The organism is Streptomyces sp. NPDC014991 (genome assembly GCF_043080665.1).
GTDB lineage: Bacteria > Actinomycetota > Actinomycetes > Streptomycetales > Streptomycetaceae > Streptomyces.
Genome location: NZ_JBIBVY010000009.1, coordinates 1 through 57,671 on the forward strand (window position 1 = coordinate 1; position 57,671 = coordinate 57,671).

Consider the following 57,671-nt stretch of genomic DNA (forward strand, 5'->3'; position numbering starts at 1 on the left):
CTCGCCCAGCGGGCGGCGGTGGTGTGGCTGACCTGGAAGCGTTCCGCGGCCCGCCGCAGCGGCCAGCCGTCGTCCACGACACACCGGGCCAGACGGAGCCTGCCGGTCGGCGTCAGCGGGGCATTACGGTGGGACACGAGGGCCTCCTGAGCGTTGGTGCAGATGTCGCAATCCACACCGAACCCAGAAGGCCCTCACCTGTTCAAGCACCCAGCCCGCGTGTCACCAACGTCCCGGGACAACACACCTAGCCCATCACCCGTTCCGCGAACCGCCTCGCCGTCTCCGCCAGCACCTTCCGGCCGTCCCGGGCCCACAGGCCGTCGTTGAAGAGTTCGACCTCGATCGGGCCGGTGTAGCCGGCGGCCTCCACGTGGCCCAGCCACTCGCGCATGTCGATCGCGCCGTCGCCGAGCTGGCCGCGGCCGTTGAGGACGCCCTCGGGGAGGGGGGTGGTCCAGTCGGCGAGCTGGAAGGCGTGGATGCGGCCCGCCGCGCCCGCCCGGGCGATCTGCGCGGGCGCCTGGTCGTCCCACCAGACGTGGTACGTGTCCACGGCCACCCCGACCTGGTGGGCGGGGAAGCGTTCGGCGAGGTCGAGGGCCTGGGCGAGGGTGGAGACCACGCAGCGGTCGGCGGCGTACATCGGGTGCAGGGGCTCGATGGCGAGCCGTACGCCGTGGTCCTCGGCGTACGGGCCGAGTTCCGCCAGGGCGTCGGCGATCCGCTCCCGGGCGCCGTGCAGGTCCCTGGAGCCGGCCGGAAGACCGCCGCAGACCAGCACCAGGGTGTCGGTGCCGAGGGTGGCGGCTTCCTCGACCGCCCGGCGGTTGTCGGCCAGGGCCGCCGCGCGGCCCGCCGGATCGATCGCGGTGAGGAAGCCGCCCCGGCACAGGGTCGTCACCGTCAGACCGGCGTCGCGCACCAGCTCGGCCGCCGCCTCGACGCCGTACGCCTGGACCGGCTCCCGCCACAGGCCCACCCGGGAGACGCCCGCCTGCGCGCAGGCGGCGGCGAGGCCGGGAAGGGACAGCTGCTTCACGGTCATCTGGTTGATCGAGAAGCGTTCCAGGCCGCCCGTCGTACTCACTGGTCCACCCCGTACACGGAAAGGAGGGTCTTCATGCGCTCCTCGGCGAGCCCCGGGTCCGGGAACAGACCGAGTGCGTCCGCGAGTTCGTAGGCGCGGGCGAGGTGCGGGAGGGAGCGGGCCGACTGGAGTCCGCCGACCATCGTGAAGTGGGACTGGTGGCCCGCGAGCCAGGCGAGGAGGACGACGCCCGTCTTGTAGAAGCGGGTGGGGGGCTGGAAGAGGTGCCGGGACAGCTCGACCGTGGGGTCGAGGAGCGCGCGGAAGCCGGCCACGTCCCCCGTGTCCAGTACCCGTACGGCCTGTGCGGCCAGCGGGCCCAGTGGGTCGAAGACGCCCAGCAGGGCGTGGCTGAAGCCCTGGCCGTCGCCCGCGATCAGCTCGGGGTAGTGGAAGTCGTCGCCGGTGTAGCAGCGCACGCCGTGCGGCAGCCTGCGCCGCAGGTCCGTCTCGCGCCGCGCGTCGAGCAGGGAGACCTTGACGCCGTCGACCTTGTCGGGGTGGGCCGCGATCACCTCCAGGAAGGTGCCGGTGGCCGCGTCGAGGTCCGCGGCGCCCCAGTAGCCCTCCAGCGCCGGGTCGAACATCGGGCCCAGCCAGTGCAGCACGACCGGCTCGGCGGACTGGCGCAGGAGGTGGCCGTACACCTCCAGGTAGTCCTCGGGGCCGGTGGCGGTCGCGGCCAGCGCCCTGGACGCCATGAGGATGACCTGGGCGCCCGCGTCCTCGACCACGGCGAGCTGTTCCTCGTAGGCCGCGCGGATGCCGGCGAGGGAGCCGCCGGTGATCTGGTCGGTGCCGGCTCCGCAGGCGATGCGGCCGCCGACCGCCTTCGCCTCCGCCGCCGACCGGCGGATCAGCTCGGCAGCGCCCGCCCAGTCCAGGCCCATGCCGCGCTGGGCGGTGTCCATGGCCTCGGCGACACCGAGGCCGTGGGACCACAGGTGGCGGCGGAAGGCGAGGGTGGCGTCCCAGTCGACGGCGGCGGGCGCGTCGGGCGAGACGTCCGCGTACGGGTCGGCGACGACGTGGGCCGCGGAGAAGACCGTACGGGAGGTGAAGGGGGTGCCGGGGGTGACGGCGAGGGGTTCGGTGCGCGGCTCGTACGTCCGCAGCCGCCCGTGGGCGCCGGGAAGCCGGACGGTCACAGGGAGACCTCCGGTACGTCGATGCGGCGGCCCTCGGCGGAGGACCTCAGGCCCAGTTCGGCGAGCTGGACGCCGCGGGCGCCGGCCAGGAGGTCCCAGTGGTAGGGGGCGTCGGCGTAGACGTGCTTGAGGAACAGCTCCCACTGCGCCTTGAAGCCGTTGTCGAACTCGGTGTTGTCGGGGACCTCCTGCCACTGGTCGCGGAAGACCTCGGTGGCGGGGATGTCCGGGTTCCAGACGGGTTTGGGGGTGGCGCTGCGGTGCTGCACGCGGCAGGTGCGCAGGCCGGCCACGGCCGAGCCCTCGGTGCCGTCGACCTGGAACTCGACCAGTTCGTCGCGGTGGACGCGGACCGCCCAGGAGGAGTTGATCTGGGCGACGGCGCCGCCCTCGAGTTCGAAGACGCCGTAGGCGGCGTCGTCGGCGGTGGCGTCGTACGGCTTGCCCTGTTCGTCCCAGCGCTGCGGGATGTGGGTGGTGGCCAGGGCCTGGACGGACCTCACCCGGCCGAACAGCTCGTGCAGGACGTACTCCCAGTGCGGGAACATGTCGACGACGATGCCGCCGCCGTCCTCGGCCCGGTAGTTCCAGGAGGGGCGCTGGGCCGGCTGCCAGTCGCCCTCGAAGACCCAGTAGCCGAACTCGCCGCGGACGGAGAGGACACGGCCGAAGAAGCCGCCGTCGATGAGCCGCTTCAGCTTCCGCAGGCCCGGCAGGAAGATCTTGTCCTGGACGACGCCGTGCCGGATGCCCCGGGCATGGGCGAGACGGGCGAGTTCGAGGGCGCCGTCCAGGCCGGTGGCGGTGGGCTTCTCGGTGTAGACGTGCTTGCCGGCGGCGATCGCCTTCCTGAGGGCCTCTTCGCGGGCGGAGGTGACCTGGGAGTCGAAGTAGATGTCGACGGACGGGTCGGCGAGGACGGCGTCGACGTCGGTGGAGACCTCGGTGAGGCCGTGCCGGGCGGCGATCTCCTGCAGGGCGTGCTCGCGGCGGCCGAGCAGAACGGGCTCGGGCCAGAGCACGGTGCCGTCGCCGAGGTCGAGGCCGCCCTGTTCGCGCAGGGCGAGTATCGACCGGACGAGGTGCTGGCGGTAGCCCATGCGCCCGGTCACGCCGTTCATGGCGATACGCACCGTCTTGCGTGTCACGTCAGTCCTCTCCGTGGGCGCCGCGCGCCCCGATCAGTACGGCAAGCCCCTGCCCGGACCCTTGCAGCAAGCGCTTTCTACGCAGAGAAGCTAGCCCCTGGACGTGGTCCGTACAAGACCGTGTCCGCTTCGAGTCGTTCGAGGGGGCGAACAATCGGGGTCCCTGGCCTTAGGGTCTGCTCGGAACCAGGACTTCTGCCTGGATGTCTACGAGGGCGTACGACAACATGCGCGACCGGAGGACGACGAGATGACGGTGACCCTGGCGGACGTGGCGGCCCGCGCCCAGGTCTCCCCAGCGACGGTGTCGCGCGTGCTGAACGGCAACTACCCGGTGGCCGCCTCCACGCGCGAGCGGGTGCTGCGCGCCGTGGACGAACTGGACTACGTCCTCAACGGGCCCGCCAGCGCGCTCGCCGCGGCCACCTCCGACCTGGTCGGCATCCTCGTCAACGACATCGCCGACCCCTTCTTCGGGATCATGGCCGGCGCGATCCAGGCCGAGATCGGCGGACCCGGCGGACGGGCCGGCGGCGAACGGCTCGCGGTCGTCTGCAACACGGGCGGCTCCCCGGAACGCGAACTGACCTACCTGACCCTGCTCCAGCGGCAGCGCGCCGCGGCCGTCGTGCTGACCGGCGGAGCCGTGGAGAAGGCGCCGCACGCGGCGGCGGTCGCGGCGAAACTGCGGAAGCTGGCGGACGCCGGGACCCGGGTGGTGCTGTGCGGGCGCCCGCCGGCACCCGACGCCAAGGCCATCGCGCTGACCTTCGACAACCGGGGCGGGGCCCGCGCGCTGACCGACCACCTCGTCGGCCTCGGCCACCGCCGGCTCGGCTACATCGCCGGCCCCCAGGAGCGCACCACCACCCGGCACCGCCTGGAGGGCCACCGCGCGGCCCTGACGGCGGCCGGCATCGAGGACGACCCGCACCGGACGGTGTACGGCCGCTACGACCGCCGGTCCGGTTACGAGGCCACGCTGGAGCTGCTGCGCCGCGACCCCTCCCTGACGGCAGTCGTGGCCGCGAACGACTCCGTCGCCCTGGGCGCCTGCGCCGCCCTGCGCGAATCCGGCCTGCGCATCCCCGGTGACGTCTCGGTCGCCGGCTTCGACGACCTGCCGTTCAGCGTCGACACGGTGCCCGCACTGACCACGGTCCGACTGCCGCTGGCGGAGGCCGGGGCCCGGGCGGGCCGCGTCGCGATGGGCCGCGAGGAACCACCGCCCGGCGGTATCGCCTCCGTACGGGGGGAGTTGATGGTGCGGGGCTCCACCGGGGTGCCGCGGACGTCCTGAGCGCGGTGGGGGCTACGACGGGCGTCGCGGCGGGCGTACGGGTGGGTCGTGCGTCCGGCCGTACGCGGGCCGCGCGGCGGGCGCCGGGCGTGCGGTGCCGCGCGACCCGCGGGCCGGGCCTCCTCGCCGCGTGACCGGCCGTGCGGCGGGCGGTGGTCGAACGGTGGCACGGTCCTCGTCGCGCCGGCGAGTACGGTGATCCTGCCGCGCGCGGGGCAACCGTGTCGCCGGCGACGGGCGCCGTCGCCGCCATGACCGTCCACCGGCGCGGCAACGGCGGCCCGCCCGGGCGATGAGTTTCGCGGCGGCCATCGGTCTGCACCGGCGTACGGACCGGAAAACAGGAACGGGAGCACCCCCATGCGTGTCGTCGTCACCGAGTTCATCAGCCTCGACGGAGTCGTGCAGGCCCCCGGCGGGCCCGAGGAGGACACCGACGGAGGGTTCACGCACGGCGGCTGGTCGCATCCGTTCTTCGACCCGGAGGTCCTCGGCGGGGCCTTCGCCGCGGGCCTGGAGAAGGCCGAGGCACTGCTGTACGGGCGGCGTACCTACCGGACGATGGCCGCCGCCTGGCCGGAGCGGGCCGGGGACCCCTTCGCCGACCGGCTGAACTCCCTGCGCAAGTACGTCGTCTCGGACACCCTCGGTGACGAGGAGCTCACCTGGGACAACACCGTGCGCGTGCCGGGGGCGCAGGCCTTGGACAAGGTGCGCGAACTCCGGGCCGCCGACGGTGGCGACGTGGCGATGATGGGCAGTCCGACGCTGGTGCGCGCCCTGATCGAGGCGGACCTGGTGGACGAGCTGCGGCTCGTGGTCATGCCCGTGATGCTCGGCGGCGGAAAGTCGATCTTCCCGGCGGACGGGGCGCTGCGGACCTGGGAGCTGGTGTCTTCGGTCACCGCGAAGACCGGCGCCCAGGTCAACGTGTTCCGGCCGGCACGGGGGCCGCAGGGCTGACCGGCACCCCCGGTCCGTGCGAGGCGTGGGGCATGAGCCCGGCGGCTGGGGGGTACGTTCCGTGACCATGAAGCTGGCGTTCTCCACTCTCGGTGTCCCCGGTCTGCCCGTCCCGGAGGTCCTGGCGCTCGCGAGCGCCCACGGCTACCACGGGGTCGAACTGCGCGCCCACCCGGAGGAACCGGTGCATCCGGGTCTCTCCCCGGCGGGCCGCGCCGAGACCGCGGCCCGGTTCCGGGACGCCGGGATCGAGGTGCTCGGGATCGCCGGGTACGCCCGCGTGGCCGCCCCCGGCGACGACGCCCCCGTGCTGGAGGAGATCCGCGGACTGCTCCGTCTGGCCCACGACCTCGGCGCGCCCTACGCCCGCGTCCTCCCCGGCGCCGCCGCGGAGCAGCCCCGCGAGGAGTCCGACGCGATCGCCGCCCGGCGGCTCGGCACCGCCGCGGAGGACGCCGCCGCGCTCGGCGTCCGGATCCTGCTGGAGACCCACGACTCGCACCGCACCGGCGCCGACGCGATCCGGATCCTCGGCCCGGTCGGACACCGGCAGGTGGGCGCGGTGTGGGACGTGATGCACACCTGGCTGGGCGGCGAGCAGCCGGCCGAGACCTACGCGGCCCTCGCCCCGCACCTGGGATACGTGCAGGTGAAGGACATCTCCTCGGCCGAGGACACCGCCCCGCTGCCGCTCGGCGCGGGTGTGCTGCCGCTCACCGAGTGCGTGGACGTCCTCACCCGGCACGGCTGGGACGGCTGGCTGTGCTGGGAGTACGAGAAGCGCTGGCACGAGGAGGCCGCCCCGCTCGCCGGACTGCTGGACGCGGGCCGCGACCACCTGACGCGGCTGCTGGGCGAGGCGGCGTAGACCGCACGCCCCGGCTGCGGTCCGGACGCCTCAGCCGTCGTCCGGCGGACGCGGGGCGCGCGGTCGGGTGCCCTGGCGGCCGATGACCGGTGTCCATGGCCCGTGACCGGTGTGCGTCGGGCATGAGCCGGTGTCCGTGGCCCCTGAGCCGGTGTCCGTGGCCGGTGTTCGGGTCCGTGCGGCCGTGGACCTCGGGTTCCGGCCGCGGGGCGTGGATGCCTCACGCGTCGGCCGCGGGGCGTGGGGGCCTCAACGCGTCGGTCGGCGGGGGTGGATGCCTCACGCGTCGGCCGGTGGGCGTGGGTGGCTCACGCGGCGGTCGGTGGGCGTGGGGTGAGGGGTGTGGTGCTGTTGACGCACCAGTCCAGTACGGCCGGCCAGGGGCCGTATCCGGCGTCCAGGTCGAGGTGGGCGGCGCCCGGCAGGATGTCGGCGGGGATGCCGAGCGGGCCGGCGAAGAGGCGGCCCGCGCCTTCGGGACAGTAGGGGTCGTCGTCGCCCGCGACCAGCCGTGCCGGCCCGGGGAGCGTGAAGTCGAGGGCGGGCGGGGCGAACTCCGCGATCTCCGGATGCCGGGCGGCGACGGACCCGGACGGCGGCGCGACGAGCAGCACCCGGTCGGCGTACCGGAGCTGCTTCATGCCCCGGGCGGCGGCGTGCAGCCACAGCAGGGCGGACGCGCTGTGCGCCAGCACGACCCGCTCTCCCGTGCCGTCCAGCTCCTCCAGGTGCCGGGCGAGTTCACCGAGCCACACGGCTAGGCCGGGGTCGTCCGGATCGGGCAGTGCCGGGTAGACGACCCGGTGGCCGAGCGCGGTGAGCCGGTCGGCGAGCCAGTGCTGCCAGTGCGCCCGCGGGCGGTGGTTCTGCCAGCCGTGCAGGATCAGGTACGAGCGGGGGGCATGGCGGCGGTCCTCTCTTCCGGGGGCCTTCGCGGGGGCGTCAGCCGACGGCGGGCAGCGTCGCGAACGCGTCGTGGAAACCGGGGAACGTCTTGCGCACGCAGCCGGGGTCGTCGTACGTCAGGCCGGGGGTGCGCAGGGCGGTGACGGCGAACGACATGACGATGCGGTGGTCGCCGAAGGACTTGATCTCGACGCCGGGCGTGGGCGTGCCGGGCCGGATCTCGATCCAGTCGGGGCCGGTCACCACGTGCACGCCGAGCCGCCGCAGGTTGTCCGCGCAGGCCTCCAGGCGGTCGCACTCCTTCACCCGCGTGTTGGCGACGTCCTCGATGCGGACCGGCCCGGAGGCGAACGGCGCGATCGCGGCCAGCGTCGGCATGGTGTCGGAGATGTCCCGCATGTTCACCGTGAGCCCGCGCAGCTCTCCCGTGCCGCGCACGGTCGTGCGGTCCTTCGCGACGGTCACCTGCGCGCCCATCCGCCGCAGCACGTCCACGAAGCGCAGGTCGCCCTGGAGGGCGTCCGCGCCGAGGCCGGGCACGGTGATCTCGCGGCCCGGGGTGACGGCCGCCGCGGCGAAGAAGTAGCTCGCGGTGGAGGCGTCGGGTTCGACGGCGTAGGTGGTGGCCCGGTAGCCGCCGGGCGGGACGTCGTACACCGTGCCGTCCCGGGTGACGTCGGCGCCGAACGCCCGCATCATCGCGAGGGTGATCTCCACGTACGGCGCCGACACCAGGTCGGTCACCCGGATGCGCAGGCCGGTGCGGGTCAGCGGGCCCAGCAGGAGCAGCGCGGTGAGGTACTGGGAGGACTGGCCGGCGTCCAGCGAGACCTCGCCGCCCTCGACGCCGGCCGCGTGCACGGTGAGCGGATGGTGGCCCTCGGCCCCTTCGTGCCGCAGGTCGACGCCGAGGTCGCGCAGGGCGCGGGTGAGCGGGCCGAGGGGGCGGCGGCGCATCTGCGGGGAGGCGTCGAAGCGGTAGGTGCCGTGTCCGGCGGCGGCCAGGGTGGGCAGGAAGCGGGCGGTGGTGGCGCCGTCGCGGCAGAAGACGTCGGCCTCGGCACGCGCCGGTCCCTGCGGACGGCCGTCGATCTGCCAGGTGTCGGGGGTGCGTCCGACCCGGTAGCCGAGCCGGGTCAGGCCTTCGGAGAAGCCCTCGGTGTCGTCGGAGCGCAACGGCCGGACCAGTGTGGTGACGCCGTCGGCGGCTGCGGCGAGGAAGAGCGCGCGGGCGGTGATGGACTTGGAACCGGGGATGTCGACTGCGGGCATGGCCGCATGATGACGGCTCGTCCGGGGTGCGGTCACGCGATGTCCAGGAGCTGGACGCGCCGCCGGAATGCGCCGGCGGCGGCCTCGGCGTGGTTACTGTGCATTCCCTTGACGGAAAGAAACTTCCCGGATATTGGTGACTCCTCGGAAGTTTCCTTCAGCGGTTCTCCTCTGGAAGGAGCGCACGTGCACGACACCAGCACGGGAAGCACGGGAAGCACCGCACGGCCGTCGAGACGCGCCGTCCTCGCCGCCACCGCCGGCCTCACGGCCGGTCTCACCGTCCCGGCGACCGCCCGGGCCGCCGCCCACTCCGCCGTCCACGACCGGCGGCTGCGCGCCCTGATCTCCCGGATGACGCTGGAGGAGAAGGTCGGCCAGCTGTTCGTGATGCGGGTCTACGGCCACTCCGCCACCGCCCCCGACAAGGCCGACGCCGACGCCAACCTCAAGGAGATCGGCGTCCGCACCGCCGCCGAGCTGATCGCCACCTACCGCGTCGGCGGCATCATCTACTTCACCTGGGCGCACAACACCCGCGACCCGCATCAGATCGCGGACCTGTCCGACGGCATCCAGCGGGCCTGCCTGGAGCAGCCGCGCGGACTGCCGGCGCTCATCGCCACCGACCAGGAGCACGGCGCCGTCTGCCGGATCGGCAGGCCGGCCACCCTGTTCCCGGGCGCGATGGCGGTCGGCGCGGGCGGCTCCCGCGCCGACGCCCGCACGCTCGGCCGGATCTCCGGCACCGAGCTGCGCGCGATGGGCGTCAACCAGGACTACTCCCCCGACGCCGACGTGAACGTCAACCCGGCCAACCCGGTCATCGGCGTCCGTTCCTTCGGCGCCGACCCCGAGGCGGTGGCCGCACTGGTCGCCGCCGAGGTGAGGGGCTATCAGGCGGCACGGGTCGCGGCGACCGCCAAGCACTTCCCGGGCCACGGGGACACGGCAGTCGACAGTCACTACGGCTTCCCGGTCATCACGCACAGCCGGGAGCTGTGGGAGCGGCTGGACGCGGTGCCGTTCCGGGCCGCGATCCGGGCGGGCATCGACTCGGTCATGACCGCGCACATCCAGTTCCCGGCCCTGGACGACTCCGGGGACCCGGCGACCCTGTCCCGTCCGATCGTCACCGGCATCCTGCGCGGCGAACTCGGTTACGACGGGGTGGTGATCACCGACTCGCTGGGCATGGAGGGCGTCCGCACCAAGTACGGCGACGACCGGGTGCCGGTGCTCGCGCTCAAGGCCGGTGTCGACCAGCTGCTCAACCCGCCGTCGCTGGACGTGGCGTGGCACGCGGTGCTGAGGGCCGTGCGCGAGGGCGAGCTGACCGAGGCCCGCCTGGACGAGTCGATCCTGCGCATCCTGCGCCTGAAGGCCCGGCTCGGGCTCTTCGAGCACCCCTACGCCGACCGGGCAGGGGTCGGGCGCACGGTGGGGACCCGGGCGCACCTGGCCGCCGCCGACCGCATCGCCGAACGTGGCACCACGCTGCTGGTCAACGAGGACGGCACCCTGCCCTTCGACCGACGCAGCGAACACCGGCTCCTCGTCGTCGGCGCCGACCCGGCGTCCCCGTCCGGCACCACCGGGCCGCCCACCGGCGTCCTGGCCGCCGCCCTCACCGGACTGGGCTTCACCGCCACGGCCCTGTCCACGGGCACCGCGCCCTCCGCCGCTGCCGTCAACGAGGCGGTCACGGCAGCGCGGGACGCGGACGCGGTGGTCGTGGCCACGTACAACGTGACGGCGTCCAGCAGCCAGCGGACCCTGGTGGACCGTCTGCTGGCGACCGGGAAGCCGGTGGCCGTGGTGGCGGTCCGCAACCCGTACGACGTCGCGCAGTTCCCTTCCGTCCGGGCCTGCCTGGCCACGTACTGCTGGACGGACGTCGAACTGCGCGCCGCCGCACGGGTGATCGCCGGCCGGGTGGCACCGCGCGGGAAGCTGCCGGTACCGGTGCAGCGGGCGGACGACCCGGCGCGGGTGCTGTACCCGATCGGACACGGGCTGACCTACTAGCGGCCGGCCCGCCGGGTCGTTCAGGGACGCAGTGCGGGTTCCCGCTCCGTGTCCCGGGCGTCCAGCCGTGCGTCGTACGGGGCGAGCGGCTCGGCCCGGGCCACGGTGGCCGGCGGGAGGCCCGCCCAGTCCAGGATCCGGGCGGTGGCGAGGTTCTTCCGGTCGGGGACCAGGCCCGCCACGTTCGCGCCGTGGTTCAGGCCGGGCGCCTCGAAGACGTAGGAGTCACGGGCGCCCGCGCCGAGCCGGAAGCGCTCCGCTCCCCAGGGGTCGTTCTGGCCGTAGACGAAGAGCATGTGCGTGGCGTGGTGCCGTACCCAGGTGTCCACGTCCCGCATGGCCCGCGGCTGGAAACGCATCGGGATGGAACGGGGCACGAGGTTGCGCGGCGGCTGGTAGCCGTAGTGGACCAGGTGCTTTCCGAGGTACGGGAAGTGGATGGTCGGCGCGCCCAGCTGCGTGCCCGCCTGGTAGTAGTACGGCGTGTACGTCTGGAGGCCCTGGTCGGTGTAGGCGGAGAATCCGGAGATGGCGTCGACCGAGTCCCAGATGGCGTCGTCGCTCGCGGTGGCCGCGTCCGCCGGGACGGTGTCGCAGTCCTTGAGCAGGCTGTACTGCCAGAAGCCCCACACGTAGTCGAGGACGACGGCCTCGTACGCCCTGTCCAGGCTGCCGATGGTGCCGAAGGTGTAGCCGTTGTCGGCGGCGTACCGGGCGTACCGCTTCTCCAGCGGCTCGCGGCGCACCAGTGCCTCCCGCTGGACGGCGTTCAGCCGGTCCCGGCACTCCTTGGTCCCGACGTGGGTGAAGAAGCGGTCGTACGCCGAATCCTCCTTGTCGACGACGTCGTCGGGGGCGACGTAGGCCACCACGCCGTCCATGTCGCGCGGGTAGAACCGCTCGTAGTAGGTGGCCGTCATGCCGCCCTTGGAGCCGCCCGTGGCCAGCCAGTTGGCGGAGTAGACCGCTTTGAGGGCCTGGTGGACGCGGTGCTGGTCGCTCGCCGCCTGCCAGATGTCGAGCTTGGTCCAGTCGGCCGGCTCGGGGCGGGACGGGGTGAAGAAGCGGTATTCCAGGGAGACCTGGTTGCCGTCCACGATCTGGGTGGGTTCGCGGCGCGAGGGGGTCGTGGAGACGTTGTAGCCGCTGGTGTAGAAGACCGTGGGGCGGCTGGTGTCCTTGTGCAGCACGGTGATCCGCTGCTGGAAGGTGCCGCGGCCGGGGTGGCGGTGGTCGACCGGCTGGGTGTAGTTCAGGACGAAGTAGCGGTAGCCGGGGTACGGCTTCTCCTGGACCAGGCTCATGCCGGGTATCGACAGCAGCCGGTCCTTGATGTCGGTGGGCTCGGGCTCGGCGGCGGTGGCCGCCCCGGCCGCCGTGCTCAGTGTGCCTATGAGCACTGTGAGCGCCAGCAGCCATCTGAGCGCCTTGCGCATGCGTACTCTCCCCTGTGAGACAGATGTGCGCCGGAAGCTATCCCAGCAACTGCCGTCACACCAGGGGTAATTGCGCGGCTCCGCTCAGGCGTTCAGCACAGGATCCAGCCGGAGCTGACCGTGTACCGGTCCACCGCCCCCTTGATCCAGACGCAGCGGTGGCCGGCGTGCACGGTCACCGGGCCGGCGTGGTACCGGTAGCGGCCCCGGTCGACGACCGGACGGTTGCCGCGGGCCTGCACGCTGACCGACATCGCCTGCGCGGCGCCGGGGTGCCGGGCGACGGTGACGGCGCAGACGTAGCCGTCGTGCTTGTAGACGTGGGTGACGCCGGTTCTGAACGGCAGGGTCCGCACCTCGTGCCCGGCGCAGCCACCGCCGCCCGGGGCGGCCTGCGCGGTTCCCGTCACCGAGAGGGTGAGCGCCCCGGACACGGCCAGCACGGCCGCGCCGAACGCCAGTCGCCGGCGTATCGCACCACTGTCCACTCGTCGTCCTCCCCGTACCGCGGTTCACACTCCCTTGATTCCGTACTGATGTACGGACGCACAAGTGTGTCGGATGGTTGCACGACCGTCAGCGGGACGCGTGGCCGGGGATCAGCGGGAGACGCCGACCGGCGGCTCCTCCGGTTCGGCCCGGCCGACGAAGGTCCGCCACAGTTCGGCGTACCGTCCGCCGCGGGCCAGCAGCTCCTCGTGGGTGCCGTCCTCGGCGACCCGGCCGCGGTCCATCACCACCACCCGGTCGGCGCGGGCCGCGGTGGTCAGGCGGTGGGCGACGACCAGGGTGGTGCGGCGGCCCGCGAGGCGGTCGGTGGCCTGGTTGACCTGTGCCTCGGTGGCCAGGTCGAGGGCGGCCGTGGCCTCGTCCAGGAGCAGGACGTCCGGGTCGACCAGTTCGGCGCGGGCGAGGGCGATCAGCTGGCGCTGGCCCGCCGAGAGGTTGCGGCCGCGCTCGGCGACCTCGTGCAGATAGCCGCCCTCCAGGGTGGCGATCATCTCGTGGGCACCGACCGCGCGGGCCGCGGCCTCCACCTCGGCGTCGGTGGCGTCGGGCCGGCCGTAGGCGATGGCGTCGCGGACGGTGCCCGGGAAGAGGTACGCCTCCTGCGGGACGACGCCCAGCCGGTGCCGGTACGAGGTGAGGTCCAGGGCGCGCAGGTCCGTGCCGTCGGCCGTGACCCGGCCGGCGGTGGGGTCGTAGAACCGCGCGACCAGCTTCACCACCGTCGACTTGCCGGCGCCGGTCTCGCCGACGAACGCGACCGTCTGCCCGGCCGGGATCCGCAGGTCGATGCCGGACAGGGCCTCCTCCTCGTCGCCGTACGCGAAGTGGACGCCCTCGAAGGCGATGTCACCGCGCAGCGACGTCACCTGGAGCGGCTCACCGGCGGACTCCGTGGACGTCGGCTCGCGCAGCAGTTCCTGGATGCGGCCCAGCGAGACCGTGGCCTGCTGGTAGCCGTCGAAGACCTGGGACAGCTGCTGGACGGGCGTGAAGAACAGGTCGATGTAGAGCAGGTAGGCGACCAGGGCGCCGGTGCTGAGCGTGGCCGCCTCGATCCGGCCGGCGCCCGCTACCAGCACGGCCGCCGCCGCGACCGAGGACAGCAGCTGCACGAACGGGAAGTAGACGGAGATCAGCCGCTGGCCGCGGACGCGGGCGCGCCGGTAGGCGTCGCTGCGCTCGGCGAACCGCAGGCCGCCGTCCCGCTCCCGCCGGAAGGCCTGCACGATCCGCAGCCCGGCCACGGTCTCCTGGAGGTCGGCGTTGACCGTCGAGACGCGTTCACGGGCGAGTTCGTACGCCTTCACGCTCGCCCGGCGGAAGAAGAAGGTGGCCACGACCAGCGGGGGCAGGGTCGCGAAGACGACGAGGGCGAGCTGCACGTCGAGGACCAGCAGGGCGACCATGATGCCGAAGAAGGTGACGACCGAGACGAACGCGGTCACCAGGCCGGTCTGGAGGAACGTGGACAGGGCGTCGACGTCGGTCGTCATCCGGGTCATGATCCGGCCGGTCAGCTCGCGCTCGTAGTAGTCCAGGCCGAGCCGCTGGAGCTGCGCGAAGATCTTCAGCCGCAGGGTGTACAGCACGCGTTCGCCGGTACGGCCGGTCATCCGGATCTCACCGGTCTGCGCGGCCCACTGGACGACGACGGTCAGCAGGCCGAGCAGGGCCGCCGACCAGACCGCGCCGAGCGCCGCCTTCGTCACACCCGAGTCGATGCCGTGCCGGATCAGCACCGGCAGCAGCAGGCCCGCGCCCGCGTCCACGGCGACCAGCAGCAGGCTGACCAGCAGGGGAAGCCGGAAACCGCGCAGCAGGCGGCGCAGTCCGTAGGAGTCCTCGGGCAGGACCGCGCGGTCCTCGTCGATGTCCGGGGTGTCGGTGGCCGGGGGCAGGGCCTCGACCTGGGCGAGGAGCTCCGGGGTGGCCGGGGTGCCGGACAGCGCCTGGTCCCGGGGTTCACGGTCGCCGGTCCACAGCCGGGGGGTCAGGCCCCGCTCGGCGTCGAACTCGGCGTCCAGTTCGTCGCGGACGGAGGTGTCCTCGCGCGGCCCGGCCGGCACGGCGTGGCCCGGGGAGACCCGGCCCAGCTCGTCGGGGTCGGTGAGCAGGCGGCGGTAGAGCGCCGAGCGCTGCTGGAGTTCCTCGTGGGTGCCGAGGTCGGCGAGCCGGCCGCCGTCGAGGACGGCGATGCGGTCGGCGAGGTTGAGGGTGGAGCGGCGGTGGGCGATGAGCAGGGTCGTACGGCCCTCCATCACCTGCCCCAGCGCCTCGTGGATCTCGTGCTCCACGCGGGCGTCCACGGCGGAGGTGGCGTCGTCCAGGACGAGCAGGCGGGGGTCGGTGAGCAGGGCGCGGGCGAGCGCGACGCGCTGACGCTGGCCGCCGGAGAGGGTGAGGCCGTGCTCGCCGACCGTGGTGTCGTAGCCGTCGGGCAGCTCGGCGATGAAACGGTCCGCCTGGGCGGCGCGGGCGGCGGCCTCGATCTCCTCCCGGGTGGCGTCCGGACGGCCGTAGGCGATGTTGTTCCGGATGGTGTCGGAGAAGAGGAACGAGTCCTCCGGGACCAGTCCGATCGCGGCCCGCAGCGAGTCCAGGGTCAGCTCGCGCACGTCGTGGCCGCCGATCAGGACGGCGCCGTGGGTGACGTCGTAGAACCGCGGCAGGAGCAGGGAGAGGGTGGACTTGCCGGAGCCGGAGGAGCCGACGACGGCGAGGGTCTCGCCGGGGCGTATCTCGAAGCTGAGTCCCTGGAGGACGGGCGCGCCGCCGCCGTACGCGAAGGACACGTCGTCGAACTCGACGGCCGCGGGCGCGTCGGCGGGAAGGGGCCTGCTGCCGTCCTTCAGGGCGGGCTCGGTGTCGATCAGCTCCAGGACGCGCTCGGTGCCGGCGCGGGCCTGCTGGCCGACCGTGAGGACCATCGCGAGCATGCGGACCGGGCCGACCAGCTGGGCGAGGTAGGTGGAGAAGGCGACGAACGTGCCGAGGGTGATGTGACCGCGTACGGCGAGCCAGCCGCCGACGGCCAGCATGGCGACCTGGCCGAGCGCCGGGACCGCCTGGAGCGCGGGGGTGTACCTGCTGTTCAGCCGGATGGTGCGCAGTCGTCCCGCGAAGAGCCGCCGGCCGACCTCGCGCAGCTTGCCGGTCTCCTGCTCCTCCTGCCCGAACCCCTTGACGACGCGTACGCCGCTCACCGAGCCGTCGACGACGCCCGCCACGGCCGCGGCCTGGGCCTGCGCGTACCAGGTGGCCGGGTGCAGCCTGCTGCGGCTGCGCCGGGCGATCCAGCCGAGGGCCGGGGCGACGGCCAGGGCGACCAGGGTCAGCGGCAGCGACAGCCACGCCATGATCGCCAGGGACATCAGGAAGAGCAGGACGTTCCCGATGGTCATCGGGAGCATGAAGAGCAGGCCCTGGATCAGCTGGAGGTCGCTGGTGGCCCGGCCGACGACCTGGCCGGTGGACAGCTCGTCCTGGCGGCGGCCGTCCAGCCGGGTGATCGTGCCGTACATCTCGGTCCGCAGGTCGTGCTGGACGTCCAGGGCGAGCCGGCCGCCGTAGAAACGGCGGATGTAGGTGAGGGCGTACACGAGGAGGGCCGCGCCGACCAGGGCGCCGGCCCAGGGGGCCATGCCGCGGGTGTGGGCGCCGATCACGTCGTCGATGACGACCTTGGTGATCAGCGGGACCAGGGCCATGACGGCCATGCCGGCGAGGGACGAGCCGAGGGCCAGGACGACGTCCTTGGGGTACCGCCAGGCATAACCCGCCAGCCTTCGTGCCCATCCCCGTCGCGGTGCCACACCGGTGCCTTCCGTCAGAGCTGATCTACCGGAAGGCTGCAACGCCGGCGGATGCGGATTTCATCCCTCCGCAACAATCGGGGTGACCGGGCGGCGGGTATGCACCTCGCGCTCGACGCGCGGCAGCAGCTCCGGGACGTAGATCTCCCGGATGGCCGCGCCGGAGCCGTGCGCCTCCCCGTGCCGCGCGGCCGTCAGGTCACGGTGTGCGTACCCGCAGGAAGTAGAAGCGGGTGGTCTGGGCGGCGTTCTGGTTGTCGTCGCTGACCAGGAGGACCCGCAGGCGGCCCGTGCGGTCCCGGCCCGTGACCGTCATGCCCTCGATGTTGTCCAGCAGGGGACTGGGCTGGGGCTGCCGGGCCGTCGCGCCCAGGGACGGGCAGTCGGCGATGTCGGCCAGCAGCCTCTTGCCGGCCGGACGCACACCGTCCTGACCCGTCAGGTTCTCGATGCCGCTCGTGTCCGTGGCGTGACGGAGGTCGGCCAGGTAGAGGCGGACCGTGTTGCCCACGCCGGCGGTGAAACCGCGCTCCAGGACGAGCAGGCGGCCGTCGGGGGTGGCCTGGACCTCGGGGACGCCGAGGCCGGCGTCGGTGCGGTAGGCGTACTGGGCGGCGAGCCGGAAGCGGCCGCCCGCGGTGCGCCGCCAGGTCTGGAAGCGGACGATGCCGGCGGTGTCGCCGGAGAGCGCGTACTCCATGGAGGCCAGCAGCGTGCGGCCGCCGGGCAGCAGCGTCAGGCCCTCGAAGGTCCCGTTGGCGGTGGCGCGGCCGGCCGGCGCGGTGCGGAGGGGGTCCGGCACCGGGAGCCGGTCGAGGATCCGGCCGTCGTGGGAGTAGCGGCGCACGGACGGCTCGGTCTCGGAGGTGACCAGCCGGGTGCCGTCGGCGTCGACGACGAGGCCCTCGGAATCGAGGTCGGCGCCCGCCTCGTCGGCGAGGCGGACGGCCGACTCGGGCCGCAGGGTACGGGCGTCCAGGCGGAGCAGGGACGAGCGGTCCTCCAGCGCCGCGAGCGAGCCGTCCCGGTCCACGGCGAGGGCGGAGAGGTTGCCGACGAAAGTGCCGTCGTACGTCGTCTTGTCGAGCGCGTCGGAGAAGCGGTCGAGCTGGACGCGGGGCGAACAGGCGTGGCCGGGCGACGTGTGGGCGGCGGCCGGCCCCGCGGAGAGACAGGTGGCCGCGGCCAGGCCGGCGGTGAGACAGGCGAGTACGGTTCTCAGGCGCATGGCGGTCACCGTAGAACGGGACGGTGTCCGGCGGGAGACCGCCCCGTGAAGCGTCAGTCCCGCGGCGGTACGGCGACGAACGCCTCGCGCGGCTCGCTGGTCGGCGTGTAGCGGGTGACGCCGGAGCCGGCCGGGACCAGGTTCTTGTGGATGGCCTTGGCGACGTTCTGGATGGTGGTGACGCCGTAGTCCATGGTGGCGTTGTCCTGCGTCAGCACCGTGATCATGTAGTCGTGGCCGGCGCCGTTGAAGGTGCCCAGGCTGTGCACGCGCCAGCCGTGCGCGGAGCGTTCGAGCCAGCCGTTCTTGACGTGCACGGAGACGGACGACGGCGCGCCGGCCGGGGTGCCCCAGCGCTGGTCCGCGACGACCTGGCCCATCAACTTCAGGATGTACGCGCGGGAGTTGTCGCTCAGCACGCTGTTCCTGGCGGTGACCAGCCTGAGCAGCTTCTGCTCGTCGGTGACGTTCTCCTGGGTCAGACCCCAGTAACCGTCCGCACCCGGCACGGTGTTCGTCATGCCCGCGGCCGACAAAAATCCCTTGATCTTCGTCAGGCCGAGCTGCTTCCACAACTTGCTGGTCGCGTCGTTGTCCGACTCGGTGATCATGGCCGTGGCGAGCGCGGTCTCGGTGTCGGTCAGGTACCGGTCCTGCTTCTTGGCGTCCCACAGCAGGGCGGCGAGCACGGTGACCTTGACGGTGCTGGCCGAGTCGAACGCGGTGGCGGCGTTCAGCGTGCAGATGGTGTCCGTGGCACGGTCGTACAGGCCGACGGCGACGGTGCCCTCGCGGCTCGCCAGGGCGGCCGTGATGTCCTTCTTCAGCCTGTCGGCCAGTCCGGCCTTGGCGGACGTGCAGGTGACGGCGGGCGTGGGTGCCGCCGCGGCCGGGAGGGCGGTGGTGCCGACGAGCAGCGTGGCGCCGAGAGCGGTCGCGAGCGCGCCGGCTCGGCCGGATATCCGGTGGGTCATGAAGAGCTTTCCCCCTTGAACGTCGTTCGGGCGTCCTGCGGTCGTGCGCCGGCCGCGACACGCGCCGACGGCTGCACGCATGTTCGCAGGCACGACAGTTCAGTGACGCAGGGGGACGGCCATCGGGGCGGGGACCCGTCGACGGACCGGGCGAAACGGACAACACCCCCGCGCCGGCGGCACGTTCCGGCCATCCGGCGCGCCCGCGTGCACTCGTGCGCCCCCGCCGTACCTCTTCCCCCACCGCCACCGGCACCGCGAGGCTCGGCGCCACGGCCGCCGCCCCGTCCCGGAGCGCGGCACGATCAGGGAGGGGAAGACGATGGGAACCACACGAGGCAGACGTCGCGCCGTGACGGGAGCCGTTCTCGCGCTGCTGGCGGGGGTCGGCGCCGTCGCGGCCGCGGAGAGCCCGGCGGCAGCGGCCACCGGGGACGTGCTGATCGTGCAGAAAGGCAGCACGGGCAATCTGGTGACCGTGCAGACCTTCGTGTTCCTTCCGGGCATCGCCGAGCAGAGCGACGGCGTCCAGGCCGGGGCCACCCAGTTCGCGGTCACCAACCTCACGAACCGGACCCTCACCCTGACGGAGAGGACCCCGGCGGGCACCGTCGTCCACAGCGACGCGATCGCCGCCGGCAGGTCCGGCACCTTCGCCGTGACGGGCGGCGACACCGTGGCGCTCACGGTGCCGGCCGACTAGGCGTACGTATCAGAAGGGTTGCCGACACCGGCGGCCGGGCCTCGCGACGGTGGTCGCGGGGCCCGGGCCTCAGCCCCGCGGCGGTACGGCGACGAACGCCTCGCGCGGCTCGCTGGTCGGGGTGTAGCGGGCGGCACCGGCGGTGACCGGCACCAGGTCCTTGTGGATCGCCTTGGCGACGTTCTGGATCGTGGTGACGCCGTAGTCCATGGTGGCGTTGTCCTGCGTCAGCACCGTGATCATGTAGTCGTGGCCGGCGCCGTTGAAGGTGCCCAGGCTGTGCACGCGCCAGCCGTGCGTGGAGCGCTGCAGCCAGCCGTTCTTGACGTGCACGGAGACCGAGGACGGCGCACCGGCCGGGGTGCCCCAGCGCTGCGAGGAGACGACCTGGCCCATCAGCTTCAGGATGTAGGCGCGGGCGTTGTCGCTCAGCACGCTGTTCCTGGCGGTGAAGAGCTTGAGGAGCTTCTGCTCGTCGGTGACGTTCTCCTGGGTCAGACCCCAGTAACCGTCCGCACCGGGAACGGTCTTGGTCATGCCGGCGGCGGTCAGGAAGCCCTTGATCTTCGTCATGCCGAGCTGCTTCCAGAGCTTGCTGGTCGCGGTGTTGTCCGACTGCGTGATCATGGCCTTGGCGAGCGACTGCTCGGTGCTGGTCAGGTACCGGTTGTGCTTCTTGGCGTCCCACAGCAGCGTGGCGAGGACGGTCGCCTTGACCGTGCTGGCCGAGTCGTAGGCGCTGGTGGCACGCAGGGTGCAGGTCGTCTTGGTGCTGCGGTCGTACAGGCCGACGGCGACGGTGCCCTTGCGGTTCGCCAGGGCGGCCGTGATGTCCTTCTTCAGCTTGTCGGCCAGGCCCGCCTTGGCGGACGTACAGCTGACGGTGGGCGCCGTGGCGGCGGCCGGGGTGGCGGCCGGTATGAGCAGCGCGGCACCGACGACGGCGGCCGCGAGCACACCGGCCCGGCCGGATGTCCGGAAAGTCATGGAAAGATCCCCTTGAACGTCGAACGAGCGTCCCCCTGAACGCCGTTGAGCGCACCCGTGCGCTGCCGGAGAAGACTCGCCAGGGGGGCGGACGGTTGTACGTGCGTTCGTAAAACGTCAGTTCCTAGCGGACTCGCACCGACCCGCCTTGCTTCACTCGGAGTAGACCTCACCGGTGCCGGCGTCGACCAACCTCTGTGAGGGCTCGCAGCCGTCGCCGTCCTTGTCGGGGCTGCACCGGGGGTCATCGACGCTCACGGACCACATGACGCGCCAGGGACCCTGCCAGTGCTTGGCACGGTCGGCTTTCAGTACATCCGCCTGGATCCGGAGCGCCTCAACCGCGGTGCCACTCCTGCTCTCTTCCCTCCGGACCATCTCCTCGGCCTGCGCGGCCGAAATCAAGTCGGCCGGAACGTGCACGTGTTGAGGACCGAAGTCGACCAGCAACTGGGAGACGCGTCCGGCACGGTTGATCTGCACATCGAGGCTGCGCGGCATCACCACGCCGCGCTCCTTGAACCGCCAGGACGTGAGCCACCCGAACTCGGCCTTGTGGCCGACGGGCTGAGTCTCGTGCCAAGTCGCTGCCTCGGCCCAAGGATAATGAGCCTTCATGTAGGAGCAGGCGATGCGGTAGGCACTGCGGGCGTCGTCCGGAGTCGCGGAGCCCGGGACGGGGAAGCTCACCTGTGACGGACGGGGGGAATCCTCGAAGCTCACGCTCAGTTGCCGTCCGCCCGGCCACATCAACCGGGCGGGGAACCCGCCTGCCATCTGGATGGACATCCAGCCGTTGTAGCCGTCGAGACCGGGGCTGACCCGCAGGGCGCCGACCGGGTACCGGTCGCCGAAGGCCTGGCGGATGACGCGTCCGGCGGCTGCGCGCTCGTCGTCGTTCGCGTCCCGGATCGTGGAGCCGTTCAAACTGTAGGGAGTGATCGCGGTCTGGACGACGGCCAGCCCGGTCACTGCCAGCGCCCCGGCCACGATCAGTGTGGGCCTGGCCCATGAACGCCACGCCACACGGCCCCGCACCAGCGCGAGCGCGCCGGCAACACCGACCACGCCACCGATGATGTTCATCTCCACATCGGCGCTGTCGCAGACGCCACTCGCGAACCACGCGAGGGCCTGTGCCAGTTCGATCAGGCAGGGCAGCGCCATGACACCGGCCAACGCGGGCAGCGGGCGGCGCAGCGCGAGCAGACCGAACAGTCCGAGCGGAACGAAAATCGCCAGGTTCCACAGACCTTGCGTGGTGTGGAACGGCTCGGTGATCTCGTGGTTGATCACACACTCGGCCCGGCCCGACTCACCACCCCGGAGCGCGAGGGTGACACCGAGGATTCCGGTCAGGCTGAACGCCAGCGGCGACCACCAGAGCGGGTGGGCTGCTCGACAGCGTCGGGCGACGGCCCACGCAATCAGCCCCACGATCGCGGCGACAACGGTGAGCCCGGCGAGGAACCACAGATCGTCACCGAAAACAGCGGAAAACACATCCATGCTCTTTCTCGGCCAGGTGCCTCGAAGCGCCCCCGAGGAATGCTCGAGGGCGCCCGGGAAGCGAGTTCAGGTCAGCACTTCTGAATAGGAGTCTGGACCTTGTTGCCGCCCTTCTCCTGCAGGAGACCGATCGACGACTTGCACTCCTGGTTGCGTGCCCCGAAGGGCCAGGACTTCGTCTTCGTCTGGCCCTTCTTCTGCGTGAAGTAGCCACTCCAGTGCTCATGGCCATTCGCGCTGTAGCCGAGCCGCAGCGTGGCAGTGCCACCGCCGGTCTTCTGGTAGAAGGTGACGGCACGCGTCTCCGTGTCGTACGTCTTCTTGCCGTGGAACAGCCGCCCGTTGTCGAGCTTGGTGCACCGCATCCAGGGGACGTCGGTCGACCCGTCGTGCTCGCAGTTGTCAGGGAAGATGGAAACAAGCCCCGACGGCTCGTCGGTCGAGGTGTCGACCTCGTCGCCGGACTGATCGATGTCGCTTTCGGCGGCTGGGGTCACGGTCGAGGACGATTCGGCCGGCGCCTCGTCGGCGGCGTACCCGACGGCCGGAGTCAGAGCGAACATGAGCGCCGCACCGACGGTCACGGCCCTACGGGCATGACGAACAGAACGCATGAGATATGCCTCCCCGAAATCCAATGAAACCAAGGACGCCCGCGGCCCCGATTGCTCGGGCCCGCTCGGAGAGCAGGAAGTGATCATCAGGCGCACTCCAAGGACATGGCCGTGCGCAAGGTTTGGCCGCAATAGCGGCACATGTGTTACTCCCCGTGAGCGCCACCGAAGTCCTCGACAGCGCACGCTCCGATGGTTTGGTCAGAACCTCGGACGTCGTGATCAAGTTACACCAGAAAAGCGCACTGTTCACACGTTTTTAGGTTCCCGGCGGACACTGCGGGCTATCAGCCCAGATGCGTGGCCCTGTGCCGCTGAGTCCGTCCCCCCGGACAACCGCCTAGCCCAGGTGTGTCGGTGCGAACATCCTCAGTAGCGCCGGGAGTACGACCACCGACGGGCCGGGGGATGCCAGTGCCTTCGTCAGGTCCTTCTCCAAGGTGTCCGGGGTCGTACGGACCGCGGGGACGCCGAAGGACTCCGCGAGGGCGACGTAGTCGGGGCGGGTCAGTTCGGTCGCCGTCGCCTGGCCGAAGGTGTCCGTCATGTATTCGCGGAGGATGCCGTAGCCGCCGTCGTCCACGATCAGCCAGGTGACCGGGAGGTCGTACTGGCGGGCCGTGGCCAGTTCCGCGACGGAGTACAGGGCGCCGCCGTCGCCGGACACCGCCAGCACCGGGCGGGTCGGGTCGGCCGTCGCCGCGCCGAGTGCCGCCGGGAACCCGTAGCCGAGGCCGCCGGCGCCCTGGGCCGAGTGCATGGTGTTGGGGCCTTGCGCGTCGAAGGCGGACCAGGCCCAGTAGGCCAGGATGGTCATGTCCCAGAAGGACGGGGAGTCGGCCGGCAGGGCGCGCCGGACGGAGGCCAGCACCTCTTGCTCCAGGGAGAGTTCCTGGGCGGCGATGCGGTCGGTGACCCGCGCGAGCAGGGTCCGTACCCGCTCCGGCGCCGTGTCGTCCTTCCGCTCCTCCACCGTCTCCAGCAGGGCCTGGAGGGCGAGGCGGGCGTCCGCGTGGATGCCGAGGGCCGGGTGGTTGGACTCCAGTTTGCCGGGGTCCGCCTCGATCTGGATCACCCGGCCCCGGGGCTTGAACGTGTGGTAGTTCGAGGACAGTTCACCGAGGCCCGACCCGACCACCAGGAGCACGTCCGCGTCCTCCAGGAAGTCCGTCGTGTACCGGTCCTCCAGCCAGGACTGCAACGACAGGGGGTGTTTCCAGGGGAACGCGCCCTTGCCGCCGAAGGTCGTCACGACCGGTGCCTGAAGCCTCTCGGCCAACAGGCGCAGCTTGCCTGACGCGTCCGACCGTACGACTCCGCCGCCCGCGATGATCGCCGGGCGGGCGGCGCTCGACAGCAGGTCCGCGGCCACCGCCGTCAGTTCGGGGCGCGGGGCCAGGTCGTCGGGGGTCGCGTCCATCGCCGTCACCACGGGCAGGGTCGTCTCCGCGAGGAGCACGTCCTGCGGGATCTCCACCCACACCGGGCCGTGCGGGGCGGTGAGCGCCGACTTCCAGGCCGCGGCGACGGCGGAGGGGATCTGGGACTGGGCGCGGACGGTGTGGACCGACTTGACGACACCCCGGAACGAGGCCGCCTGGTCGGGAAGTTCGTGGAGGTAGCCGTGCCGGCCGCCGCCCAGGCCCGCCGTCGGGATCTGGCTGCTGATCGCCAGGACCGGGGCGGAGGCGGCCGCCGCCTCCTGGAGGGCGGCGAGCGAGGTCAGGGCGCCCGGGCCCGTCGACAGCAGCAGCGGGGCCGCCTCGCCGGTGATCCTGCCGTAGGCGTCCGCCGCGAAGCCCGCGTTGTTCTCCACCCGCAGGCCGACGTAGTGGAGAGTGGAGCGGCGCAGCGCGTCGAACATGCCGAGGGCGTGCTGGCCGGGCAGACCGAACACCGTGGTCGCGCCGAGCCCGGCCAGCGTCTCCACGACCAGGTCTCCGCCGTTGCGGCCGGCGGGCGGGTTCAGCGCGGCCTCCGTCTGCGCGGCCGTCGGGCGGAGCACCAGGTCGTGGTCGTGCGTCACTTCGCTGCCGCGTCCTTCCGGGCCGCCGCGATCTGGCGGCTCATGATGGTGGTGAGTTCGTACGCCGTGTGGGAGGCGGCGACCGAGGTGATCTCGGCGTGGTCGTACGCCGGCGCCACCTCGACGACGTCCGCCGAGACCAGGTTGCAGGAGGCCAGGCCGCGCAGGATCTCCAGGAGTTCGCGGGAGGTCATGCCGCCCGCCTCCGGGGTGCCGGTGCCGGGCGCGTGGGCCGGGTCGAGGCAGTCGATGTCGATGGAGATGTACAGCGGGCGGTCGCCGATGCGCTGGCGCAGCTGGTCGGCGACCTCGTCGGCGCCGCGACGGTAGATGTCGGCGGAGGTGACGATGCCGAAGCCCATCTTCTCGTCGTCGGTGAGGTCCTGCTTGCCGTACAGCGGGCCTCGGGTGCCGACGTGGGAGAGCGCCTCGGTGTCGAGGATGCCCTCCTCGACGGCGCGGCGGAACGGGGTGCCGTGGGTGTACTCGGCGCCGAAGTAGGTGTCCCACGTGTCGAGGTGGGCGTCGAAGTGGAGCAGGGCGACCGGGCCGTGCTTCTTCGCGACCGAGCGCAGCAGCGGCAGGGCGATGGTGTGGTCGCCGCCGAGGGTCATCAGGCGGGCGCCGGTGCCGAGCAGCTCGTCCGCGGCGGCCTCGACGGTCTCCACAGCCTCGTTGATGTTGAACGGGTTCACGGCGATGTCACCGCCGTCCGCGACCTGGGCGAGGGCGAACGGGGACGCGTCCTGCGCGGGGTTGTACGGGCGCAGCAGCCGGGACGCCTCGCGGATGGCGTTGCCGCCGAAGCGGGCGCCCGGCCGGTACGAGACGCCGGAGTCGAACGGCACGCCCACGACGGCGACATCGGCGGTGCCGACCTCGTCGAGGCGGGGCAGCCGGGCGAAGGTCGCGGGGCCGGCGTACCGCGGGATGCGGGAGGAGTCCACGGGGCCGCGGGGCGTCTCGTTGCTGCTCATGGTCGAATGCCTTCTTTCCTGCGCTTCGTCGCGCATGTACTGCTTTCCCTACGACTCTACTGGTGAGCCGGGGCTGGTTCGGACACGAGTTCGGGGGGCCGGCCGGCGAGGCGTTCGCGCCAGGCGGCGAGGATCGTCTCGTCGGTGGGCTTCGTCGCCAGGGACACGGCGACGTAGGCCAGGAGGGAGGCCGGCAGGCCGTAGTAGACGGGCTCGTCGGCGAGGATGCCGTAGCCCGCCATGAGCCCGATGACGGCGACGCCGCCGACGACGACCGAGGCCAGCGCGCCCCGGGCCGTGCCCCGCTTCCAGAGCAGGCCGCCGAGGACGGGCACGAGCAGGCCGCCGACGAGCAGGTTGTAGGCCACGGTGAGGGCCTCGACCACGTTGTTCAGGGCGATCGCGGTGCCGATCACGGCCACGCCCATGACGAGGATGAAGGCCCGGTTGCCCGCGACCTCGTCGTGGCCGTCACCGTCCCGTCGTACGGCACCGCGCAGGCGGGACCAGATGTCGTTGTTGGCGACCGTGGCACAGGCGATCAGGGCGCCGGAGGACGTCGACATCACGGCGGCGAGGGCGGCGGCCAGCACCAGTCCGCGCACACCGACGGGGAGTTCGTCCCTGACGATGGTGGCGAAGGCGTCGTCGGGGCTGCCCAGGTCGGGGTAGAGCACCTTGGCGGCCGTGCCGATCACCGCGCCGGCGAGAGCGTAGGCCAGACAGTACGTTCCGGCCACCGTGCCGCCCCACCTGGCGGTCCTGTCGCTGCGGGCGGTGAACACGCGCTGCCAGATGTCCTGGCCGATCAGCATGCCGAACGTGTAGATCAGGACGTAGGTGAAGACGGTGTCGCCGCCGATGCCCAGCGGGTCGAAGTACGAGGCCGGCAGCTCGGCCCTCATCTGCGAGAATCCGCCCGCCCTGACGACGGCGACCGGCAGGAGCAGGAGCAGCACGCCGACGGTCTTGACGACGAACTGGACCATGTCCGTGAGCGTGATCGACCACATGCCGCCGAGGGTGGAGTACGCGACGACGATGGAGCCGCCGAGGACGATCGCGACCGTGCGGTTCATGTCGAACAGGACGTCGAAGATCGTGGCGTAGGCGATGGTGGACGTCACCGCCAGCATGAGGGTGTACGCCCACATCACCACGCCCGAGATGACTCCCGCCCGGCCGCCGTAGCGCAGGTCGAGCATCTCGGAGACCGTGTAGACCCTCAGGCGGGCGATGCGCGCGGAGAAGAGGACCGACAGGGCGAGCAGGCCGAGGCCGATGGTGAGGACCATCCAGGCGCCGGACAGGCCGTACCGGTAGCCGAGACCCACGCCGCCGATGGTGGAGGCGCCGCCGAGGACGATCGCCGCCATGGTGCCGGAGTACATGACGGGGCCGAGGCGGCGGCCGGCCACCAGGAAGTCGCTCTTGGACCTCGCCCGGCGCATGCCCCACCACCCCATGCCCAGCATGCCGGCGAGATAGACGACGATCACTGTGTAGTCGACGGCCATGGGCGGTGCTCCTTCGCTGACTCCGGTGGCGTGTCGTGCGGGGACCTGAGGGTGTGACGGCAGCGGATCGCGGGGACATCCGCCCGTACCCGCGGCTGCCGTTCCCCGTCGACACTAGGTGGCCGGAAAGCGGCTGCGAAGAGTACGTTTCATCCACAGGAGCGGGGCGGGATGGAGGAAACGCACACCATGCCGGAGACGATCGCCCCAGCGGTTCCCCCGACCCCGCCCGTGCCGCTCGCGGCCCTGCTGGCCCGGGAGGACCTCGGCCTGCGGCAGATCGCGGGGCCCGCGGACCCGGGCGCCGTCATCCACTGGGCGCACACCTCGGAGATGGCCGACCCGTACCCGTATCTGCTGGGCGGCGAGCTGCTGCTGACGGCCGGCGTGCACATCCCGCAGGCGGCGGAACCGGGGACGTACTTCGACGACTACGTCTCCCGGATCGTGGCCGCGGGCGGCGCGGCCCTCGGCTTCGGCCTGGCACCGGTGCACGACACGGTGCCCCGCGCCCTGGCCACCGCCTGCGACCGCCACGGCCTGCCGTTGCTGGAGGTCCCGCCCGAGACCACCTTCTCCGGCGTGGCCCGCGCGGTGTGGCAGTTGATGGCGCAGGCCCGGCTGGCCGAGCTGCGCCGCGTCACGGAGGCCCAGCAGAGCCTGGCAGCCGCGGCCTCCCGCCCGGACCCGGTGCCGTCGGTCCTGCGCCGGCTGGCCCAGCGGCTGGGCGGGCACGCGGTCCTGCACGGCCCCGACGGCACCGCGATCGCGGCGGCGGGCCGGGAGCCGGCGCAGGGCGTGCGCGCGGCACTGGCGGAACTGGCCGGCGTGGTCAGACCCACGGCCGGACCGACGACGGACCACACGCCGGGCGGCGGACCCGGCACGTCGGGCGGCGGCCCCGGGCCCCTGCCCGCCTCCGCCACCGACACCCTCGGCTCCACCCATCTCGCCGTCTACGCCCTCGGTGCCGGTGAGGGTTTCGTGCTCGGTGTGGCAACGCCCCGCCGGGAGCCCGGTGATCACACCATCGCCTCCGTGGCCGCCGTCCTGCTGTCCCTGCTGACCGGTGAGCACCGCAGCGGCACCGGCACCGCCCGGTCCTCCGCGCTGGTACGGCTGCTGCTGGGCGCCCCGCCCGAGGAGGTGGCGCCCCTGCTGGGCGCCGGTGAGTGGCTCGTCGTGCACGCGCGGCCGGACCGGCAGTCGCCGCCCGGCGCCCCGCTCGGCCCGGAGCGGGGCGGCCCGCACGACGCCGTCTCCGCCTCCGCCCTCGGCGCCGCCCTGGGGTCACCGCTGGTCGACGTCGGCCGGGACTTCGTACGGGTGCTGGTGCCGGCCGGGCGGGAACCGGAGCCGCAGCCCGGCTGGACGCTCGGGATCAGTGCCGCCGTGGCGCCGTGCGACTGGCCGGCCGGCGACACCCAGGCGGCCCGGGCCCTGGCCCGCGCCCGCGCCACCCGCGCCCGCCTGGTCCGGCACAGCGCCCGGCCGGCCCTGACGGACCTGGTGCCCCGGGCGGAGGCGCGGGCGCACGCCCGGACGCTGCTCGCACCCCTCGCCGGGCAGCCGGCGCTCACCGAGACCCTGCGCACCTGGCTGTCACTGCACGGCGGCTGGGACCGTACGGCGGTGGCGCTGGACGTGCACCGCAACACCGTGCGGCAGCGGATCGCCCGCTGCGCGGCCCTGCTGCCGGCCGACCTGGACGACCCGGACGTGCGCATGGAACTGTGGTTCGCGCTGCGGCAGGAGTGACGAACGGGGCGGGTGACGCCCGTCCCAGCGGGCGATATGCCGAGGACGCGCGCGGGGCACTGCCCCACAATGGGAGCCATGCCGATACCCGGGACACCCAGCCGCGCCCAGCTCGTCGACCACCTGGTGAGGACCCGTATCGCGGGGGACGTCGCCACGCCCCGCGAGAACAACCTCTCCCACTACCGTCAGCTCGCCAACGGTGTCCGCAACTTCTGGTTCGGCCTGGAGCTGGGCGACCGCTGGACGGACGAGCAGGACGTGCTCGCGGTGATGGCCGAACGGGTGGGTGTCAACGACGACCCGGAGTACCGGTACGGGCAGGACACCATCGACCCCGAACTGACCGTGGACGCGCTGGAGCGCATGGCGGCGCGGCTGCGCAAGGCGGCCGAGGGGCGCCAGCGGGTGCTGTTCGCGACCGGGCATCCGGGAGGCCTGCTGGACGTGCACCGCGCCACGGCCGCCGCGCTGCGCGCCGCCGGCTGCGAGATCGTCGTCATCCCGGACGGCCTGCGGACGGACGAGGGGTATGTCATGCAGTTCGCCGACGTGGCCGTGCTGGAGCACGGGGCGACGCTGTGGCACACCCACTCGGGTGAGCCGATGCGGGCCGTTCTCACGGGACTCGAGCGCGAGGGACGCCCGCTGCCGGATCTGGTGGTCGCCGACCACGGCTGGGCGGGGTACGCGGCACAGCACGGCGTGGACTCGGTCGGGTACGCCGACTGCAACGACCCGGCGCTGTTCCTCGCCGAGTCCGAGGGGACGCTCCAGGTCGCCGTGCCGCTGGACGACCACGTGGTCAGCCCTCGGCACTACGACCCGATGACGGCGTATCTGCTGGCTCAGGCGGGACTTACGGCCTGAGTGGTGACGTGCTGACGTACTGACTGCCGACACGCCGCGTGCGGTCCGGTCGGAGAACCGGACCGCACGCCGTGCTGGTCGGGCGGGTCAGTCAGTCGCAGTCGTCGTTGTCGTGGTGACGGCCGTTGTCGTGATGACCGTTACCGTTGCCATGGTGGCGACCGTTGTGGTCGTCGTCGTCGTTGTTCCACCAGTTGTTGTGGTGGCTGTTGTAGCTGTCGTCATGACGGCTGTAGCTGCCATTGTCGTGGTGGTCCGAGGACGCCGACGCGGTGCCGGCCCCGGCGATTGCGGCTCCGCCTGCCAGCAGCAGCCCGGCCGCTGACGTCGCGACGAGTCGCCTCGTGCGTTGTGATCGCATAGGAGATACCTTCCGTTCCCATCGTCTCTCGCGGCTCCCCGCGGAGGGGCGTCACGAGGTGGATGGCCGGCGCCGCCATGACGAAGGGAAGTGACGGCGCGGTCTTCGGATGTCACCGCTGCGTCATGAGCGGCACGACGCTTTCGCCGACGCCTGCAGCCCACCCGTACGTCGTGGCGCCTTCGGGTGCTGCGGCTGAGGCACGAACGTTCCCGCACCTCGCCGGCCGAGCATGCCGTTCGCTGCGGCTTTCACTCCAAGAGCCTAGTCCCCCATCCGTCACACGTCATCCGGAGCGGCGCGCCCCGCACCGCCCGGTCGCACCTTCCGGGGTGCGGACCGGCGGACCTCGCCGGGGGTCGTGGCGAGTGCCCCCGGCGGCTCAACGCGGGACGCGGACGACGCCCTCCTGGATGACGGTGACGGCGAGCCGCCCGTCCTGGGTGTGGATACGGGCCTGGCCGAGGCCACGGCCGCCGTGGGCGGAGGGTGACTCCTGGTCGTACAGCAGCCACTCGTCGGCGCGGAAGGGCCGGTGGAACCACATGGCGTGGTCGAGGGACGCCCCTACCACGTCGCCGACGGCCCAGCCGCCGCGTCCGTGCGCGAGCAGCACGGAGTCGAGCAGCGTCATGTCGGAGACGTAGGTGGCGAGGACGACGTGCAGGAGCGGGTCGTCGTCCAGCTTGCCGTTGGTGCGGAACCACACCTGGGAGTGCGGGTCGCGCGGCTCGCCGAACCGTCCGTACGGCGGTTCGTCCACGTATCTGAGGTCGATCGCCTCGCGGGCCTCGAGGAAGCGCTCCACCACCTCGGGCGCGAGGTGGCCGTAGCCGCGCAGCCGCTCCTGGGAGGTGGGCAGGCTCGCCGGGTCGGGCGCGGGCGGCATGGCCGCCTGGTGCTCCAGGCCCTCCTCGTACACCTGGAAGGACGCCGAGAGGTGGAAGATCGGCTTGCCGTGCTGGACGGCGACCACCCGGCGGGTGGTGAAGGACCGGCCGTCGCGGATGCGGTCCACGGTGTAGACGATCGGCGCGCCGGGGTCGCCGGTGCGCAGGAAGTACGCGTGCAGGGAGTGGGCGGGCCGGTCGGCGGGGACCGTCCGCCCCGCGGCGACCAGCGCCTGGGCCGCGACCTGCCCGCCGAAGACCCGGGGGACGACGGCGGAGCGGGACCGGCCGCGGAAGATGTTCTCCTCGATCTGCTCGAGGTCGAGCAGATCGAGGAGATCCTGGAGTGCCTGGCTCATGGTGTCGGTTGTACCGGCCGGCGGTTGCCGGGACCTTTACAGACCCATGTCCTTGGCGATGATCGTCTTCATGATCTCGCTGGTGCCGCCGTAGATGCGGTTGACCCGGTTGTCCGCGTACAGGCGGGCGATCGGGTACTCGTTCATGTAGCCGTAGCCGCCGTGGAGCTGGAGGCAGCGGTCGATCACGCGGTGGGCGACCTCGGTGCAGAACAGCTTGGCGGAGGCGGCCTCGGCGGGGGTCAGCTCGCCGGCGTCCAGGGCCTCCGTGGCGCGGTCGGCGACGGCCTCGGCGGCGTCCACCTCGGCCTGGCAGGCGGCCAGCTCGAACTTGGTGTTCTGGAAGTGGGCGACCGGCTTGCCGAAGACGGTGCGCTCCTGCACGTACTGCTTGGCGAACCGGACGGCGGCCTTGGCCTGCGCGTAGGCGCCGAAAGCGATGCCCCAGCGCTCGGAGGCCAGGTTGTGGCCGAGGTAGTAGAAGCCCTTGTTCTCCTCGCCGAGGAGGTCCTCGACCGGCACCTTGACGTCGACGAAGGCCAGCTCGGCGGTGTCGGAGGTCTTCAGGCCGAGCTTGTCGAGCTTGCGGCCGACGGAGTAGCCCTCGGACTTGGTGTCCACGGCGAACAGCGAGATGCCGTGGCGGCGGTCCTCGGCGGTCGGCGCGGCCGTACGGGCGCAGACGATCACCTTGTCGGCGTGCACGCCGCCGGTGATGAAGGTCTTGGCGCCGTTGAGGACGTAGTGCGTGCCGTCCTCGGAGAGCTTGGCGGTGGTCTTCATGCCCGCGAGGTCGGAACCGGTGCCCGGCTCCGTCATCGCGATGGCCCACATCTCCTCGCCGGTGACGAACTTCGGCAGGTAGCGCTTCTTCTGCTCGTCGGTGGCGAGCATCTTCAGGTACGGCAGAGCGAGCAGCACGTGCACGCCGGAGCCGCCGAACTGGACGCCCGCGCGCGAGGTCTCCTCGTAGAGGACGGCCTCGAACTTGTGGGTGTCCAGACCCGCGCCGCCGAACTCCTCGGGCACGCTGATGCCGAAGATGCCCAGTTCGCCGAGCTTGTAGTAGAAGTCGCGCGGCGCCTGGCCGGCTGCGAACCACTCGTCGTACACCGGGACGACCTCGGCCTCGATGAAGGAACGAAGAGTCTCCCGGAACGCCTCGTGATCCTCGTTGAACACCGTACGGCGCACGCCGCCACCGCCCTTCTTCGCGCCTGGACCGGCGCCGCTCTCGCGTACCTGGCTGCTCGCCCTCGGGCTTCTCCCGGCTGGGTGACGACCCGATGGCTAAGCGCTTGCTCACTCAACCGTACCGGCCGGTAGGAAACCTCGTCCAGGGGTTCGGCCGTAATGCTCGTCACGCCGTCCGTCGCCGGCGGACCGGGACACCGCCTCCGCGCGCGGTCAGGAAGGGAACCACCGCGCCGGAACCCCGTACGCCACCGCCCCCGGGGAACGGTCCCGCCCCGTCACCCCTCGGCCGCCGCCGCGAACGCGCCCCGCGCCATCCGGTGCAGCAGGGCCGCCGTCGCACCCCGGCCGGGCAGCGTGCCGGCGCGGCCCAGGTGCGGGGTGGAGTTGAGCAGACCGAAGACCGAGTGGACGGCCGAGCGGGCGGACGGCTCGGTCAGCCCCGGGTGCACCTCGCGCACCACCTCCACCCACAGCTCCACGTACTGCCGCTGGAGCTGGCGCACCATCTTGCGGTCGCTGTCGCGCAGGCGGTCCAGCTCGCGGTCGTGGAGGGTGATCAGGGGGCGGTCGTCCAGGGCGAAGTCGATGTGGCCCTCGACGAGCGAGTCCAGGACCCGGCTCGCGGGCACCCCGTCGGCCTCCGCCAGCCGCCGCCTGGCCCCGGTCAGCAGCTGGCCGCTGATGCCGACGAGCAGTTCGGCGAGCATCGCGTCCTTGCCCGGGAAGTGCCGGTAGAGACCGGGGCCGCTGATGCCGACCGCGGCTCCTATCTCGTCGACACCGACGCCGTGGAAGCCGCGCTCGGCGAAGAGCCGGGCGGCCTCCTTGAGGATCTGCTCGCGGCGGGTCGAGGCGTCGGTTCTGGTGACCATGCCGTCAATTCTAGACAGCGAGGTTAGCGGTCGTTAACCTGATGGAAATGGTTAACGCTCATTAACAGGTTCGACCACCGGGTGAGGGGAACCGCAGGATGCAGGAGGCACCGGAGCTTCGGAGCGCGGCCGATCCCGCGTCGGAGGCCTGGCGGGCCAACGAGGAGGGCCATCGGGCGCTGGTGGAGGAGCTGCGCGCCAAGCTGGCCGCGGCGGCGCTCGGCGGCGGCGAGAAGGCACGGGCGCGGCACACCGCGCGCGGCAAGCTGCTGCCCAGGGACAGGGTCGACACCCTGCTCGACGCGGGCTCGCCCTTCCTGGAGCTGGCACCGCTCGCGGCCGACGGGATGTACGACGGACAGGCCCCGGCGGCCGGTGTGATCGCCGGGATCGGCCGGGTCGCCGGACGCGCGTGCGTGATCGTCGCCAACGACGCCACGGTCAAGGGCGGCACGTACTACCCGATGACGGTGAAGAAGCACCTGCGCGCCCAGGAGGTGGCCCTCGACAACCGGCTGCCGTGCGTGTACCTGGTCGACTCCGGCGGCGCCTTCCTGCCGATGCAGGACGAGGTCTTCCCCGACCGGGACCACTTCGGGCGGATCTTCTACAACCAGGCGCGGATGTCGGGCGCCGGGATCCCGCAGATCGCGGCCGTCCTCGGCTCCTGCACCGCCGGCGGCGCGTACGTCCCGGCGATGAGCGACGAGGCGGTCATCGTCCGCGGCCAGGGCACGATCTTCCTGGGCGGCCCGCCGCTGGTGAAGGCGGCCACCGGCGAGGTCGTGACGGCCGAGGAGCTGGGCGGCGGCGAGGTCCACTCCCGGACCTCCGGGGTCACCGACCACCTCGCGGAGAACGACGCGCACGCCCTCCGGATCGTCCGGAACATCGTCGCCACCCTGCCCGCCCGGCAGTCCCCGCCCTGGGAGGTGACGGCTCCGGCCGAGCCGAAGGTGGACCCGTACGGCCTCTACGGCGCCGTCCCGGTCGACTCCCGCACCCCCTACGACGTCCGCGAGATCATCGCGCGCGTGGTCGACGGCTCCCGGTTCGCCGAGTTCAAGAGCGAGTTCGGGCAGACCCTGGTCACCGGCTTCGCCCGGATCCACGGCCACCCCGTCGGGATCGTCGCCAACAACGGCATCCTGTTCTCCGAGTCCGCGCAGAAGGGCGCCCACTTCATCGAGCTGTGCGACCAGCGCGGCATCCCGCTGGTGTTCCTCCAGAACATCTCCGGCTTCATGGTCGGCAAGGACTACGAGGCGGGCGGCATCGCCAAGCACGGCGCCAAGATGGTGACGGCGGTGGCCTGCACACGCGTGCCGAAGCTGACCGTGGTCGTCGGCGGCTCGTACGGCGCGGGCAACTACTCCATGTGCGGCCGGGCCTACTCCCCCCGCTTCCTGTGGATGTGGCCCAACGCCAAGATCTCCGTCATGGGCGGCGAGCAGGCCGCCAGCGTCCTCGCCACGGTCAAGCGCGACCAGCTCGAGGCGCGCGGCGAGGACTGGCCCGCCGAGGACGAGGAGTCCTTCAAGGCGCCGATCCGCGCGCAGTACGAGCGCCAGGGCAACGCCTACTACGCCACCGCCCGGCTCTGGGACGACGGTGTGATCGACCCGCTGGACACCCGTCAGGTCCTCGGGCTCGCCCTGACGGCCTGCGCCAACGCGCCCCTGGGAGATCCCCAGTTCGGCGTCTTCCGGATGTGAGGAGGGGAACCGTGTTCGACACAGTGCTGGTCGCCAACCGGGGCGAGATCGCCGTACGCGTGATCCGTACGCTGCGCTCGCTGGGCGTGCGCTCGGTGGCGGTCTTCTCCGACGCGGACGCCGACGCGCGGCATGTGCGGGAGGCCGACACGGCGGTGCGGATCGGTCCTGCGCCGGCCGCCGAGAGCTATCTGTCGGTGGAGCGGCTCCTGGAGGCCGCCGCCCGCACCGGCGCACAGGCCGTCCACCCGGGATACGGCTTCCTGGCGGAGAACGCGGGCTTCGCCCGCGCGTGCGAGGAGGCGGGCCTGGTCTTCATCGGCCCGCCGGCCGACGCCATCGCGCTCATGGGCGACAAGATCCGCGCCAAGGAGACGGTGCGGGCCGCCGGGGTGCCGGTGGTGCCGGGGTCGAGCGGCAGCGGGCTGTCCGATGCGGAGCTGGCCGCGGCCGCCCGCGAGATCGGTGCTCCCGTACTGCTCAAGCCGTCGGCCGGTGGCGGCGGCAAGGGCATGCGCCTGGTCCGGGACGTGAGCGCGCTGGCCGAGGAGATCACCGCCGCCCGCCGCGAGGCCCGCGCCTCCTTCGGCGACGACACGCTGCTGGTGGAGCGGTGGATCGACCGGCCCCGGCACATCGAGATCCAGGTGCTGGCCGACGGCCACGGGAACGTGGTCCACCTGGGCGAGCGGGAGTGCTCCCTCCAGCGGCGGCACCAGAAGATCATCGAGGAGGCGCCCAGCGTGCTCCTCGACGAGCGGACCCGGTCCGCGATGGGCGAGGCCGCCGTGCAGGCGGCCCGCTCGTGCGGGTACCGGGGCGCTGGGACGGTGGAGTTCATCGTCCCCGGCGGGGACCCGGACTCGTACTACTTCATGGAGATGAACACCCGCCTCCAGGTGGAGCACCCGGTCACCGAACTCGTCACCGGGCTGGACCTGGTGGAGTGGCAGCTGCGGGTGGCGGCCGGGGAACGGCTGGGCTTCGCGCAGGACGACGTGCGGCTGACCGGGCACGCGGTGGAGGCCCGGATCTGCGCGGAGGACCCCGCGCGCGGATTCCTCCCCTCCGGCGGCACGGTGCTGCTGCTGGACGAGCCCGACGGCGACGGCGTCCGCACCGACTCCGGGCTCAGCGAGGGCACCGAGGTCGGCAGCCTGTACGACCCGATGCTGTCCAAGGTGATCGCCTACGGCCCCGACCGCGAGACGGCGCTGCGCAGACTCCGCGCTGCCCTCGCGGAGACGGTCACGCTGGGGGTGCAGACCAACGCGGGATTCCTGCGCCGGCTGCTGGGCCATCCGGCGGTCGTGGCCGGCGAGCTGGACACCGGGCTGGTGGAGCGGGTCGTGGACGATCTGGTCCCCACGGACGTCCCGGAGGAGGTGTACGAGGCGGCGGCGGCCGTCCGGCTGGAGGCGCTCCGGCCGCGCGCCCAGGGCTGGGTGGACCCGTTCTCCGTGCCGAGCGGCTGGCGGCTCGGCGGCACCCCGAAACCGCCCGCGTTCCCGCTGCGGGTGGCCGAACCGGTGACGTACGGCCCGCGCGGCACCCACACCGTCACCGGGGACCGGGTGGCCGTCACCCTGGACGGCGTCCGGCACACCTTCCGCCGGGCCGGTGACTGGATCGGCCGGGACGGCGACGCCTGGCACGTGCGCGACCACGACCCGGTGGCCGCCTCCCTGACCCGGGCCGCGCACGCGGGCGCCGACTCGCTGACCGCGCCCATGCCCGGCACGGTCACCGTGGTCAAGGTGGCCGTCGGGGACGAGGTGAGTGCCGGTCAGAGTCTGCTGGTGGTCGAGGCGATGAAGATGGAGCACGTCATCTCCGCACCGCACGCCGGCACGGTCGCCGAGCTGGACGTGAGCCCGGGTTCGACGGTCGCCATGGACCAGGTGCTGGCCGTCATCGCCCCTCACGACGAGGAAGCGGAGGTGGCGCGGTGACGGCCGGTGCACTGCCCATGGTCGTACCGGCCCAGGACCTGCCCTCCCGGGTGCGGATCCACGAGGTCGGCGCGCGGGACGGCCTCCAGAACGAGAAGACGGCCGTACCCACCGCGGTGAAGGCCGAGTTCGTCCGCCGGCTGGCCGGCGCGGGCCTGACGACGATCGAGGCGACGAGCTTCGTGCACCCGAAGTGGGTCCCCCAGCTGGCGGACGCCGAGCAGCTGTATCCGCTGGTGAGCGACCTGGCCGGGGTGGCCCTGCCCGTCCTGGTCCCCAACCTGCGCGGCCTGGACCGCGCGCTGGCGCTCGGCGCCGACCGTGTCGCGGTGTTCGCCAGTGCCACCGAGTCCTTCGCGAAGGCCAACCTCAACCGCACCGTCGACGAGTCCCTGGCCGTGTTCGAGCCGGTGGTGCGGCAGGCGAAGGACGCCGGCGCGCACGTGCGCGGTTACGTGTCCATGTGCTTCGGCGACCCCTGGGAGGGGGCGGTGCCGCAGCACCAGGTGGCCCGGGTCTGCACGGCCCTGCGGGACATGGGCTGTGACGAGCTGAGCCTCGGTGACACCATCGGCGTCGCCACCCCGGGCCATGTCCAGGCACTCCTCACCCTGCTGAACGAGCGGGGCGTGCCGACCCCCGCGCTCGGTGTGCACTTCCACGACACGTACGGGCAGGCGCTCGCCAACACCCTGGCCGCCCTGCGCCACGGCGTCACCACGGTCGACGCCTCCGCGGGCGGCCTCGGCGGCTGCCCGTACGCCAGGTCCGCCACCGGCAACCTCGCCACCGAGGACCTCGTCTGGATGCTGCACGGTCTCGGCATCGAGACCGGCGTCGACCTCGGCCGTCTGACCGCCACCAGCGTGTGGATGGCCGAACAGCTGGGCCGGCCCAGCCCGTCCCGTACCGTCCGCGCTCTCTCCCACAAGGACCAGTGATCAGCATGGACCACCGTCTCAGCTCCGAGCTGGAGGAACTCCGCCGCACGGTGGAGGAGTTCGCGCACGACGTGGTGGCGCCGAAGATCGGCGACTTCTACGAGCGGCACGAGTTCCCCTACGAGATCGTCCGCGAGATGGGCCGCATGGGCCTGTTCGGGCTGCCCTTCCCGGAGGAGTACGGCGGCATGGGCGGCGACTATCTCGCGCTCGGCATCGCCCTGGAGGAACTGGCCCGCGTCGACTCGTCGGTGGCCATCACCCTGGAGGCGGGGGTGTCGCTGGGCGCCATGCCGCTGCACCTGTACGGCACCGAGGAGCAGAAGCGCGAGTGGCTGCCCCGGCTGTGCGCGGGCGAGATCCTGGGCGCGTTCGGCCTGACCGAGCCGGACGGCGGCAGCGACGCCGGGGCGACCCGTACGACGGCCCGCCTGGACCCGGACACGGACGAGTGGGTGATCAACGGCACGAAGTGCTTCATCACCAACTCGGGCACGGACATCACGGGCCTGGTGACGGTCACCGCGGTCACCGGCCGCAAGCCGGACGGCCGGCCGCGGATCTCGGCGATCATCGTCCCCGCCGGTACGCCCGGTTTCACGGTGGCGGCGCCGTACTCGAAGGTCGGCTGGAACGCCTCCGACACCCGCGAGCTGTCCTTCCAGGACGTCCGGGTCCCGGCCGCCAACCTGCTCGGCGAAGAGGGCCGCGGCTACGCCCAGTTCCTGCGCATCCTGGACGAGGGCCGCATCGCGATCGCGGCGCTCGCGACCGGCTTGGCGCAGGGCTGTGTGGACGAGTCGGTGAAGTACGCCAGGGAACGGCACGCCTTCGGCCGGCCGATCGGCGCCAACCAGGCGATCCAGTTCAAGATCGCCGACATGGAGATGAAGGCCTACACCGCCCGTCTGGCCTGGCGGGACGCGGCCTCGCGGCTGGTGGCCGGCGAACCCTTCAAGAAGGAGGCGGCGCTGGCCAAGCTGCACTCCTCCACGGTCGCCGTCGACAACGCCCGCGACGCCACCCAGATCCACGGCGGCTACGGCTTCATGAACGAGTACCCGGTGGCCCGCATGTGGCGCGACTCCAAGATCCTGGAGATCGGCGAGGGCACGAGCGAGGTCCAGCGCATGCTGATCGCCCGCGAACTGGGCCTGGTGAGCTGAGCCGGGCCTACTGACCGCATGCCGGTCCGGGCGGACGGGACGGCGGAGGCGACGCCTGCCGCACCCGGCGTGGTGCGGCAGCGGCCTGCGTCAACTCCGGCCGGTCCATGGGCGGTACGCCGGGCCGGCTGGGGAGCGCACCACCCACTGGACATCTTCTGAGGTTAGGCTAACCTACCTTCGAACTTGTCCGGCGGGCGCCCCGCCCCGTTCGAAAGCAGTCACACCCATGCCCCATGCCCGTGCCACCCGTCTCACTCGCCGCGGCCTGCTCGCCGCGGGCGGCGCCCTCGGACTCGGTGCCGCGCTCGCGGCCTGCGGGGACGACAAGGGGAAGGACACGGGCTCCGGCAAGGGGACGGCGGCCGGCGGATCCGGCCCCTGGTCGTTCAAGGACGACCGGGGCACGACCGTGAAGCTGGACGAGGTCCCGGCGAACATCGTCGCCTTCACCGGTGTCGCCGCCGCGCTGTACGACTACGGCATCCGGGTGAAGGGCGTCTTCGGCCCGACGAGGACCAGCGGCGGGAAGCCCGACGTCCAGGCCGGCGACATGGACATCAGCAAGGTGACCGTCCTCGGCAACGCCTGGGGCCAGTTCAGCATCGAGAAGTACGCCTCCCTGGCGCCGGACGTGCTCATCAGCACGATGTTCGACGACGCCGGCACCCTGTGGTACGTACCCGACGAGTCGAAGAAGAAGATCTCCCAGCTGGCGCCGAGCGTCGGCATCTCCGTGTACGACCGCCCGCTCACGGAGCCGCTCCAGCGGATGTGGGAGCTGGCCGGATCGCTGGGCGCGGACCTGAAGGCCGCCGAGGTCACCGCGGCGAAGAAGCGCTTCGAGGACGCCGCCGCCCGGCTGCGCGCCGCCGCCAGGGCCAAGCCCGGCATCAAGGTGATGGCCGCCAGCGCGAGCGACCAGCTCTTCTACGTCTCCGGCACCGACCTGTCCGTCGACCTGGAGTACTTCAAGTCCCTCGGGGTGGACTTCGTCGAGCCGCCGGCGAGTGCCAAGGCCAAGGGCGGCGGCTGGTACGAGTCGCTGAGCTGGGAGAACGTCGACAAGTACCAGGCCGACATCATCATGATGGACGACCGTTCCTCGGCCATCCAGCCGGCCGACATCAGCAAGGCCACCTGGAAGAAGCTCCCCGCGGTGAAGGCCGGCCAGGTCATCTCCCGCTCCCCGGAGCCGATCCTCTCGTACGACAAGTGCGTGCCACTGCTCACCGCCCTCGCCGAGGCACTGGAGAAGGCCAGGAAGGTCAGCTAGGGCCTCTCGTCCGGATCGTGCCGGGGAACCGCGGGCTGGTCGTGGCTCGTCGCGCGGTTCTTCCGGCGCCCCCTGCGGCACGCCGCCTCCCCGCATCCCTCAGGAGCCCCCATGACAACGGCCGTGGCCGCCCCGTTCCGTTTCTTCTCCCTCCAGGTCGTACGGACGAGGCGGCTCGGTCCGTCCCTGGTCCGGGTGACCTTCGCCGGTCCGGATCTGCACGCCTTCCACTCCCACGGCCGGGACCAGTCCCTGTCGCTGTTCCTGCCGCACCCCGGGCAGACCGAGCCGGTCGTCCCGCTGGAACTGGGCGACAGCTGGTGGCAGGGCTGGCGCGAACTCCCGGACGACGTACGGGCTGTGATGCGTTCGTACACACTGCGGGCCCTGCGGCGGGACGCCCTGGGGCAGACGGCCGAGATCGACATCGACTTCGCGCTGCACGGCGTCGGACCGGGCACCACCTCCCCCGCCGGGCCGGCCTCCCGCTGGGCCGCGCGGGCCGCCGCCGGAGACCGTGTGCTGCTGCTCGGCCCGGCCCTCGCGGACAACCGCGCGATCCGCTTCCGTCCGCCCGGGGACACCGGCCTCGTCGTGCTGTGCGGCGACGAGACGGCCGTGCCCGCGGCGACCGCGATCCTCGAGTCCCTGCCCGCCCGCACCCGGGTGCGGGCCTGGCTGGAGGTGCCGCACGCCGGGGACATCCAGGACGTGCGCACGGAGGCCGACGCGGAGGTCACCTGGCTGGTGCGGCGCGAGGGCGCGGCGGGTACGCCCGCTCCCACGGCCGTCGACGCCGTGCGGGCCGCCGGGCTCACTGGCGTCGAGCGGCCGTACGTGTGGATCGCGGGCGAGTCCGGTCAGGTGAAGGCGCTGCGGAGGCACTTCGTCACCGAGTGCGGGGTGGACCGGCGGCGCGTCACCTTCGTCGGGTACTGGCGGCGGGGGATGACCGAGGAGCAGCTCCGCGCCGTCTGACGCTCTGTCATCACCGTGACCCGGCCTCGGCGAGGCATACCCTGACCCGAGGATTTTAGGTTAGGCTAACCTAAGTTGATCCGGACGGACCGTCCCCTCGGAGGACCCCCACATGCGCTCGCACCTGCTCAATGGCCTCACCGCGGAGCACTACCGCCGCTCCGTGACCGAAGGAGTCGAGCGGGTGGCGGCCAAACTCGCCGGCACCGGGCGTCCGTTCACCGGCGTCACCGTGGACGCGCTCGCGCCCCGCATCGACGCGATCGACCTCGACCGCCCCCTGGGCGACACCTCCGCCGTCCTGGACGAGCTGGAGGACGTCTACCTCCGGGACGCGGTCTACTTCCACCACCCCCGCTACCTCGCCCACCTCAACTGCCCCGTCGTCATCCCGGCGGTGCTCGGCGAGGCCGTGCTCTCCGCGGTCAACTCCTCCCTGGACACCTGGGACCAGTCGGCGGGCGGCACCCTCATCGAGCGCAGGCTCGTCGACTGGACGGCCGCCCGGGTCGGCCTCGGACCGTCCGCCGACGGCGTGTTCACCTCCGGCGGCACCCAGTCCAACCTCCAGGCGCTGCTGCTGGCCCGGGAGGAGGCCAAGACCGGCGGCCCGGCGAATCTGCGCGTCTTCGCCTCGGAGGCGAGCCACTTCAGCGTCAGGAAGTCCGCGAAAATCCTCGGCCTGGGGCAGGACGCCGTCGTCACGATCCCCGTCGACCACGACAAGCGCATGCAGACGGTGGCCCTCGCGCACGAACTGGAGCGGTGCGCGAAGGACGGCCTGGTCCCCATGGCCGTCGTCGCCACCGCCGGCACCACCGACTTCGGCTCCATCGACCCGCTGCCGGAGATCGCCGGGCTGTGCGCCCAGTACGGCGTCTGGATGCACGTCGACGCCGCCTACGGCTGCGGGCTGCTCGCCTCGCTCAGGTACCGGGACCGGATCGCCGGCATCGAGCGCGCCGACTCGGTCACCGTCGACTACCACAAGTCCTTCTTCCAGCCCGTCAGTTCGTCGGCGCTGCTGGTCCGGGACGCCGCCACCCTGCGGCACGCGACCTACCACGCGGAGTACCTCAACCCGCGCCGCATGGTGCAGGAACGTATCCCCAACCAGGTCGACAAGTCCCTCCAGACCACCCGCCGCTTCGACGCCCTGAAACTGTGGCTCACCCTGCGCACGATGGGCGCCGACGGCATCGGACAGCTTTTCGACGAGGTCTGCGACCTGGCGCGGGAGGGCTATCAGCTGCTCGCCGCCGACCCGCGTTACGACGTCGTCGTCGAGCCCACCCTGTCCACCCTGGTCTTCCGCTACGTCCCGACGGCCGTCACCGACCCGGCCGCGACCGACCGGGCCAACCTGTACGCCCGCAAGGCCCTGTTCGCCTCCGGTGACGCCGTGGTCGCGGGCACCAAGGTGGCCGGCCGCCACTACCTGAAGTTCACCCTGCTCAACCCCGAGACCACGACGGCCGACATCACCGCCGTCCTCGACCTGATCGCCGGCCATGCCGAGCAGTACCTGGGAGAGTCCCTTGACCGCGCGTCCTGAAGCCCACCGCACCACATACGACTTCGTGGGGATCGGACTCGGTCCGTTCAACCTCGGCCTCGCCTGCCTCACCGAGCCGATCGCCGAGCTGGACGGCGTCTTCCTGGAGGCCAAACCCGACTTCGAGTGGCACGCCGGCATGTTCCTGGACGGCGCCCACCTCCAGACCCCGTTCATGTCGGACCTGGTCACCCTGGCCGACCCGACGTCGCCGTTCTCCTTCCTCAACTACCTGAAGGAGAAAGGCAGACTGTACTCGTTCTACATCCGCGAGAACTTCTATCCGCTGCGCGTCGAGTACGACGACTACTGCCGCTGGGCCGCGCACCGGCTGAGCAGCGTCCGCTTCGGCGCCACGGTCACCGAGGTGACGTACGAGGACACGGACGAGACGTACGTCGTGCGCACCGAGGCCGGTGACACCTACCGCGCCCGGCACCTGGTCCTGGGCACCGGCACCCCGCCGCACCTCCCGGACGCCTGCCGGGACCTGGACGGCGACTTCATCCACAACTCCCGTTACCTGCACCACAAGGCGGAACTCCAGCGCAAGAGATCGATCACGCTGGTCGGCAGCGGCCAGTCGGCGGCCGAGATCTACCACGACCTGCTCGGCGAGATCGACGTCCACGGCTACCAGCTGAACTGGGTCACCCGCTCCCCCCGCTTCTTCCCGCTCGAATACACCAAGCTCACGCTGGAGATGACCAGCCCGGAGTACGTCGACTACTTCCACGCCCTGCCCGAGGCCACCCGCTACCGCCTCACCGACGCGCACAAGGGCCTGTTCAAGGGCATCGACGGCGACCTGGTCGACGAGATCTTCGACCTGCTCTACCGCAAGAGCCTCGGCGGCCCGGTGCCCACCCGGCTGCTCACCAACTCCGCCCTCACCAGCGCCCGTCACGAGAACGGCACGTACGTTCTGGGCCTGCGCCAGGAGGAGCAGGAGAAGGACTACGAGCTGACCAGCGAGGGCCTGATCCTGGCCACCGGCTACCGGTACGCCGAACCGGAGTTCCTCCGGCCCGTCCGCGACCGGCTGCGCTACGACAGCCGGGGCAACTTCGACATCGCCCGCAACTACACCATCGACCACACCGGCCGGGGCGTCTTCCTCCAGAACGCCGGCGTCCACACGCACAGCATCACCAGCCCCGACCTGGGCATGGGCGCGTACCGCAACGCGTACATCATCCGTGAGCTGCTCGGCACGGAGCACTACCCGGTCGAGAAGACCATCGCCTTCCAGGAGTTCGCCGTATGACCTTCACCTTCCGTCCCGTCGACCCGCCGAAGGACGCGGAGCTGCTGCACTCCTGGGTCACCCATCCCAAGGCGGTGTTCTGGATGATGCAGGACGCGAGCGAGGCGGACGTCGAGCGCGCCTACACGGAGATCGCGGCGGACGAGCACCACCACGCGCTGCTCGGGCTGCGCGACGGCGTCCCCGCCTTCCTCATGGAGACGTACGACCCCGCGCACCGGGAACTGAGCGGGCTGTACGAGCCGCGGCCCGGGGACGTCGGCATGCACTTCCTCGTCCCGGCGACCGGCACGCCCGTGCACGGGTTCACCCGGTCCGTCATCACCGCCGTGCTCGCCCACCTCTTCCAGGACCCGGCGGTGACACGCGTCGTCGTCGAGCCGGACGTCCGCAACACGGCCGTGCACGCCCTGAACGAGGCCGTCGGGTTCGTGCCCGAGCGGGAGATCCGGAAACCGGAGAAGAAGGCCCTGCTGAGCTTCTGCACCCGCGAGCGGTTCGAGCGGGCGGTGGCCGCATGACCGTCACCGACGCCGTGGCCCACCTGTCCCCCGAGCGCTGGGAGACCGCCAACCGGCTGCTGGTCCGCAAGGCACTCGCCGAGTTCGCGCACGAGCGGCTGCTCACGCCCGAGCCGGACGGCGACGCGTACACCGTCCGCAGCGACGACGGGCACACCACCTACCGGTTCTCCGCCGTACGGCGGGCCCTGGACCACTGGCAGGTCGACGCCGGGTCCGTCACCCGGCACCGCGACGGGGACCGGCTGCCCCTGGCCGCGCTCGACTTCTTCCTCGAGTTCCGGCGGTCCCTGGGACTGAGTGACGAGATCCTGCCGGTCTACCTGGAGGAGATCTCCTCCACCCTCTCCAGCACCTGCTACAAACTGGCCAAGCCGCAGGTGACCTCCGCCGAGCTGGCCCGCGGCGGATTCCAGACCATCGAGACCGCGATGACCGAGGGCCACCCCTGCTTCGTCGCGAACAACGGACGGCTCGGGTTCGGCATCCACGAGTACCTGGCGTACGCCCCCGAGACCGCGCACCCCGTCCGGCTGGTGTGGCTGGCCGCGCACCGCTCGCGGGCCGCGTTCACGGCGGGCGCCGGCATCGCGTACGAGTCCTTCCTGCGCGAGGAGCTGGGCGAGCCGGCGGTGCGCCGCTTCCACGCCGTCCTCACCGGCCGGGACCTCGACCCCGCCGACTACGTGTTCATCCCGGTCCACCCCTGGCAGTGGTGGAACAAGCTCAGCGTCACGTTCGCCGCCGAGGTGGCCCGGGGTCACCTGGTGTGCCTCGGCGAGGGCGACGACGAGTACCTGGCGCAGCAGTCGATCCGGACGTTCTTCAACACCAGCGACCCGCGCAAGCACTATGTGAAGACCGCCCTGTCGGTGCTCAACATGGGTTTCATGCGGGGCCTGTCGGCCGCCTACATGGAGGCGACCCCGGCCATCAACGACTGGCTGGCCCAGCTGATCGAGAACGACCCGGTACTGAGGTCGACGGGTCTGACGATCATCCGGGAGCGGGCGGCCGTCGGCTACCGGCACCTGGAGTACGAGCAGGCCACCGACCGCTACTCGCCGTACCGCAAGATGCTGGCCGCGCTGTGGCGGGAGAGCCCGGTGTCCTCGCTGCGGGACGGCGAGTCCCTCGCGACCATGGCTTCCCTGCTGCACGTGGACCACCGGGGCGCCTCCTTCGCGGGCGCGCTGATCGAGCGTTCCGGCCTCGCGCCCACCGTGTGGCTGCGGCAGTACCTGCGGGCCTACTACACCCCGCTGCTGCACAGCTTCTACGCCTATGACCTGGTGTTCATGCCGCACGGTGAGAACACGATCCTCGTGCTGAAGGACGGCGCCGTGCAGCGCGCGGTCTACAAGGACATCGCCGAGGAGATCGCCGTCATGGACCCGGACGCGGCCCTGCCGCCACAGGTGCGGCGGATCCGCGTCGAGGTGCCGGACGACAAGAAGCTGCTGTCGGTCTTCACCGACGTCTTCGACTGCTTCTTCCGCTTCCTCGCCGCTCTCCTGGCCGCCGAGGGCGTCCTGTCGGAGGACGACTTCTGGCGAACGGTCGCCGAGGTGACCCGCGAGTACCAGGAGGCGAACCCGGGGCTGGCGGACAAGTTCGGCCAGTACGACATGTTCGCGCCCGAGTTCCCGCTGTCCTGTCTCAACCGGCTCCAGCTGCGCGACAACCGGCAGATGGTGGACCTCGCCGATCCGTCCGGCGCGCTCCAGCTGGCCGGCAGCCTGAAGAACCCCCTCGCGGGCCGCTGAGGCCCGGCAGGCGGACGGGCACCCCGGAGTACGGTCCTCGGGGGTGCCCGTCAACTTACTTTTCGGACAACAATATGTGACCGGAATTCTGCCGCGATACCGGGGACTTTTGCCGGGCGCCGAGTCGTTCACCAGAGTGTCAATTGCGGTAACCAGCCACTCGATCTACGATCATTCCCGATCGAGCGGTGCCGGGGATCAGAGATCACAAAGTCGAGATCACCCGGGGACATTCTGATCACGAGCTGAGCCATCACTCGGCGGCGGGGGGACCATGTCGAACCTTCGAAGTGCCGGAACGGCCACGAGCCATCGCCTCCATCCGGCAGAACCGCTGTCCGTCCGCACCCAGATCCGCACGTTCCGGCAGCGCACGGGCCTGACGCAGCGTCAGTTCGCCGAGCTGGCCGGCGTCGCCGTGCGGACCCTGCGGGACATCGAGAGCGGTCGGGTGGAACAGCCGCAGGAGCGAACCCTGCGCAGCCTGGCGGTCGTTCTCGGACTCGACGTCGACGACCTGCGGCGTTCCATGACCAATATGCGGAAACCCGCCGATCAGGACAGAGCGGGCCTGCGCATCGGGATTCTCGGCGCTCTGACCATCGAGCGCGACGGCGTCGTCAGCGAAGTGCGCGCTTTCAAACTGCGGCGCTTATTGTCCCTGCTGGCGCTCTGCCACCCCCAGCCGGCCGGACTCGACGAAATAGGCAGCACCCTCTGGCCGAAGGAGCCGCCGCGCTCCTACCAGAACCTCATCCACACCTACGTGAGCCAGGCGCGCGGGCTGCTGCGCTCCCCGGAGTCCGGCCCCGCCGGACAGGCCACCTCGTACCTGATCCGCACCCCGACCGGCTACGCGCTGTCCCTGGGGCGCGACCAGGTCGACCTGACCCGGTTCCGGGGTCTGGCGGAGAAGGCGCGGCAGGCCCATGCCGCCGGGGAGGCCAGGGCCGCCCACGAGTTCGCCTCGCTCGCCCACCACTGCTGGCGCGGCCCGATCCTGGCGGACGAGCCGGTGCTCGCCCTGCATCCGGCGGCCACGGCCGCGGTCCGCCTGCGGATCGAGAACCTGCTGCTGTACGCGGATCTCGCCCTTCGGTTCCGGCAGCCCGAGCAGGTGGTGCCGGCGCTGCGCGCCGCCGCCGAGGACGAACCGCTGCACGAGGGACTCCAGGCACGGCTCATGCTGGCGCTGGCCAGCTGCGGCGAGCAGTACGAGGCGCTGCGGGTGTTCGCCGACGTCACCCAGCGCCTCGACAGCGAACTGGGACTCCAGCCAGGACCGGAGATGCGCCAGGCCCATCTGCGGGTTCTCCAGCAGGAGCTGACCTGGCCCAGGAACGGGCTGCTGACCCGGCAGCCGGCGGACGCCCCGCGGCACGACGGGCCGGCGGCCCCTCATCCGCCGCCGGAGGTCAGGCCGTCGCAGCTGCCGGCCAGGACCCGGCACTTCGTCGGGCGCGCCGACCAGCTCCGGGACCTGGACCAGCTGTTCCTCGCCGCCGGCGAACGGGACGGACAGGTGCCGGCCGCGCTGATCACCGGGCCGCCCGGCGTGGGCAAGACGGCGCTGGCGCTGCGGTGGGCGCACCGGGTGCTCGACCGCTTCCCGGACGGGCAGCTCTACATCGACCTGCACGGCCACGCGCACCGGGGTCCCCTCGACGCCCTGGCCGCCCTGGCCTCGTTCCTGCGGGCCCTCGGCGTCCCGGACAGCAGCATCCCGGACACCCTGGACGAGGCGGCGAACCTGTTCCGCACCCGGCTGTCCGGCAGAAGGGTGCTGGTCGTCCTGGACAACGCCCGCGACGAGGACCAGATACGGCCCCTGATCCCGGGGGACGCCGGCTGCGCCGTGCTCGTCACCAGCCGCAACACGCTGCCCGGCCTGGTGGCCAGGGACGGGGTCCGGCGGGTCTTCGTGGACGCGCTCCACGACGAGGACGTGCTGGCACTGCTCGGGCGGCTGCTGGGACCGGAACGGGTCGGGGCGGAGGCGCTGGCCGCCATGGCCCTGGGCCGGTACTGCGGCGGGCTGCCGCTGATGATGCGGATCATCGCCACGCGTCTCGCGCAGCATCCCTGCCTCAGCATCGCGCAGTACTACGTGGAGTTGCAGGACGCCGGGCTCTTCCGGCGGCCCTCCGTCCCGGGGGACCTGCTGCTGTCCTCCGTCCAGACGGCCTTCGAGCTGTCCTACGCGGCGCTCCCGGAGCCGGCGCGCCGGGTGTTCCGGCTGCTCGGCCGGACCGACGGCAACAGCATCACCGCGTACTCCCTGGCCGACGCGGCCGGCATGACGCCGGCGGAGACGAGGTGGACGTTGTACCGCCTGGTCGACGCGAGTCTGCTGCGGGAGCACGCGCCCGGCCGGTTCAGCATGTCCGCCCCGCTGCTGCGGTACGCGCAGGCGCTGCTCGACCAGGACGAGGAGCGCTTCCAGACGGTCTGAGCGGCCTCGCTCCCCCGGACGCGGGCGGGGGCCGGCTCCGGCCCGGCGGCGGGCGGTCATCCGCCGAGGGCCAGGCGCACCGCGAACACGCCGAAGACGGCGGCGGTGAGCCCGTTGGTCAGGCGCTGGGCCGACGCGGAGTTCAGGTGCCGGGCCAGCCGGTGCACCAGCCGCATCCAGGTCAGCAGCCACACGAGTACCAGGAGGAGGTAACAGCAGGCCAGGACCACCACCCCGGCGGTCGGATTCATCCCGGCCGGCACGAACTGCGGCAGGAACGCCATCAGGAAGATGCCGACCTTGGGATTGGAGCCGGTGCACAGCAGTCCCAGGGCGAAGGCCCGGCGCCTGCCGTGCGGGGGCCCGTCCGGCTGCGTCCGCTCCTGCGGGCCCGGGGGCGCGGGCTCCGGCGGACGCAGGGCCGCGCGCGCGGCCCGGTAGGCCCAGACGAGCAGGACGGCGGCACCCGCCCAGCGGAAGGCGGTGAACAGGTCCGGGCGCGCGGCGAGCAGCGCGGCCAGGCCCAGGGCGCCCAGGGCCGCCTGCGCGGCCCCCGCCGCGATCATCCCGAACGCGGCGGGCGCCGCCGTACGCGGTGAGCCGGCCAGCACCAGGCGGGTGATCAGGGCCAGGTCGGGACCCGGCGCCATGATCACCACCAGTGAACTCGTCAGGAACGCGAGCGCGTTGATCACGGCTCTCCGATGACCAGCCGCTGTTCCAGGGCGCGGACGGCCCGGTAGTCCCGCTTGATCTGTTCCTCGTCCGGGTGGGCGAGGATCACGAACCCGAAGTTGAGGCTGTCGACCAGGTCCCGGGTGACGGGCACGTGATCCCCGTCGGACAGGTTCTGCACCGAGAAGTGGTGGCTCGGCAGCGACCGGATCTCGTCCAGGACGGCCGTGCCGCGTACCTCCCCGGAGCGGCGGGCCATGTGGAAGACGCACATCTGGTGGGTCAGCAGCTCGTAGCTCTGCGGCAGTTCGCCCCCGGTGAGCCAGCGCACCGTCCGGTCGATCTGGCTGTCGCCGGTGGCGTTGCGGTTGAACCGCGGCTGGCCGCCACCGTGCGGTCGGGCGCCCAGTTCGATGAGGACGGGACCGTCGGCGGTGCCCATCACCTCGACGTGGGCGGAGCCGAAGCGGACGCCCACCGCGTCCAGCACGCCGAAGACGTACTCGGCCAGGACGGCGACGGCGGGCTCGTCCGGCGGCAGCCACCGCATGGTGTCGTAGACGGCCATGTGCGGGCCGTTGTCCACCTTGCCGTAGGCGCAGACGTCGACGAGGGAGTGCTTGCCGTCGTGACTGAAGGTGTCCACCACGTACTCGGTGCCGGTGACGAACTTCTGCACGAGCAGCCGGTCGTCGACCTCGCCGAACTGGTTGACCCGGCCGATCTGCCGCTCGAACACGGCCCGCCAGTCCGTGCCGCCCTGCACCTTGACGACGCCGTCCGTGCTGGCGCTCTTCGGCGGCTTGATCACGAGGTCGGCGCCGGACAGGCCCTCGCGCTCCAGCCAGGCCGCCGCCTCCTCGACGTCGGAGGTGCACAGCTGCGGGATGACCGGCAGCCCGGCCGCCCGCACGGCCTCGGCCATGCGGCTCTTGTCCCGGCGGGCCTCGGCCAGCTCCGGCACGTTGCTCAGCCCGGGCAGTACCCGGGGGGCGAGCCGCTCGGCCAGTTCCACGCCGGACTCGCAGCCGGCGATGACACAGCGCGGCTCCAGCGCCCGTACCCGCCGTACGACGTCGTCCAGGTCGCCGTCGTACACGATGACGTCGGGGAAGTCCTGCGGCCGATAGGAGGAGGCGAACGCCTCGGGCGGGCGCGGGCTGCTCACCACGGCCGCGACCGGGACGCCCTGGCCGCGCAGGGCCTCGGTGAAGAGGGCGCCCGAGGAGTAGGGGTCGACGATGACGCAGGGGCCGGGCCCCGGCTCGGTGAGCGGGTCAGTGCCGGCCATCGACGCTCTCCTTCGCCGCCAGGGCGGAGACGGCGGCGCAGTAGCGGGCGAAGAAGTCGGCCGCGGGCTCGCTGACCCGCCGGGCGCGCACCGGGGCGTGCACCATGCCCTCCTCCCGCACATAGGTCACGGGCGTGCCGTTCTCCCTGAGCAGGGCGGTGTACTTCTCCGCGTCCACGCACAGCGAGTCCATCGCGCAGCCGACGACGTAGGCCGGCGGCAGGTCGTGGAACCCGGCGCCCAGCAGCGGCGAGACGTAGGGGTCGGTGGCCTGTTCCGGCTGCGGGCAGTAGCAGGCCGTGTAGAACTCCATCTCGCCGCCGGAGAGCAGCGGGGCGTCCTCGCCGCCGTTCCGCCAGCGGGTGAAGTCCAGGACCGGGCTGATCACCGCCTGGCCGCGCAGCCGGGGGCCGCCGCGGTCGCGGGCGATCATCGACAGCACCACGGCCATGTTGGCCCCGGAGCTCTCGCCGCAGATCACCGCGCCGTCCGGGTCGAGGCCGTCCAGTCCGAGCCCGGGCAGGTCGGCGAGAGTGCCGCAGAGGCCGGCGTAGCAGTCCTCCAGCGGGCCGGGGAAGGGGTTCTCCGGCGCCATGCCGAAGTCCAGGGCTATGGTCACCAGGCCGGTACGGTCGGCCAGTTCGGCGACCAGGCTGTGATGGCTGTGCAGCGATCCGATGACGAAGCCGCCGCCGCGGATGTAGAAGAGCACGGCGTTGCCGGCGCGTTCGGCCGGCTCGTAGATACGGATCCGGGCGGTGCGGCCCTCGTGGACGACGGTCGCGTCCCGGTGGCGGACACCGTCGGGGACGGGGATGGGGAGAACCTCCGTCAGCGAGTCGTACAGGACGCGCTGCCGGTCGACGGGGTAGGTGTAGAAGTCGGGCGGCAGCGCGCCGTTCACGGTTTCCACGAACTTCTCGATGCCATCGGCGTACGCCATGCGCAGCTCGCTCTTTTCCGGGGACTGGGTGCCGGAACCCACGGCACGGACTGATGGGGTGGGACAGGGTCAGGGGGTGTCGGCGGCGACCGGTCCGGTCCGCCCGGCCTGCTCGTCGGCCGGGGTGGTGGCGCCGGGGTCCGCGTCCGCGGGCCGTTCGCCCATGCCGGCGAGGACGGCGGCCACGGCGCCCACGGTCAGCAGCCCCGACAGCCACCACACGGAGGCCGACGACGCCTGCCAGGCGGCGACGCCCAGCACGGGGCCGATCGCGTAGCCGATCTGCATGGGGAAGGCGGCGGCGGCGATGTAGCGCCCCCGCAGGTGTTCGGGGGCGACCTTGCCCGGCCAGGCCGAGGCGGTCGGTGTGCCGATCATCTCGCCCGACGTCCACACCACGGTCGCCACGACGTACATGGCCATGCTGGGTCCGGCCACGTACAGGTTCATCCCGACGCCGACCAGGCCGACGCCGAGGGCCACCGCGAGCTTGCCGGGCAGGTGCTGCACGTACTTCGTGAACAGCAGCTCCAGGGAGATGACCATGACGGCGTTCAGTGACAGCAGGGTGGAGTAGAACGTCACGCCGTGTCCGTCGGCCTTGATCTGGAGCGGCAGTGCGGAGGTGTGCTGGATGTAGACGACGGCGTTGAGGAACAGCGCCAGCAGGAACAGCACGTACCGGGTGTCCCGCAGCACGGCGGCGTACGACCGGGTGGGGCCGTCCGCGTCGTGTGCGGCGGGCCGGGCCGCGCCCCCGGAGCGCGCCAGGACGAGGGCGAAGGCGGCGAAGACCAGCTGGGCCGTCGCCTCCAGGTAGAAGATCAGGTTGTACGAGTGGCTGATCAGCAGCGCGCCGAGCAGCGGGCCGACCGTGGTGCCGAGGTTGAACGCCATCCGGTAGACGGCGAACACCATCACGTGGTGGTCCTCGGCCGTGCGCTCCACCAACAGCGCCGAGGAGGCCGGCCGGTACATCTGCGCCAGGAGCCCGATGACCGAGGCCACCGCGATGATCAGGGGCAGGCTGTTCAGGTGGGGCAGGCTCAGCGTGCCCAGCCCGGCGAGCGCCATGGAGCCGACGATCGTCCAGGCGTAGCCGATCCGGTCGGACGCCGTGCCGCCCACCAGCACGCCGACCACCGAGCCCACACCGTAGGCGCCGAGCGCCAGGCCCGCCTCGGTCGCGGAGAAGCCCTTCGCGGTGAGGTAGAGGACCAGGTAGATCTGGAGGAAGTTGCCGAGCCGGTTGACCAGCATGCCGACGAGCACGAGCCAGATGGGGCCCGGGATGCCCCGCAGGGTCTGCACGATCGACGGCCGGCCGGCCTTCCCCGGCTCGGACGAGGTCTTTCCGGGGCTCATCAGGGGGACTCCTCCACCGGGCGGCCCGCGAGTTCGACGATCTCCGGCGCCCGCAGCAGTGCCGCCCGGGCCTGTTCGACGGAGTCCGCGAGGGTGATGACCCGGGCGTAGCGGGAGATGTAGCCGCGCGGCGGCAGCCGCAGCACCGCTCCCGGGTCGGCCATCACGTCCGCGCTGTGGACGTCCGGCGAGAACCGGTCCTCGTGCACGGTCACCGACTCGATCTCGGTGTCGTGCTCGGGGTACAGGAAGGTGATCGCCGCGGCCCGCCGCCGGGTCGCCGTCGTCTCCGGGCGCCGGCCGGCCGCGACGTCGGCCGCGGCCAGCGCCACGTCGACGCCGGTGGCCAGCTCACCGAGGAAGGGGATCATGTCGCCGCCGAGGCGGGCGTTGACCTCCATCAGGCGCGGGCCGTTCGCGGTCAGGCGGAACTCGGTGTGGCTGACGCCGGTGTGGAAGCCGAGCGCGGCGTGGCTGGCCCGCAGCGCCTCGAGGAGCTGCGGATCGGTCAGCAGCGGGTCGGCCGCGTCGACCTCGTGGCCGGTCTCCTCGAAGAAGGGCGCGAGCCCCACCTTCTTGCGCGCCACCGCCAGGGGGGTGCCCTCGCCCTCGAAGAAGACCGCGTCGACGCTGATCTCGGGGCCGTCGACGTACTCCTCGACGAGCACCGACACGTCGAAGACGGGAACGCCCGGGTAGGAGGCGCCGGACGCCGCCCGGTAGGCGCTCTCCACGTCGCCGGGCCCGTCGGCCCGGCGCACGCCCATGCCGCCGGCCAGGCCCCGGGGCTTGAGGACGACCGGGAAGCCGATCTTCTCGGCCGCCTGCCGTGCCTCCTCCAGGGAGCGCACGCCGATGGACGCGGGCTGGGCGACCCCGGCCCGCTCCAGCGCGACCCGGGTGGCGTTCTTGTCCCGGCAGGCTATGACGGTCTCCGGGGAGTTCCCCGGCAGTCCGAGCGCCTGCGCGACGTGGGCCGCGGGGGTGACCAGGCCCTCGTCGTAGCAGAACACGCCGGCCACCTCGTGCTCGGCGGCCACCTGCCGGGCGGCCTCGACGAGGAGTTCGGGACGGGTGTTGTCGACCGAGGTGCTGCCGACGACGTAGGGCTCCTCCCAGGTCACCTGGGCCGGCTGGAGCAGCCAGAGCGCGTAGCGCCGGCTCACCGACCGAAGGATGAATTCCCGGCTGCGCCGGGCGCTGCTGCCGATCAGCAGCAGCAACGGCTTGCCACCGTCCGTGCCCATGTTCCGCTCTCCTCGCATGTGGTCTTTCGTGGTCCGGTACGCGCGCCGGGGACCATGCCGGGCCCCCGGCGCGCGCGTACCGGCCGTCTGTAGAACACCGGCCGGCCCCGGGGCGTTGCAGTCGCCGGCAGGTCAGCCGGCCGTCACGCGCGAACGCGTGAGCGCAGGGGTCAGCGGCCGGTGCTCCAGGGCCACGCCGCCGCAGGCCGTCGGATCCGCCGGCCAGCCCCGGGCGGGCGGGCGGTCCGGGAAGACCGCGGTGATCCGCTCGCCCACCCGTACGGCCGGGATCTCCCCGCGCATCCGGGCCACGGAGGTCTTGCGCTCGTGCCAGGGACACACGAGCCGGACACCGTCCTCGGCGACGTCGGCCAGGTGCAGGGGGCCGCCGCGGTGCGGGCACTGGGCCCGCATCACGAAGCCCCGGCCGCCGACCGTCGCGTAGACGTACGGTGTCCCGGCGACGACGACGCAGTTGTCCCGCCCCGCGGCGGAGAAGGTCACGACAGGCACTTGCGGTAGTCCCCCACCGAGTGGATCTCGTAGACGCACTCGTCCGACTCGATGTTGGCGCCGTGCAGCCGGTTGCGCCGGATGACCACGCCCTCGCCCGCCTCCAGGGTGAGCGAGGAACCCAGGCCGCTCTCGAAGCGCATGGTGCCGGAGACGATGTGGCACAGCTCGTCGCCGTCGTGGCAGTGGGTGTTGGACAGCTCGCCACGGGGTTCGACGATGTGCGCCACGGGCGCGTCGACCTTGCCCTGCTTCAGGCCCTCGAAGACCGGGTCGTGCAGCTTCTTCAGCTCGGGCTGGTCGTCCATCCACGCGATCTGCTGGGAGAAGTCGAAGTCGGAGACGTCCAGGAGCACCCGGTACTCCTCGATGCCCCGCACGATCTCCGGGATGATGCCCTCGCCGTGGGCCTCCACCAGCGGCTTGATGATCTTCTCGCGGGCCATCCGGCCGTGGTGCTGGTCGATGTGGACGTGCTCGGTGAAGTAGGTGGTGTCCACCGAGTCGCCGAAGACGTCGCGCAGCAGCTGGTCGGCGCGGCGGCAGAAGTCGACCAGGGAGGATTCCGTGTAGTAGAGCGCTCCGACGTAGCGGAAGAACAGCTCGTGGTTCTTGCCCAGGTAGTGGAAGTAGTTGTTCATCAGCAGGCTGCTGTTGAGGTAGTACTGCCAGTACCGGTGCAGGTCGGACTCGAGGCCGACCGACTCCAGGGTCCGCTCGAACAGGGTGCTGTGCTTGGTGTCGTGGACGCCGTAGCCGTACTCGTCGATGACGACCTTGAACCACTCGGACTGGGCCGGGCCGTAGTAGCCGAGGACGTTGCGCATCATCGGGGAGGCCTCGGAGAGGAAGTCCGGGGCGAACTGCACCAGCCACATCCGGGCCGCCCGCTGCGGGTCGGTCGAGTTGGCGATGGCCTTCTCGGCCGGCGACTGCTCCTGGCCGCCGCTGGTGTCCAGCGAGTCCAGATAGGCGTCCAGACTCTCGGCGGTCCAGTTCCCGGACGTCTCCACCTCGTCGTCGAGGAAGCCGAAGGCGTAGCGCTCCAGCGCCGGCCGGATCCGCTCGCCGAGCGCGCGGTTCTCCGGGCTGTAGAACGCGCGGAAGTCCTCCTCCTTGCCCTTCAGTCCGGACTTCGGGAAGAACACGAGGTCGGCCTCGTAGATCGAGGTCAGCAGGCGCTGCACGGCCAGGCTCGAGTAGTCGAGTATGTTCTCCCGGCCCGGTATCTTGTCGTAGTTCAGATGGGGCAGGACCTGGGGCCTGAGCTGCCGGCGGTACGGGTTGTCGTGGTTCAGCCAGTCCAGGTTGTCGTGGTAGATCGGGGCGGTGGCGTACTGCACCACCGCGTCGCGCAGCTCCGCGCCGCTCAGCTCGAACGGGACGTGCGCGGGGACGTGACTCATCGCTTGCTCCCTGGTCCTAATCGAATAAGGTCCGGCCGCCGGTGCCGCGCGGGCGCCGGGCGAGGCCGTGTCAGAGGCTCACGCGGAGGGTGAAGTCGCTCCAGCGGAGCCGGAGGGAGACCGTCTCGCCCGCCTTCGTCGGTACGGGCTTCTCCAGCGGGACCCAGCCCTGCATCCAGTGCGAGCCGGGGTTGTCCGGCGGGTTGGACAGGACGACGCCGTTGCCCATGTCCAGTTCGAACCAGACCACCAGGGCCTGTGCCTCGCCGTCGGCGGTGGCGGGCAGCGTGAGGGTGCGTTCGCCGGGCTCCAGGGCGTCGCGTGCCAGGTCGAACTCCAGCACCGGTGCCGCCTCGGACAGGAACCGGTGGGGCCAGGTGTCCAGCCGCACCGGGAAGTGGCCGCGGGTGGCGACCGTGTTCATGAGCGAGACGTCGAAGCCGCCGGCCGTGGTGACCTGGTTCAGCTTCAGCACCGCCTCGCTGCTGACCAGCCTGCCGCGCAGCCGGGCCGCCGACGGCAGCATGATCCCGTCCGGGGCCAGCAGGTGCTCGCGGGCGTGGCGCACCGAGGGCAGCAGGCCCTCACCGATGAGGCCGCAGTCGACGATCTCCGACACGAGGACGTCCACCCGGCCGCCGAGGTCGCGCTCGGCGTCCAGCTCCGTGGACGGCTTGCCGAACACCGTGATCACGTCGGACAGGCCGTGCGCGTCGATGACGTTGCGGGCGATCTCGGCCAGCAGCGGGTTCATCTCGCAGGTGATCACCTTGCTCGCACCGGCACGGGCCGCGGCCATGGCGAGCAGTCCGCTGCCGGAGCCGATGTCCAGCACGGTCGCCCCCGCCGGGATGCCCCGCTCCAGGGCGGCGATGAGCCCGTCGTTGCGGTCGGTGTCGTTGAGCATGGCGAAGTGCCAGCGTGGAACGTTCCTGCGGGCGATCTGGGCGAAGATGTCCGCGTCCAGGGACAGGCTCTCCGGGGGCGTGCTCAACAGCGCGGACGCCTGCTCGGCAAGTGAGTTCATCTCCTGCGCGAGCGATTGCAGCAGAGCCGCGCCCAGCCGGTAGGGCGAGCCGCTCGACGGCTTTGCCCCCTCTTCCGGCCGGGCTTCCCGCTCCGCTGGGGTGTCCCGTGCCCCTTGTACGTGCTGCATGTGTGCCACTGCTCCTTACGGTGACTCGCCGGGTTGACAGTGGTACGAGGCAGGTCACGAATCCCTCCTGCCGTCGCAACAGCGACCGTACGTAACGGCGTTGTTGCGGTTCTCCAGTCACACTTCAGCCGGAGCGGCAGTTCCACGAGCGGGAGTGGCGGCG

Annotated in this window: 46 protein-coding genes and 1 pseudogene; 18 read left to right on the forward strand and 29 right to left on the reverse strand. The window is 71.9% G+C overall.

Annotated features, from left to right (window positions below; genetic code table 11):
- From ACF1BE_RS16070 to ACF1BE_RS16085, 4 genes and pseudogenes are all read right to left on the reverse strand, one after another.
- A pseudogene (locus ACF1BE_RS16070) lies at positions 1–137 on the reverse strand (IS481 family transposase); the annotation flags it as partial.
- Between the two features lie 110 nt (positions 138–247).
- On the reverse strand, positions 248–1,048 hold the full coding sequence (locus tag ACF1BE_RS16075) for a sugar phosphate isomerase/epimerase family protein (protein WP_392199866.1): 801 nt from the start codon (positions 1,046–1,048) through the stop codon (positions 248–250).
- Between the two features lie 38 nt (positions 1,049–1,086).
- On the reverse strand, positions 1,087–2,238 hold the full coding sequence (locus ACF1BE_RS16080; protein ID WP_392199651.1) for a dihydrodipicolinate synthase family protein: 1,152 nt from the start codon (positions 2,236–2,238) through the stop codon (positions 1,087–1,089).
- The gene (locus ACF1BE_RS16085) at positions 2,235–3,386 is read right to left on the reverse strand and encodes a Gfo/Idh/MocA family protein (RefSeq protein WP_392199652.1); all 1,152 of its coding nucleotides are present in this window, start codon (positions 3,384–3,386) and stop codon (positions 2,235–2,237) included. The genes ACF1BE_RS16080 and ACF1BE_RS16085 overlap by 4 nt, the downstream gene beginning before the upstream one ends.
- 250 nt (positions 3,387–3,636) lie before the next feature.
- Between ACF1BE_RS16085 and ACF1BE_RS16090 the strand changes: the two genes are divergently transcribed.
- The 3 genes from ACF1BE_RS16090 to ACF1BE_RS16100 all read left to right on the forward strand — a co-directional run bounded on the left by ACF1BE_RS16090 (position 3,637) and on the right by ACF1BE_RS16100 (position 6,517).
- Entirely contained in the window at positions 3,637–4,686 is a 1,050-nt protein-coding gene (locus tag ACF1BE_RS16090) for a LacI family DNA-binding transcriptional regulator (RefSeq protein ID WP_392199653.1), read from the forward strand.
- A 360-nt stretch (positions 4,687–5,046) separates the two neighbouring features.
- The gene (locus ACF1BE_RS16095) at positions 5,047–5,649 is read left to right on the forward strand and encodes a dihydrofolate reductase family protein (RefSeq protein ID WP_392199654.1); all 603 of its coding nucleotides are present in this window, start codon (positions 5,047–5,049) and stop codon (positions 5,647–5,649) included.
- Positions 5,650–5,716: 67 nt separating this feature from the next.
- On the forward strand, positions 5,717–6,517 hold the full coding sequence (locus ACF1BE_RS16100; RefSeq protein WP_392199867.1) for a sugar phosphate isomerase/epimerase family protein: 801 nt from the start codon (positions 5,717–5,719) through the stop codon (positions 6,515–6,517).
- Between the two features lie 308 nt (positions 6,518–6,825).
- Here the strand turns inward: ACF1BE_RS16100 and ACF1BE_RS16105 are convergent, their stop codons facing one another.
- A complete protein-coding gene (locus tag ACF1BE_RS16105; RefSeq protein WP_392199868.1) occupies positions 6,826–7,404 on the reverse strand; it encodes an RBBP9/YdeN family alpha/beta hydrolase in 579 nt (192 codons plus the stop codon).
- Positions 7,405–7,459: 55 nt separating this feature from the next.
- Positions 7,460–8,695: a 3-phosphoshikimate 1-carboxyvinyltransferase gene (gene aroA / locus ACF1BE_RS16110; protein ID WP_392199655.1), complete on the reverse strand. Its 1,236-nt coding sequence runs from the start codon at positions 8,693–8,695 to the stop codon at positions 7,460–7,462.
- Between the two features lie 186 nt (positions 8,696–8,881).
- Here aroA and ACF1BE_RS16115 point away from each other — a divergent pair, with 186 nt between their 5' ends.
- On the forward strand, positions 8,882–10,723 hold the full coding sequence (locus tag ACF1BE_RS16115; protein ID WP_392199656.1) for a glycoside hydrolase family 3 protein: 1,842 nt from the start codon (positions 8,882–8,884) through the stop codon (positions 10,721–10,723).
- Between the two features lie 20 nt (positions 10,724–10,743).
- Here the strand turns inward: ACF1BE_RS16115 and ACF1BE_RS16120 are convergent, their stop codons facing one another.
- The 5 genes from ACF1BE_RS16120 to ACF1BE_RS16140 form a co-directional block, all read right to left on the reverse strand.
- Positions 10,744–12,159, reverse strand: coding sequence for a S28 family serine protease (locus ACF1BE_RS16120; RefSeq protein WP_392199657.1), 1,416 nt, complete (start codon positions 12,157–12,159; stop codon positions 10,744–10,746).
- 92 nt (positions 12,160–12,251) lie between these two features.
- Entirely contained in the window at positions 12,252–12,647 is a 396-nt protein-coding gene (locus ACF1BE_RS16125; RefSeq protein WP_392199658.1) for a hypothetical protein, read from the reverse strand.
- Positions 12,648–12,758: 111 nt separating this feature from the next.
- The gene (locus tag ACF1BE_RS16130) at positions 12,759–16,481 is read right to left on the reverse strand and encodes an ABC transporter ATP-binding protein (protein WP_392199659.1); all 3,723 of its coding nucleotides are present in this window, start codon (positions 16,479–16,481) and stop codon (positions 12,759–12,761) included.
- A 199-nt stretch (positions 16,482–16,680) separates the two neighbouring features.
- Positions 16,681–17,709 (reverse strand): esterase-like activity of phytase family protein, encoded by a 1,029-nt coding sequence (locus tag ACF1BE_RS16135; protein WP_392199660.1) that lies wholly within the window; start codon positions 17,707–17,709, stop codon positions 16,681–16,683.
- A gap of 53 nt (positions 17,710–17,762) precedes the next feature.
- Positions 17,763–18,683, reverse strand: coding sequence for a serine hydrolase (locus ACF1BE_RS16140; RefSeq protein WP_392199661.1), 921 nt, complete (start codon positions 18,681–18,683; stop codon positions 17,763–17,765).
- A gap of 322 nt (positions 18,684–19,005) precedes the next feature.
- Here ACF1BE_RS16140 and ACF1BE_RS16145 point away from each other — a divergent pair, with 322 nt between their 5' ends.
- Positions 19,006–19,386, forward strand: a complete 381-nt coding sequence (locus ACF1BE_RS16145) for a hypothetical protein (protein ID WP_392199662.1) — start codon at positions 19,006–19,008, stop codon at positions 19,384–19,386.
- A 69-nt stretch (positions 19,387–19,455) separates the two neighbouring features.
- On the opposite strand, the gene ACF1BE_RS16150 is transcribed toward ACF1BE_RS16145, so the two are convergent.
- The 6 genes from ACF1BE_RS16150 to ACF1BE_RS16175 form a co-directional block, all read right to left on the reverse strand.
- Positions 19,456–20,373, reverse strand: coding sequence for a serine hydrolase (locus ACF1BE_RS16150; protein WP_392199663.1), 918 nt, complete (start codon positions 20,371–20,373; stop codon positions 19,456–19,458).
- A gap of 153 nt (positions 20,374–20,526) precedes the next feature.
- A complete protein-coding gene (locus ACF1BE_RS16155) occupies positions 20,527–21,882 on the reverse strand; it encodes a VanZ family protein (RefSeq protein ID WP_392199664.1) in 1,356 nt (451 codons plus the stop codon).
- A gap of 71 nt (positions 21,883–21,953) precedes the next feature.
- Positions 21,954–22,445, reverse strand: coding sequence for a hypothetical protein (locus ACF1BE_RS16160; RefSeq protein WP_392199665.1), 492 nt, complete (start codon positions 22,443–22,445; stop codon positions 21,954–21,956).
- A 391-nt stretch (positions 22,446–22,836) separates the two neighbouring features.
- Positions 22,837–24,522, reverse strand: coding sequence for a thiamine pyrophosphate-binding protein (locus ACF1BE_RS16165; protein WP_392199666.1), 1,686 nt, complete (start codon positions 24,520–24,522; stop codon positions 22,837–22,839).
- A complete protein-coding gene (gene speB / locus ACF1BE_RS16170) occupies positions 24,519–25,499 on the reverse strand; it encodes an agmatinase (protein ID WP_392199667.1) in 981 nt (326 codons plus the stop codon). Before speB ends, ACF1BE_RS16165 begins: the two co-directional genes overlap by 4 nt.
- 56 nt (positions 25,500–25,555) lie before the next feature.
- Positions 25,556–27,016, reverse strand: coding sequence for a sodium:solute symporter (locus ACF1BE_RS16175; protein ID WP_392199668.1), 1,461 nt, complete (start codon positions 27,014–27,016; stop codon positions 25,556–25,558).
- Positions 27,017–27,187: 171 nt separating this feature from the next.
- Between ACF1BE_RS16175 and ACF1BE_RS16180 the strand changes: the two genes are divergently transcribed.
- Positions 27,188–28,774 (forward strand): PucR family transcriptional regulator ligand-binding domain-containing protein, encoded by a 1,587-nt coding sequence (locus ACF1BE_RS16180; RefSeq protein ID WP_392199669.1) that lies wholly within the window; start codon positions 27,188–27,190, stop codon positions 28,772–28,774.
- 78 nt (positions 28,775–28,852) lie between these two features.
- Positions 28,853–29,644 (forward strand): phosphatase, encoded by a 792-nt coding sequence (locus tag ACF1BE_RS16185; protein WP_392199670.1) that lies wholly within the window; start codon positions 28,853–28,855, stop codon positions 29,642–29,644.
- Between the two features lie 91 nt (positions 29,645–29,735).
- On the opposite strand, the gene ACF1BE_RS16190 is transcribed toward ACF1BE_RS16185, so the two are convergent.
- The 4 genes from ACF1BE_RS16190 to ACF1BE_RS16205 all read right to left on the reverse strand — a co-directional run bounded on the left by ACF1BE_RS16190 (position 29,736) and on the right by ACF1BE_RS16205 (position 33,323).
- The gene (locus ACF1BE_RS16190; RefSeq protein WP_392199671.1) at positions 29,736–30,005 is read right to left on the reverse strand and encodes a hypothetical protein; all 270 of its coding nucleotides are present in this window, start codon (positions 30,003–30,005) and stop codon (positions 29,736–29,738) included.
- A gap of 382 nt (positions 30,006–30,387) precedes the next feature.
- The gene (tesB, locus tag ACF1BE_RS16195; protein WP_392199672.1) at positions 30,388–31,254 is read right to left on the reverse strand and encodes an acyl-CoA thioesterase II; all 867 of its coding nucleotides are present in this window, start codon (positions 31,252–31,254) and stop codon (positions 30,388–30,390) included.
- Positions 31,255–31,290: 36 nt separating this feature from the next.
- The gene (locus ACF1BE_RS16200; RefSeq protein ID WP_392199673.1) at positions 31,291–32,448 is read right to left on the reverse strand and encodes an acyl-CoA dehydrogenase family protein; all 1,158 of its coding nucleotides are present in this window, start codon (positions 32,446–32,448) and stop codon (positions 31,291–31,293) included.
- A 278-nt stretch (positions 32,449–32,726) separates the two neighbouring features.
- Positions 32,727–33,323, reverse strand: a complete 597-nt coding sequence (locus tag ACF1BE_RS16205; protein WP_392199674.1) for a TetR/AcrR family transcriptional regulator — start codon at positions 33,321–33,323, stop codon at positions 32,727–32,729.
- Positions 33,324–33,421: 98 nt separating this feature from the next.
- Here ACF1BE_RS16205 and ACF1BE_RS16210 point away from each other — a divergent pair, with 98 nt between their 5' ends.
- The 11 genes from ACF1BE_RS16210 (at position 33,422) to ACF1BE_RS16260 (ending at position 48,912) form a co-directional block, all read left to right on the forward strand.
- Positions 33,422–35,038: a carboxyl transferase domain-containing protein gene (locus ACF1BE_RS16210; RefSeq protein ID WP_392199675.1), complete on the forward strand. Its 1,617-nt coding sequence runs from the start codon at positions 33,422–33,424 to the stop codon at positions 35,036–35,038.
- 11 nt (positions 35,039–35,049) lie between these two features.
- Positions 35,050–36,990, forward strand: a complete 1,941-nt coding sequence (locus ACF1BE_RS16215) for an acetyl-CoA carboxylase biotin carboxylase subunit (RefSeq protein WP_392199676.1) — start codon at positions 35,050–35,052, stop codon at positions 36,988–36,990.
- Between the two features lie 17 nt (positions 36,991–37,007).
- Positions 37,008–37,931 carry a hydroxymethylglutaryl-CoA lyase gene (locus ACF1BE_RS16220; RefSeq protein WP_392199869.1) on the forward strand — a complete coding sequence of 308 codons (924 nt, stop codon included), beginning with the start codon at positions 37,008–37,010 and terminating at the stop codon, positions 37,929–37,931.
- A gap of 5 nt (positions 37,932–37,936) precedes the next feature.
- Complete coding sequence (locus ACF1BE_RS16225) at positions 37,937–39,097, forward strand: acyl-CoA dehydrogenase family protein (protein ID WP_392199677.1); 1,161 nt, start codon at positions 37,937–37,939, stop codon at positions 39,095–39,097.
- A gap of 229 nt (positions 39,098–39,326) precedes the next feature.
- Positions 39,327–40,373 (forward strand): ABC transporter substrate-binding protein, encoded by a 1,047-nt coding sequence (locus ACF1BE_RS16230; RefSeq protein ID WP_392199678.1) that lies wholly within the window; start codon positions 39,327–39,329, stop codon positions 40,371–40,373.
- Positions 40,374–40,484: 111 nt separating this feature from the next.
- Positions 40,485–41,351: a siderophore-interacting protein gene (locus ACF1BE_RS16235; RefSeq protein ID WP_392199679.1), complete on the forward strand. Its 867-nt coding sequence runs from the start codon at positions 40,485–40,487 to the stop codon at positions 41,349–41,351.
- 112 nt (positions 41,352–41,463) lie between these two features.
- Positions 41,464–42,906 carry a lysine decarboxylase DesA gene (gene desA / locus ACF1BE_RS16240; RefSeq protein WP_392199680.1) on the forward strand — a complete coding sequence of 481 codons (1,443 nt, stop codon included), beginning with the start codon at positions 41,464–41,466 and terminating at the stop codon, positions 42,904–42,906.
- The gene (locus ACF1BE_RS16245; RefSeq protein WP_392199681.1) at positions 42,890–44,173 is read left to right on the forward strand and encodes a lysine N(6)-hydroxylase/L-ornithine N(5)-oxygenase family protein; all 1,284 of its coding nucleotides are present in this window, start codon (positions 42,890–42,892) and stop codon (positions 44,171–44,173) included. The genes desA and ACF1BE_RS16245 overlap by 17 nt, the downstream gene beginning before the upstream one ends.
- Positions 44,170–44,694, forward strand: a complete 525-nt coding sequence (locus ACF1BE_RS16250; RefSeq protein ID WP_392199682.1) for a GNAT family N-acetyltransferase — start codon at positions 44,170–44,172, stop codon at positions 44,692–44,694. Before ACF1BE_RS16245 ends, ACF1BE_RS16250 begins: the two co-directional genes overlap by 4 nt.
- Positions 44,691–46,460, forward strand: a complete 1,770-nt coding sequence (locus ACF1BE_RS16255; protein ID WP_392199683.1) for an IucA/IucC family protein — start codon at positions 44,691–44,693, stop codon at positions 46,458–46,460. Before ACF1BE_RS16250 ends, ACF1BE_RS16255 begins: the two co-directional genes overlap by 4 nt.
- 274 nt (positions 46,461–46,734) lie before the next feature.
- Positions 46,735–48,912: a BTAD domain-containing putative transcriptional regulator gene (locus ACF1BE_RS16260; protein ID WP_392199684.1), complete on the forward strand. Its 2,178-nt coding sequence runs from the start codon at positions 46,735–46,737 to the stop codon at positions 48,910–48,912.
- A gap of 56 nt (positions 48,913–48,968) precedes the next feature.
- On the opposite strand, the gene ACF1BE_RS16265 is transcribed toward ACF1BE_RS16260, so the two are convergent.
- The 8 genes from ACF1BE_RS16265 to ACF1BE_RS16300 form a co-directional block, all read right to left on the reverse strand.
- Positions 48,969–49,607, reverse strand: a complete 639-nt coding sequence (locus tag ACF1BE_RS16265; protein WP_392199685.1) for a LysE family translocator — start codon at positions 49,605–49,607, stop codon at positions 48,969–48,971.
- A complete protein-coding gene (locus ACF1BE_RS16270) occupies positions 49,604–50,878 on the reverse strand; it encodes an ATP-grasp domain-containing protein (RefSeq protein WP_392199686.1) in 1,275 nt (424 codons plus the stop codon). Before ACF1BE_RS16270 ends, ACF1BE_RS16265 begins: the two co-directional genes overlap by 4 nt.
- The gene (locus ACF1BE_RS16275) at positions 50,865–51,821 is read right to left on the reverse strand and encodes an alpha/beta hydrolase (RefSeq protein WP_392199687.1); all 957 of its coding nucleotides are present in this window, start codon (positions 51,819–51,821) and stop codon (positions 50,865–50,867) included. Before ACF1BE_RS16275 ends, ACF1BE_RS16270 begins: the two co-directional genes overlap by 14 nt.
- Positions 51,822–51,890: 69 nt before the next feature.
- The gene (locus ACF1BE_RS16280) at positions 51,891–53,186 is read right to left on the reverse strand and encodes an MFS transporter (RefSeq protein ID WP_392199688.1); all 1,296 of its coding nucleotides are present in this window, start codon (positions 53,184–53,186) and stop codon (positions 51,891–51,893) included.
- Positions 53,186–54,433, reverse strand: coding sequence for an ATP-grasp domain-containing protein (locus ACF1BE_RS16285; RefSeq protein WP_392199689.1), 1,248 nt, complete (start codon positions 54,431–54,433; stop codon positions 53,186–53,188). Before ACF1BE_RS16285 ends, ACF1BE_RS16280 begins: the two co-directional genes overlap by 1 nt.
- A 132-nt stretch (positions 54,434–54,565) precedes the next feature.
- Positions 54,566–54,946, reverse strand: coding sequence for a Rieske 2Fe-2S domain-containing protein (locus ACF1BE_RS16290; RefSeq protein ID WP_392199690.1), 381 nt, complete (start codon positions 54,944–54,946; stop codon positions 54,566–54,568).
- On the reverse strand, positions 54,934–56,352 hold the full coding sequence (locus ACF1BE_RS16295) for an iron-containing redox enzyme family protein (RefSeq protein ID WP_392199691.1): 1,419 nt from the start codon (positions 56,350–56,352) through the stop codon (positions 54,934–54,936). The genes ACF1BE_RS16290 and ACF1BE_RS16295 overlap by 13 nt, the downstream gene beginning before the upstream one ends.
- Positions 56,353–56,422: 70 nt before the next feature.
- Positions 56,423–57,508 carry a 50S ribosomal protein L11 methyltransferase gene (locus tag ACF1BE_RS16300; protein ID WP_392199692.1) on the reverse strand — a complete coding sequence of 362 codons (1,086 nt, stop codon included), beginning with the start codon at positions 57,506–57,508 and terminating at the stop codon, positions 56,423–56,425.
- Positions 57,509–57,671 lie beyond the last annotated feature (163 nt).

Bases quoted from the DNA above. Each gene is read 5' to 3' on its own strand.
- ACF1BE_RS16230 (WP_392199678.1), top strand. From the start codon at position 39,327: ATGCCCCATGCCCGTGCCACCCGTCTCACTCGCCGCGGCCTGCTCGCC.
- ACF1BE_RS16100 (WP_392199867.1), top strand. From the start codon at position 5,717: ATGAAGCTGGCGTTCTCCACTCTCGGTGTCCCCGGTCTGCCCGTCCCG.
- ACF1BE_RS16300 (WP_392199692.1), bottom strand. From the start codon at position 57,508: ATGCAGCACGTACAAGGGGCACGGGACACCCCAGCGGAGCGGGAAGCC.
- ACF1BE_RS16090 (WP_392199653.1), top strand. From the start codon at position 3,637: ATGACGGTGACCCTGGCGGACGTGGCGGCCCGCGCCCAGGTCTCCCCA.
- ACF1BE_RS16160 (WP_392199665.1), bottom strand. From the start codon at position 22,445: ATGTTCGCTCTGACTCCGGCCGTCGGGTACGCCGCCGACGAGGCGCCG.
- ACF1BE_RS16250 (WP_392199682.1), top strand. From the start codon at position 44,170: ATGACCTTCACCTTCCGTCCCGTCGACCCGCCGAAGGACGCGGAGCTG.
- ACF1BE_RS16150 (WP_392199663.1), bottom strand. From the start codon at position 20,373: ATGACTTTCCGGACATCCGGCCGGGCCGGTGTGCTCGCGGCCGCCGTC.
- ACF1BE_RS16075 (WP_392199866.1), bottom strand. From the start codon at position 1,048: ATGACCGTGAAGCAGCTGTCCCTTCCCGGCCTCGCCGCCGCCTGCGCG.
- ACF1BE_RS16190 (WP_392199671.1), bottom strand. From the start codon at position 30,005: ATGCGATCACAACGCACGAGGCGACTCGTCGCGACGTCAGCGGCCGGG.
- aroA (WP_392199655.1), bottom strand. From the start codon at position 8,695: ATGCCCGCAGTCGACATCCCCGGTTCCAAGTCCATCACCGCCCGCGCG.
- desA (WP_392199680.1), top strand. From the start codon at position 41,464: ATGCGCTCGCACCTGCTCAATGGCCTCACCGCGGAGCACTACCGCCGC.
- ACF1BE_RS16275 (WP_392199687.1), bottom strand. From the start codon at position 51,821: ATGGCGTACGCCGATGGCATCGAGAAGTTCGTGGAAACCGTGAACGGC.
- ACF1BE_RS16210 (WP_392199675.1), top strand. From the start codon at position 33,422: ATGCAGGAGGCACCGGAGCTTCGGAGCGCGGCCGATCCCGCGTCGGAG.
- tesB (WP_392199672.1), bottom strand. From the start codon at position 31,254: ATGAGCCAGGCACTCCAGGATCTCCTCGATCTGCTCGACCTCGAGCAG.
- ACF1BE_RS16095 (WP_392199654.1), top strand. From the start codon at position 5,047: ATGCGTGTCGTCGTCACCGAGTTCATCAGCCTCGACGGAGTCGTGCAG.
- ACF1BE_RS16155 (WP_392199664.1), bottom strand. From the start codon at position 21,882: ATGGATGTGTTTTCCGCTGTTTTCGGTGACGATCTGTGGTTCCTCGCC.
- ACF1BE_RS16220 (WP_392199869.1), top strand. From the start codon at position 37,008: ATGGTCGTACCGGCCCAGGACCTGCCCTCCCGGGTGCGGATCCACGAG.
- ACF1BE_RS16205 (WP_392199674.1), bottom strand. From the start codon at position 33,323: ATGGTCACCAGAACCGACGCCTCGACCCGCCGCGAGCAGATCCTCAAG.
- speB (WP_392199667.1), bottom strand. From the start codon at position 25,499: ATGAGCAGCAACGAGACGCCCCGCGGCCCCGTGGACTCCTCCCGCATC.
- ACF1BE_RS16145 (WP_392199662.1), top strand. From the start codon at position 19,006: ATGGGAACCACACGAGGCAGACGTCGCGCCGTGACGGGAGCCGTTCTC.
- ACF1BE_RS16260 (WP_392199684.1), top strand. From the start codon at position 46,735: ATGTCGAACCTTCGAAGTGCCGGAACGGCCACGAGCCATCGCCTCCAT.
- ACF1BE_RS16285 (WP_392199689.1), bottom strand. From the start codon at position 54,433: ATGGGCACGGACGGTGGCAAGCCGTTGCTGCTGCTGATCGGCAGCAGC.
- ACF1BE_RS16120 (WP_392199657.1), bottom strand. From the start codon at position 12,159: ATGCGCAAGGCGCTCAGATGGCTGCTGGCGCTCACAGTGCTCATAGGC.
- ACF1BE_RS16140 (WP_392199661.1), bottom strand. From the start codon at position 18,683: ATGACCCACCGGATATCCGGCCGAGCCGGCGCGCTCGCGACCGCTCTC.
- ACF1BE_RS16280 (WP_392199688.1), bottom strand. From the start codon at position 53,186: ATGAGCCCCGGAAAGACCTCGTCCGAGCCGGGGAAGGCCGGCCGGCCG.
- ACF1BE_RS16180 (WP_392199669.1), top strand. From the start codon at position 27,188: ATGGAGGAAACGCACACCATGCCGGAGACGATCGCCCCAGCGGTTCCC.
- ACF1BE_RS16175 (WP_392199668.1), bottom strand. From the start codon at position 27,016: ATGGCCGTCGACTACACAGTGATCGTCGTCTATCTCGCCGGCATGCTG.
- ACF1BE_RS16225 (WP_392199677.1), top strand. From the start codon at position 37,937: ATGGACCACCGTCTCAGCTCCGAGCTGGAGGAACTCCGCCGCACGGTG.
- ACF1BE_RS16185 (WP_392199670.1), top strand. From the start codon at position 28,853: ATGCCGATACCCGGGACACCCAGCCGCGCCCAGCTCGTCGACCACCTG.
- ACF1BE_RS16135 (WP_392199660.1), bottom strand. From the start codon at position 17,709: ATGCGCCTGAGAACCGTACTCGCCTGTCTCACCGCCGGCCTGGCCGCG.
- ACF1BE_RS16295 (WP_392199691.1), bottom strand. From the start codon at position 56,352: ATGAGTCACGTCCCCGCGCACGTCCCGTTCGAGCTGAGCGGCGCGGAG.
- ACF1BE_RS16235 (WP_392199679.1), top strand. From the start codon at position 40,485: ATGACAACGGCCGTGGCCGCCCCGTTCCGTTTCTTCTCCCTCCAGGTC.
- ACF1BE_RS16255 (WP_392199683.1), top strand. From the start codon at position 44,691: ATGACCGTCACCGACGCCGTGGCCCACCTGTCCCCCGAGCGCTGGGAG.
- ACF1BE_RS16270 (WP_392199686.1), bottom strand. From the start codon at position 50,878: ATGGCCGGCACTGACCCGCTCACCGAGCCGGGGCCCGGCCCCTGCGTC.